This is a genomic window from Haloarcula sp. 1CSR25-25, assembly GCF_032027985.1.
Classification (GTDB): domain Archaea; phylum Halobacteriota; class Halobacteria; order Halobacteriales; family Haloarculaceae; genus Haloarcula.
Window position 1 is genome coordinate 57,672 of the sequence record NZ_JAHYBW010000004.1, and the last position, 57,671, is coordinate 115,342.

General features: G+C 64.5%; 51 protein-coding genes and 1 pseudogene (2 of these 52 cut by a window edge). 30 read left to right on the plus strand and 22 right to left on the minus strand.

What is annotated here, in order from left to right; all coding sequences use genetic code 11:
* A protein-coding gene (locus tag KZ498_RS13125; protein ID WP_312619374.1) for a GAF domain-containing protein crosses the window boundary here: on the minus strand, positions 1-1,144 show its start. Its footprint begins 2,021 nt before the window's first position; the window shows 1,144 of its 3,165 coding nt (coding positions 1-1,144); it begins with the start codon at positions 1,142-1,144; its stop codon lies off the left edge, out of view.
* Between the two features lie 551 nt (positions 1,145-1,695).
* On the opposite strand from KZ498_RS13125, the gene rdfA reads away from it, so the two are divergent.
* From rdfA to KZ498_RS13155, 6 genes are all read left to right on the plus strand, one after another.
* On the plus strand, positions 1,696-2,343 hold the full coding sequence (gene rdfA / locus KZ498_RS13130) for a rod-determining factor RdfA (RefSeq protein WP_312619375.1): 648 nt from the start codon (positions 1,696-1,698) through the stop codon (positions 2,341-2,343).
* Positions 2,340-4,130 (plus strand): archaea-specific SMC-related protein, encoded by a 1,791-nt coding sequence (locus KZ498_RS13135; RefSeq protein WP_312619376.1) that lies wholly within the window; start codon positions 2,340-2,342, stop codon positions 4,128-4,130. The genes rdfA and KZ498_RS13135 overlap by 4 nt, the downstream gene beginning before the upstream one ends.
* A gap of 157 nt (positions 4,131-4,287) precedes the next feature.
* Positions 4,288-5,112: a hypothetical protein gene (locus KZ498_RS13140; RefSeq protein ID WP_312619378.1), complete on the plus strand. Its 825-nt coding sequence runs from the start codon at positions 4,288-4,290 to the stop codon at positions 5,110-5,112.
* Between the two features lie 373 nt (positions 5,113-5,485).
* Positions 5,486-6,334 (plus strand): NAD(+) synthase, encoded by an 849-nt coding sequence (gene nadE, locus KZ498_RS13145; RefSeq protein ID WP_312619380.1) that lies wholly within the window; start codon positions 5,486-5,488, stop codon positions 6,332-6,334.
* Between the two features lie 66 nt (positions 6,335-6,400).
* Positions 6,401-6,598, plus strand: coding sequence for a 30S ribosomal protein S17 (locus KZ498_RS13150; protein ID WP_312619381.1), 198 nt, complete (start codon positions 6,401-6,403; stop codon positions 6,596-6,598).
* 119 nt (positions 6,599-6,717) lie between these two features.
* On the plus strand, positions 6,718-8,052 hold the full coding sequence (locus KZ498_RS13155) for a 5'-deoxyadenosine deaminase (protein ID WP_312619382.1): 1,335 nt from the start codon (positions 6,718-6,720) through the stop codon (positions 8,050-8,052).
* An 18-nt stretch (positions 8,053-8,070) separates the two neighbouring features.
* Here the strand turns inward: KZ498_RS13155 and KZ498_RS13160 are convergent, their stop codons facing one another.
* Genes KZ498_RS13160 through yqeC form a run of 3 tightly spaced genes read right to left on the minus strand, consistent with a single transcriptional unit; the run spans position 8,071 to position 9,917 of the window.
* On the minus strand, positions 8,071-8,442 hold the full coding sequence (locus KZ498_RS13160) for a Rid family hydrolase (RefSeq protein ID WP_312619383.1): 372 nt from the start codon (positions 8,440-8,442) through the stop codon (positions 8,071-8,073).
* A 31-nt stretch (positions 8,443-8,473) separates the two neighbouring features.
* Positions 8,474-9,091, minus strand: a complete 618-nt coding sequence (locus KZ498_RS13165; protein WP_312619384.1) for a nucleotidyltransferase family protein — start codon at positions 9,089-9,091, stop codon at positions 8,474-8,476.
* 46 nt (positions 9,092-9,137) lie between these two features.
* Positions 9,138-9,917: a selenium cofactor biosynthesis protein YqeC gene (yqeC, locus tag KZ498_RS13170; protein ID WP_312619385.1), complete on the minus strand. Its 780-nt coding sequence runs from the start codon at positions 9,915-9,917 to the stop codon at positions 9,138-9,140.
* Between the two features lie 93 nt (positions 9,918-10,010).
* On the opposite strand from yqeC, the gene KZ498_RS13175 reads away from it, so the two are divergent.
* Both KZ498_RS13175 and selD read left to right on the plus strand, forming a co-directional pair.
* Positions 10,011-10,259: a sulfurtransferase TusA family protein gene (locus tag KZ498_RS13175; protein ID WP_312619387.1), complete on the plus strand. Its 249-nt coding sequence runs from the start codon at positions 10,011-10,013 to the stop codon at positions 10,257-10,259.
* Between the two features lie 2 nt (positions 10,260-10,261).
* A complete protein-coding gene (gene selD / locus KZ498_RS13180; protein ID WP_312619388.1) occupies positions 10,262-11,302 on the plus strand; it encodes a selenide, water dikinase SelD in 1,041 nt (346 codons plus the stop codon).
* 76 nt (positions 11,303-11,378) lie between these two features.
* Here the strand turns inward: selD and yqeB are convergent, their stop codons facing one another.
* The 9 genes from yqeB to KZ498_RS13225 all read right to left on the minus strand — a co-directional run bounded on the left by yqeB (position 11,379) and on the right by KZ498_RS13225 (position 21,638).
* Positions 11,379-12,959, minus strand: a complete 1,581-nt coding sequence (yqeB, locus tag KZ498_RS13185; RefSeq protein ID WP_312619389.1) for a selenium-dependent molybdenum cofactor biosynthesis protein YqeB — start codon at positions 12,957-12,959, stop codon at positions 11,379-11,381.
* The gene (locus KZ498_RS13190; protein WP_312619390.1) at positions 12,956-13,201 is read right to left on the minus strand and encodes a hypothetical protein; all 246 of its coding nucleotides are present in this window, start codon (positions 13,199-13,201) and stop codon (positions 12,956-12,958) included. Before KZ498_RS13190 ends, yqeB begins: the two co-directional genes overlap by 4 nt.
* Before the next feature lie 2 nt (positions 13,202-13,203).
* Positions 13,204-13,557 (minus strand): DsrE family protein, encoded by a 354-nt coding sequence (locus KZ498_RS13195; RefSeq protein ID WP_312619391.1) that lies wholly within the window; start codon positions 13,555-13,557, stop codon positions 13,204-13,206.
* Positions 13,554-13,925: a DsrE family protein gene (locus tag KZ498_RS13200; RefSeq protein WP_312619393.1), complete on the minus strand. Its 372-nt coding sequence runs from the start codon at positions 13,923-13,925 to the stop codon at positions 13,554-13,556. Before KZ498_RS13200 ends, KZ498_RS13195 begins: the two co-directional genes overlap by 4 nt.
* 101 nt (positions 13,926-14,026) lie before the next feature.
* Positions 14,027-16,492, minus strand: a complete 2,466-nt coding sequence (locus tag KZ498_RS13205) for a molybdopterin cofactor-binding domain-containing protein (protein WP_312619394.1) — start codon at positions 16,490-16,492, stop codon at positions 14,027-14,029.
* Complete coding sequence (locus tag KZ498_RS13210) at positions 16,489-17,055, minus strand: 2Fe-2S iron-sulfur cluster-binding protein (protein WP_312619395.1); 567 nt, start codon at positions 17,053-17,055, stop codon at positions 16,489-16,491. Before KZ498_RS13210 ends, KZ498_RS13205 begins: the two co-directional genes overlap by 4 nt.
* A 126-nt stretch (positions 17,056-17,181) precedes the next feature.
* On the minus strand, positions 17,182-19,629 hold the full coding sequence (locus KZ498_RS13215; protein WP_396276126.1) for a xanthine dehydrogenase family protein molybdopterin-binding subunit: 2,448 nt from the start codon (positions 19,627-19,629) through the stop codon (positions 17,182-17,184).
* Positions 19,622-20,200: a 2Fe-2S iron-sulfur cluster-binding protein gene (locus tag KZ498_RS13220; RefSeq protein WP_312619397.1), complete on the minus strand. Its 579-nt coding sequence runs from the start codon at positions 20,198-20,200 to the stop codon at positions 19,622-19,624. Before KZ498_RS13220 ends, KZ498_RS13215 begins: the two co-directional genes overlap by 8 nt.
* Before the next feature lie 205 nt (positions 20,201-20,405).
* Positions 20,406-21,638: a Zn-dependent hydrolase gene (locus tag KZ498_RS13225; RefSeq protein ID WP_312619398.1), complete on the minus strand. Its 1,233-nt coding sequence runs from the start codon at positions 21,636-21,638 to the stop codon at positions 20,406-20,408.
* 149 nt (positions 21,639-21,787) lie between these two features.
* Here KZ498_RS13225 and KZ498_RS13230 point away from each other — a divergent pair, with 149 nt between their 5' ends.
* On the plus strand, positions 21,788-23,503 hold the full coding sequence (locus tag KZ498_RS13230; RefSeq protein ID WP_312619399.1) for a D-aminoacylase: 1,716 nt from the start codon (positions 21,788-21,790) through the stop codon (positions 23,501-23,503).
* A gap of 89 nt (positions 23,504-23,592) precedes the next feature.
* Here the strand turns inward: KZ498_RS13230 and KZ498_RS13235 are convergent, their stop codons facing one another.
* Entirely contained in the window at positions 23,593-24,723 is a 1,131-nt protein-coding gene (locus KZ498_RS13235) for a BMP family ABC transporter substrate-binding protein (RefSeq protein ID WP_312619400.1), read from the minus strand.
* A 194-nt stretch (positions 24,724-24,917) separates the two neighbouring features.
* Positions 24,918-26,063, minus strand: coding sequence for a BMP family ABC transporter substrate-binding protein (locus KZ498_RS13240; protein ID WP_312619401.1), 1,146 nt, complete (start codon positions 26,061-26,063; stop codon positions 24,918-24,920).
* A gap of 298 nt (positions 26,064-26,361) precedes the next feature.
* Here KZ498_RS13240 and KZ498_RS13245 point away from each other — a divergent pair, with 298 nt between their 5' ends.
* From KZ498_RS13245 to KZ498_RS13260, 4 genes are all read left to right on the plus strand, one after another.
* Complete coding sequence (locus KZ498_RS13245; protein WP_312619402.1) at positions 26,362-28,020, plus strand: ABC transporter ATP-binding protein; 1,659 nt, start codon at positions 26,362-26,364, stop codon at positions 28,018-28,020.
* Positions 28,020-29,120 (plus strand): ABC transporter permease, encoded by a 1,101-nt coding sequence (locus tag KZ498_RS13250; protein ID WP_312619403.1) that lies wholly within the window; start codon positions 28,020-28,022, stop codon positions 29,118-29,120. Before KZ498_RS13245 ends, KZ498_RS13250 begins: the two co-directional genes overlap by 1 nt.
* Positions 29,120-30,112, plus strand: a complete 993-nt coding sequence (locus KZ498_RS13255; RefSeq protein ID WP_312619404.1) for an ABC transporter permease — start codon at positions 29,120-29,122, stop codon at positions 30,110-30,112. Before KZ498_RS13250 ends, KZ498_RS13255 begins: the two co-directional genes overlap by 1 nt.
* Before the next feature lie 99 nt (positions 30,113-30,211).
* Positions 30,212-31,246 carry an LLM class flavin-dependent oxidoreductase gene (locus tag KZ498_RS13260; RefSeq protein WP_312619405.1) on the plus strand — a complete coding sequence of 345 codons (1,035 nt, stop codon included), beginning with the start codon at positions 30,212-30,214 and terminating at the stop codon, positions 31,244-31,246.
* An 18-nt stretch (positions 31,247-31,264) separates the two neighbouring features.
* Here the strand turns inward: KZ498_RS13260 and KZ498_RS13265 are convergent, their stop codons facing one another.
* The 3 genes from KZ498_RS13265 to KZ498_RS13275 form a co-directional block, all read right to left on the minus strand.
* The gene (locus KZ498_RS13265) at positions 31,265-32,671 is read right to left on the minus strand and encodes a nucleobase:cation symporter-2 family protein (protein WP_312619406.1); all 1,407 of its coding nucleotides are present in this window, start codon (positions 32,669-32,671) and stop codon (positions 31,265-31,267) included.
* A 232-nt stretch (positions 32,672-32,903) separates the two neighbouring features.
* Positions 32,904-34,163 carry a threonine synthase gene (gene thrC / locus KZ498_RS13270; protein ID WP_312619407.1) on the minus strand — a complete coding sequence of 420 codons (1,260 nt, stop codon included), beginning with the start codon at positions 34,161-34,163 and terminating at the stop codon, positions 32,904-32,906.
* 165 nt (positions 34,164-34,328) lie between these two features.
* Positions 34,329-35,672, minus strand: coding sequence for an amidohydrolase family protein (locus tag KZ498_RS13275; RefSeq protein ID WP_312619408.1), 1,344 nt, complete (start codon positions 35,670-35,672; stop codon positions 34,329-34,331).
* 141 nt (positions 35,673-35,813) lie between these two features.
* Between KZ498_RS13275 and KZ498_RS13280 the strand changes: the two genes are divergently transcribed.
* The 3 genes from KZ498_RS13280 (at position 35,814) to KZ498_RS13290 (ending at position 39,286) form a co-directional block, all read left to right on the plus strand.
* Entirely contained in the window at positions 35,814-37,112 is a 1,299-nt protein-coding gene (locus KZ498_RS13280) for an amidohydrolase family protein (RefSeq protein ID WP_312619409.1), read from the plus strand.
* A 309-nt stretch (positions 37,113-37,421) separates the two neighbouring features.
* Entirely contained in the window at positions 37,422-38,348 is a 927-nt protein-coding gene (locus tag KZ498_RS13285) for a hypothetical protein (protein ID WP_312619410.1), read from the plus strand.
* Between the two features lie 89 nt (positions 38,349-38,437).
* Positions 38,438-39,286, plus strand: coding sequence for a hypothetical protein (locus KZ498_RS13290; protein WP_312619411.1), 849 nt, complete (start codon positions 38,438-38,440; stop codon positions 39,284-39,286).
* 214 nt (positions 39,287-39,500) lie between these two features.
* Here KZ498_RS13290 and KZ498_RS13295 read toward each other — a convergent pair whose 3' ends face one another.
* Entirely contained in the window at positions 39,501-40,271 is a 771-nt protein-coding gene (locus KZ498_RS13295) for a hypothetical protein (protein WP_312619412.1), read from the minus strand.
* Positions 40,272-40,377: 106 nt separating this feature from the next.
* On the opposite strand from KZ498_RS13295, the gene KZ498_RS13300 reads away from it, so the two are divergent.
* On the plus strand, positions 40,378-40,851 hold the full coding sequence (locus KZ498_RS13300) for a hypothetical protein (RefSeq protein WP_312619414.1): 474 nt from the start codon (positions 40,378-40,380) through the stop codon (positions 40,849-40,851).
* A 69-nt stretch (positions 40,852-40,920) separates the two neighbouring features.
* On the opposite strand, the gene KZ498_RS13305 is transcribed toward KZ498_RS13300, so the two are convergent.
* On the minus strand, positions 40,921-42,753 hold the full coding sequence (locus tag KZ498_RS13305; RefSeq protein WP_312619415.1) for a bacteriohemerythrin: 1,833 nt from the start codon (positions 42,751-42,753) through the stop codon (positions 40,921-40,923).
* Between the two features lie 102 nt (positions 42,754-42,855).
* Here KZ498_RS13305 and KZ498_RS13310 point away from each other — a divergent pair, with 102 nt between their 5' ends.
* The 9 genes and pseudogenes from KZ498_RS13310 (at position 42,856) to KZ498_RS13350 (ending at position 51,028) form a co-directional block, all read left to right on the plus strand.
* Positions 42,856-43,290 (plus strand): pyridoxamine 5'-phosphate oxidase family protein, encoded by a 435-nt coding sequence (locus tag KZ498_RS13310; RefSeq protein WP_312619417.1) that lies wholly within the window; start codon positions 42,856-42,858, stop codon positions 43,288-43,290.
* Positions 43,291-43,503: 213 nt separating this feature from the next.
* A complete protein-coding gene (locus KZ498_RS13315) occupies positions 43,504-43,716 on the plus strand; it encodes a DUF4381 family protein (protein WP_312619418.1) in 213 nt (70 codons plus the stop codon).
* 109 nt (positions 43,717-43,825) lie between these two features.
* Positions 43,826-44,443, plus strand: a complete 618-nt coding sequence (locus KZ498_RS13320; protein WP_312619419.1) for a class I SAM-dependent methyltransferase — start codon at positions 43,826-43,828, stop codon at positions 44,441-44,443.
* A 125-nt stretch (positions 44,444-44,568) separates the two neighbouring features.
* Positions 44,569-44,838, plus strand: coding sequence for a hypothetical protein (locus tag KZ498_RS13325; protein WP_312619420.1), 270 nt, complete (start codon positions 44,569-44,571; stop codon positions 44,836-44,838).
* A gap of 277 nt (positions 44,839-45,115) precedes the next feature.
* Positions 45,116-46,105: a DMT family transporter gene (locus KZ498_RS13330; protein WP_312619422.1), complete on the plus strand. Its 990-nt coding sequence runs from the start codon at positions 45,116-45,118 to the stop codon at positions 46,103-46,105.
* 321 nt (positions 46,106-46,426) lie between these two features.
* Positions 46,427-47,602, plus strand: coding sequence for an iron ABC transporter permease (locus KZ498_RS13335; protein ID WP_312619423.1), 1,176 nt, complete (start codon positions 46,427-46,429; stop codon positions 47,600-47,602).
* Complete coding sequence (locus KZ498_RS13340) at positions 47,602-48,534, plus strand: ABC transporter ATP-binding protein (protein WP_312619424.1); 933 nt, start codon at positions 47,602-47,604, stop codon at positions 48,532-48,534. Before KZ498_RS13335 ends, KZ498_RS13340 begins: the two co-directional genes overlap by 1 nt.
* Before the next feature lie 94 nt (positions 48,535-48,628).
* Positions 48,629-49,835 (plus strand): annotated as a pseudogene (locus tag KZ498_RS13345) (ABC transporter substrate-binding protein).
* The gene (locus tag KZ498_RS13350) at positions 49,832-51,028 is read left to right on the plus strand and encodes an ABC transporter substrate-binding protein (protein ID WP_312619425.1); all 1,197 of its coding nucleotides are present in this window, start codon (positions 49,832-49,834) and stop codon (positions 51,026-51,028) included. Before KZ498_RS13345 ends, KZ498_RS13350 begins: the two are co-directional and overlap by 4 nt.
* Positions 51,029-51,498: 470 nt before the next feature.
* On the opposite strand, the gene KZ498_RS13355 is transcribed toward KZ498_RS13350, so the two are convergent.
* Entirely contained in the window at positions 51,499-52,539 is a 1,041-nt protein-coding gene (locus KZ498_RS13355) for a zinc-dependent alcohol dehydrogenase family protein (protein ID WP_312619426.1), read from the minus strand.
* Positions 52,540-52,637: 98 nt separating this feature from the next.
* Between KZ498_RS13355 and KZ498_RS13360 the strand changes: the two genes are divergently transcribed.
* Positions 52,638-53,216: an FAD-dependent oxidoreductase gene (locus KZ498_RS13360; RefSeq protein WP_312619427.1), complete on the plus strand. Its 579-nt coding sequence runs from the start codon at positions 52,638-52,640 to the stop codon at positions 53,214-53,216.
* Between the two features lie 285 nt (positions 53,217-53,501).
* Positions 53,502-53,993, plus strand: coding sequence for a hypothetical protein (locus tag KZ498_RS13365; protein WP_312619428.1), 492 nt, complete (start codon positions 53,502-53,504; stop codon positions 53,991-53,993).
* Between the two features lie 88 nt (positions 53,994-54,081).
* On the opposite strand, the gene KZ498_RS13370 is transcribed toward KZ498_RS13365, so the two are convergent.
* The gene (locus KZ498_RS13370) at positions 54,082-54,822 is read right to left on the minus strand and encodes a ThuA domain-containing protein (RefSeq protein ID WP_396276127.1); all 741 of its coding nucleotides are present in this window, start codon (positions 54,820-54,822) and stop codon (positions 54,082-54,084) included.
* Positions 54,823-55,406: 584 nt separating this feature from the next.
* Between KZ498_RS13370 and KZ498_RS13375 the strand changes: the two genes are divergently transcribed.
* Together KZ498_RS13375 and KZ498_RS13380 are read left to right on the plus strand one after the other, a co-directional pair.
* Positions 55,407-57,185: an L-lactate permease gene (locus KZ498_RS13375; RefSeq protein WP_312619430.1), complete on the plus strand. Its 1,779-nt coding sequence runs from the start codon at positions 55,407-55,409 to the stop codon at positions 57,183-57,185.
* A gap of 27 nt (positions 57,186-57,212) precedes the next feature.
* Positions 57,213-57,671 carry the 5' portion of an FAD-linked oxidase C-terminal domain-containing protein gene (locus KZ498_RS13380; RefSeq protein ID WP_312619431.1) on the plus strand. The gene runs 2,580 nt beyond the window's last position, so the window shows 459 of its 3,039 coding nt (coding positions 1-459); its start codon is at positions 57,213-57,215; its stop codon lies beyond the right edge, outside the window.

Here is a 57,671-nt window from a genome sequence, read left to right on the forward strand (position 1 = left end):
TCTGGAGGACCTCGAAATCGTATTCCACGCCGTTGATATGCGAGAGCGTCGCGTACTCGGTCCCCAGCACGCCCCGTCCGACCTGCATGAGGTCCGCTATCTGTTCTTGTAATGACCCTTCCCGCGTCGTGAACACCTCGGTAATCGTTCGCAGGACCTCTTCCCGTATTTCGAGTTCGGCGCGCGTCGCGGTCGAATGGAGGCCATCGGCGATGATTTCCGCGAGTTCTGTCAGCACAGTCTGCTCAGCTTCATCAAACGCGAAAGGGGTGTCCGCGTATATGGAAATCACACTCTGTACTGATCCCGTGTACTGAATGGGGAGAGCGATCATCGACCGAACCCCGTACTCCGATACGATCTCGTCCCGGGGCTGGTCCGACGATTCGATACGGATGTCGGACGCCACTTGCCGCTCGCCTGTTTCGATTGCACGGCCGAACGGCCCGTCTTCGAACACCGAGCGGCCATGGCGAGAGAGCATTTCCTCGACGAATTCGAGTGCGCCGCCACCGCCTGCTGTTGGAACGATGTCACCCGCCTTGTTTCGTTCCCCGATCCAGGCGAACTGGTAGGCATCCGAACTGGTCAGAATCTCACATACAGCCTCTTTGATTGCTTCGGCCGTTGAGGCACGCAGGACCTGCCGATTGATTTCCCGGAAGAGTGAATTAATCCGGGACAGTCGCGCCGTCTCTCGACGGAACCGGTGTGATTCCACCGCGTTCTCGATTCTGTTTGTGAGCACCGCGTACTGCTCCGGCCCGCCACCCTTGACGAAGTAATCGGTGACGCCGGCCGATACCGCTTCGCTGGCCAGTTTCTCGCTCCCCTGGCCAGTTAAAAGGATGAAGGGGAGGTCGCCGTTGGACTGACGCACCGCTTCAACGAACTCAATCCCGTTAGTCTCTGGCATCTCGTAGTCACTGACGATACAGTCGATAGACTCGGAATCGAAGTAACTGAGCGCATCCTCGACGCTTGCGGCTTCTATGACCTCGATACGGTCGTTCTCGTGTTCCAGCAGCTCAGCCGTCGTTCGCCGGAACTCTCCGTAGTCATCGACTAACAGTACCCTAATCTTCGAGGCGACCGTTTCACTCCCCGTCGGTGCCGGTCCAATCTCACCGGCCAACTTCCGCATACTGGGCTACTTACGCGACAGGCCGTATAAACGTTTGACTTGATTGCGACGCTGTCGCGGCTCTATGCACGTTAGTAGTAACAGTATACTGGGTGCTAAGTGGCTTTTATCCTTGACCCGTACCCCAGAGGACATCTCTGCACTTTTGCTAAGATTATAAATCTGTGAAACTAGTATAATATTGAAATACTAATTAGAAAATATACAACTTATTATTATATATACCTACATTTTATTACATATATTATTGTGGAAAGAGAACAGTATATTTACACTTCCTAAGACGGTGATATTCGGTCTTCTGATGTTTTCTTTCTCCTTATTACGATGGTATAATAAATCAAAAAGAGTAGCAGAATATAACTACGGTAGTTTAAATCACTTGCACATGGCAGGTGTGGTTGTTCGGAAACTGGGCTTTTTATTTCAGCCTGTCTGTCTTGGTGAACACACACTGAGGATGTGTCTCTCCACCTGATTCGGAGCATACGTAGACTGAAACCGTACTGTCTGTGAAAAACTATTACTGAGCAGGTCAAAATACCCGGATAATGGCTGCTGACTCCGGTTGTAAAGTAGACGCGGTTATCGATACGTACGGGTTAGCGTCGGCGGACCCGGTCTACGACTCCCTCGATGAGGGCCTGCTGGCACGCTGGACCGGCGCGGACGACCGAACTGAAATGGGGTATCGGTCATTGACGGCGTGGTTCAATAAACGGCTCCTCAAACAGGTTTACACCGAACACGGTCGCGAATCCCTTGACACCCGCATAGACAGTGACTACGAGACGTTGCGGGGCGACGAAGCCCTCCCTCGGAACGAACTCCTCGAGCGGTTGCAAGCTACGGGTGTTCCCGGCGAGGCGCTCTACGATGACATGGTGTCGTGGGGAACGATGCGGACCCACCTCAACGACTGTTTGGACGGTCGAAAAGAGCCCCAGGAGGCGACGACTAACTGGGAGCGCGAGAGCGTCGAAACGGCCAAAGCCGTCGCCGAACGGAAGGCCGAAACGGCGCTGTCTTCGCTCGCGAAGAAAGGCGATATCGACGGCGGTGACGCCGCAGAGATAGATGCCCAGATACAACTCGGATGTCCTGACTGCCCGACCCGTGTTCCGTTCGATGTCGCACTCGAACGTGGGTACGTCTGCAAGCAACACCGGAGCCCGAATCTGTCAGCACGTGATTCATGACCTGGACCATCGAAATCGAACGAATCGCTGGTATCTTAGATGGATCGGCGACGGTAGCGCCGGGACTGAACGTCGTCCGTGGCTCGAACTGGCAGGGGAAATCGAGCTTCATCGAATCGATCAAAACGGCGCTTGGCGTCTCCACCGAACTGACTGAAGGGGCCGAGAGCGGTGCGGTCCACCTCGAAACGCCGACTGGTGTCTACGACGTGACGCTCACCCGCGAGAACGGCACCGTGACTCGACACGGACAGCCGTATCTCACCGACGAGTACGACGCTATCCGCGCTGAGCTGTTCGCGTGCTTGGACGAACGTAATGCGATCCGTCGCGCCGTTCGGGCAGGGGAGAACCTCGAAGACGTGCTGTTGCGTCCGCTCGACTTCCAGAACATCGATGCACAGGTCGAGTCGTTACAGCGGGAGCGCGAACAGCTCGAAACCCAACTCGCGCAGGCGCGCGAGGCGAAAAAGCGGCTTCCGAGCGTTCAGGAGAAGGTGACGCGCCTGGAAAACGAAATCGAGGAGCTACAGGCCAAACGCGAGACGATCGACACTGCGGACGGAAGCGACGGGAATTCGGAGTCTGCTCGCGATCAACTCAGCCAGGCCCGGACCGAACAGAACCAGGTCAGAAACCGCATCGAACGACTCGAACAGAGTATCGAGCGGACCGAACAGCGCCTCTCGGAACGGCGGGATGCTCTCGACGACCTCGAAGTCCCGGCGTACGATGATATCGAGGACGAACTCGCGGCGGCGCGGGAGCGCCTCTCGCAAGTAGAGCGAGACGGCGAGGTGCTCCAGTCCGTCTACTCGGCAACCGAGATGGTCCTCAGCGAGAACCGGTTAGACCTGCTTACTGACGTGGAGCGCAACCTCGACGGCGATACCGTCGCCTGCTGGACGTGTGGGAGTGAGACGTCACGAGCGGACTTGGCCGACCAACTGGATGCGATCGGGAGCGAACTCACGGCGATGCGCGCACAGAAAGAGACCTATCGGGACACCGTCGAGGAACTGGAAACACAGCGCGAGGAAGTCAGCCAGGCTCGCCAGCGTAAAGCAGACTTGGAGGAGGAAATCGCTGACCTAGAGGCGACACTGGCCGATCGGAAACAGAGCCTCGAAGCGGCCAGAGACAGACTCGAACAGGCTCAGGCAGACGCCGAACGACTCTCCGACCGTGTGGATGAGACGGTTGCGGAGCTTTCCGATGTGGAAAGCGAGATCAAGTACCGCGAGGCGGAACTCGAAGACACCGCCGACGAACTGTCCCAACTCGAAACGAGAGCGGCCCGCGTCGACGCGCTCGAACCCGAACTCGAAGCCGTGCGTGAGGACCTCGCGGAGCTTCGAACCCGGAAAGACCGGATCAAGCGCGAAGCGCGGGACGCGTTCGATACGGCGATGCGGGACATCCTCTCCCGGTTCGGGACGGGATTCGAAACGGCTCGACTCACTGCGGACTTCGACGTCGTGGTCGCCCGCGACGGTCAGGAAGCGAGTCTGGACGCCCTCAGCGAGGGCGAGCTCGAACTCATCGGCTTCGTGGCAGCGCTGGCCGGCCGCGAGTCGTTCGACGTCGGCGACGCTGTGCCACTCCTGCTTGTCGACGGCCTGGGGGGCCTCGACGACGACAATCTCCACACCCTTATCGAGTATCTACAGCAGGGCACCGAGTACCTGGTGTTTACTGCGTACCCTGAATACACAGCCTTTGACGGACGCGAGATCGACCCGACCCAGTGGACCGTCGCCAACGAGAAACAGGCCTCGGCTGACTGACGCTCTGTCCGAATCCGGGTAGTCTTACCGACCATGACCTCCCGGCCCGGTTCCGCGCTCCTCCTCCTCATTAGCATGACCTATGTGATAGGCGTATTTTCACTTTTAGGAGATTTATACACAAATACTATTAGCATTTATCTCAATTCCAAGTCAGATGGCGAATATACGGGTCAAAGAATGGACGAAAACGGAATTAGAAAAGATACGGAACGCGGAGTCACATTCCTCGTACGATTCGGTCGTTAAATCACTGCTGAAAGACCGCAAACTCGCGAAGTACGCCGACGACACCCCCGAGAGTGCGACAGGCGACCCCGTCGAGTCAAAGGACTCGGGCGGGGAGAGGGCCTTCGACGACCTGACTGTTCTGGCGGACCTGACCGACGGTCACGACGACGTGTTGTTCCTGTGGTGTCCGAACTGTGGGAACGAACTCGTCCATCTCACGGCTGAGCGGCCGCTTGGTCTCTCCGTGTTTGAAATGGAGTGCCAGCGCTGTCTCACCCATCTCGACCGCCACGCCATCGTCGCTATCGAACTGCGGTATCCGATCGAACAGAAGATGATCGAGGGGCAACTCCAGGCGGAGCTCAAATCGTGCGTCATAGACTACTGGGACCGGACGCTGGAGGCGGCCGCCAACGCCGCTCTCGAAACAGAGACCCCTGTCGACCGTCTCGTCTGGCAGTTCGACCAGTACCACAAGCAGTTCACCTGGGACTGGCCGACAGGTGTCCCGAGTGTCAGTTTCGTCCCCGGGGTCACCTATCGCGACACCGTCACTGATGAGCGACTCGAAGCTGTCGAACCTGTCACCGAGAACCGGAACGCGATGGACGCCTACGCAGTCAGACGCTGCACTGATGACGGCGATGTCGTCTCGGACCGGCTAGAAAGCAGCACGATTGTCGACCGAATCGCCAACCGGGAACTGGTCGTCACCGAGCAGTCCGTAGAAACGACCAGACCGGCCACGTAACGTATCCCGATGCCATCCGGTGTGGCCACTCGCCGATGAGAGCAGTGTGTCTTTCAGAACACCGCCTTTCGCGCGTTCTCGCCCCTCTCAGCATCCCACCTTCTCGGCCAGGATTTGATGAATACGTAATATCAGAGTCGATGCATATCATCTAATAACCATCTGCTCTAATTTGTGAGAGTATTAGTAGAAAAGCTGATAAAAATTTAGACGGTTCTATATCGTGTTTAAGGTGTATCGAGGATACCAAAGACACCCAAGACCTTTGTCGACAACAGTTATAGGACGCCAGCGGCCTATCTTGCACCATGATTGGGCTGGTTCAATGTACGCGCTTCGATAGTCGCATCTCGGCTAGGATGGAGGAGAGCCTGTGAGTGATACGACGCACCCTCACACGCTCACACTCCCGCGTGAGGAGCACGGATTGGCCACGTCGAAGGCGGCGACCAGACGGATACAGGGAGTCCTCCCGGCGTTCGTGGAGGACCAGGTCGCCGAAGCAGCGGCGGACGGGGTGGTCGTTCCCCTCGACGGCAGTATCGAGTCGACGGTGGCGGCGGCGCTAGTCGCCGACGGAGTCGGGCCAGACTGCGTGACCGGACTGGTGATGCCGGTACAGCTAAGCGACGAGGGGCCTGCCCGGACTGCCGAAACCGTCGCGTCGCTGCTTGACATCGACTGCCACCGGCTCCACCTGCAGCCGGTGCTGACGGCGTTCCAGCGGGTCGTCGGCGAGACCGGTGAGCCCACCGACGACCTCGTGGCGATGCGAAACGCCGGCGAACGCTTCCGGATGGCGTGTAAGTACTACGTGGCAAACACCAGAAACGAACTGGTCGTGGGAACCGTCCCGCGGACAGACCGACTCCTGGGCGCCGTTGCGAAGTACGGCGAGAACGGCGCCGACCTGTCGCTGTTCGGTGATCTCTACAGAACTGAGATCGAGGCCCTGGCCGATGCGCTCGCCGTTCCCTCGGGGCTCCTCGAGCACCCCACTCATCCCGTGGCACACACTGGTGCAGCTGACGCGGCGGAACTGGGTATCGACCAGCGGGCGCTCGACAGCATCCTCCATTTCGCGGTCGACAGAGACTGGTCCGCGCCGGAGGTGGCCGACAGAGTCGGCGTCGACGAATCTGTGGTCGAGCGAGCGATTCGGTGGTGTGCCAGGACCCGCCACAAGCGACACACGCCACCGAAACCGTCGATGGACAACTGAGCCACAGTCGGCGGTCGATTCTGTGGGCAAAGCAGTTAACAGCCCTTCTCCGTGAGTCTCACATCCATGGAGGCCGACCCCCAGGAGATAATCGACACCGGCGACAGGCTGCTGTCGGAGTATCCCGAGTTGTTCACTGACCAGTACGAGACGAACACTCGCCTCGTTCAGCGACTCGCCGGCGTGGACTCGTTTCGCATCCGAACTCGGCTCACCGGATACATCACGCGGAAGAAACGGACACGGGACCGCTCGCAAAGATGACGCCACCCCGAAGCACACGCCCAACAGGGAGTGCCACACGTTTGTGGCCGGAGGTCACGCTCTCTGTGGTCGTCTTCCTATGTAGACCTTCTTTATGCTGAGACCGTTTTGCAGGACGTATGTTACTCACTGGGACTGTCGTTGCGGACTCTGAGACCGTCCTGCAGGACGGGGCGGTCGTCGTCTCCGGCGACCGGATCGCGGCTGTGGGTTCCCGCGGGGACCTCGAAGCGGAATACGCCGACCACGAGCACCAGTCCTACGACGTGTTGTTGCCGGGACTCGTGGGCGGCCACATCCACTCGGTGCAGAGTCTCGGCCGCGGTATCGCCGACGACACGGACCTGCTCGACTGGCTGTTCGACTACATCCTGCCGATGGAAGCCTCTCTGACCGCCGACGAGATGGAAGTCGCGGCGAAACTGGGCTATCTGGAGATGGTCGAAAGCGGGACCACGACCTGTATCGATCACCTCTCGGTCGCCCACGCGGACCGCGCCTTCGAGGCGGCGGGCGAGGTCGGCATCCGCGGCGTGCTCGGCAAGGTGCTGATGGACCAGCGCTCGCCGGACGGCCTCCTAGAGGACACGGAGGCCGCACTGGCGGAATCCGAGCGACTCATCCGGGAGTACCACGGTGCCTACAACGACCGGATCCGGTACGCCGTCACCCCTCGCTTTGCCGTCTCCTGTAGTGAAGCCTGTCTCCGCGGGGCGCGCGAGCTCGCGGACGAATACGACGGCGTCCGCATCCACACCCACGCCAGTGAGAATCGAAGCGAGATCGAGACGGTCAAAGAGGACACCGGGATGCGCAACATCCACTGGCTGGACGAGGTGGGTCTCACCGGCGAGGACGTAGTGCTGGCCCACTGCGTCTGGACGGACGAGAGCGAACGGGAAGTCCTCGCCGAGACGGGGACCCACGTCACTCACTGCCCGTCATCGAACATGAAACTCGCCAGCGGTATCGCGCCGGTCTGGGACTACCGCGACCGGGGTATCAACGTGGCAATCGGGAACGACGGACCGCCCTGTAACAACACGCTCGACGCGTTCACCGAGATGCGTCAGGCGAGCCTCCTCCAGAAGGTCGACCAGCTAGACCCGACGGTGACGCCGGCGGCCGAGATTTTCGAGATGGCGACGCGAAACGGCGCGAAGGCCGCCGGCTTCGACGAACTTGGCGCGATTCGTGAGGGCTGGCGCGCTGACATCGTCGGCCTCGATACGGACCTCACGCGGGCGACGCCGCTGCACGACGTGCTCTCCCATCTCGTGTTTGCGGCCCACGGCGACGACGTTCGCTTCACGATGGTCGACGGGAACGTGCTGATGGAACGCGGCGAGGTAACCAGTATCGACGCCGAAGCCGTCCGTGCAGAGGCCTCGACGATTGGGCTTGAAATGGACCTCGAAGACGAACGCGAGTCCGCACAGGAGCAGAAACCCTGAGTGTCCTCCGACGGCCGCTCACTCGGTCGTCGCGATGGCTTCGATTTCGACGCCCACGCCCTTCGACAGATTTGTGACCTCGACAGCACTGCGGGCCGGGGACTCCTCGTCGAAGAAGCCGGCGTACGTGTGGCTCATCGCCTCGGAGTCCTCGATGTCGTCGGGAGAGACGGTCATTTTCACGACGTCGCGAAGCTCCAGGCCTTCCGACGCCGGCACCGCTTGGCCGTTCGGCAGCGCCCGGTCTGCCTGTGTGGCGATTGGCTCGTCGTCCAGCGGGCCTCTGTCGGGTGTCCTCGGAATCTGACCCGCGGTGAACACGAGCGAGCCGTCCGTCGCTGCCTGACTGTACGCGACGACCGCATCGGCCGTCCTGATAGCCCGTTCCAACGCCCGGGCATTCCACTATCACCCCCTTGAATCACTGGCCGTCACGCCGGCCAGCGAACTCGACGAGGTCTGCGTCGGTATCGATGTCCCAGTGGATTCCGGGGTCGTCGACATCGACGAACGCTGTCCGCTCGCTGGTCTCGATGATGTCTCGACCCCCGCGGTCGCCGGATACCGAGGCGAGTGCCCCGAAGTGACAGCCGTCGAACAGCACGGGGTTACCCCGCGTGCCATCGTGTTCGGGGACGACGATTGTCGCAGTTCCTGAACGGTACGCTTCGACGAGCCCCTCGATAGTTCCGGCCCGTACGAACGGCATATCACCCAGCAGGAACAGGGCGGCGTCCCAGCCGGCTTCCCGTGCGTAGTCGACGCCGTGCCGGACCGACGTGCTCTGGCCCCTTGCGTACTCGCCGTTGTGCCGAAGCGATAGGGACAGCCCCTCCAGCGCCGCCGCGACAGCCGCGTTTTCGTATCCCAGGACGGCGACGACGTCCGACACCGACGACTCGCAGGCAGTCTCGGCGACGTGCCGGACGACTGCCGTGCCGTCGACGGTCGCCAGCAGTTTGTTGCCCGACTCGTACCGCGAGCCCCGTCCAGCGGCGAGGACGACCCCGCCGACCGTCGCTCGGTCTCGACTGCTCATTGATGCCCTCCTCCAGCGACGATGCTGGATCTCCCCTCGAAGTCCGTCACCGCTGTCCCTCCCGCGTGGCCGTCGCGGAGACGACTTCACAGACATCCGACCGGAACGACGTGAGGACGCCCCGAGAACACCGTTCAGTCCGGGAAAGCGCGCGGGCGAGCACGTCTCTGGCGATACGCCGCCGTGTCCCGGTGTCGGCTTTGTTGACAAGCGGTATCACAGACGCCTCGCTTGGGGCGTTCCGGAGGCCGCCCTCGGGATGCGTGAGTACTGTCCCGACAGCCGCTGGCGTAATCGTATCGCCGACTTCGAGACCGGTGACGTCCGCCACCCGTTCCGGTCTGTGGGCCACATCGGTCGTCAGTGGGGCACCGACGGCAGCGACCGAGGCGACTGGCACGACGTGGGTCGCCGTGTCCGGGACGACTGGCTCCCTCTCACCCGGGGCTTTGAACTCCCGCTTGCGTGCGCCGTCGGCCTTGACGAGCAGCCAGTCGAACAGCCCGGCGTCGAACATCCGCTCCACCACGCTCGCCTCGAAACCGCGGACCTTTCGGTCGACTCGCGCCGGGTCGGCTACGCTCTCCCGAGCGACGGCAACCGGCGGTTCGTGTGCTTCGAGGTCGGCGCGCCACCGGTCCGGGCCGGTGAGCGCAAGCGGCAGGTCAGGTGGCGGCGGCATCGCCGTCGTTGTCGTGTAGCCCACGTCGTACCCTTCCCCTGTCCCCTCGACTGTCAGCCGCCCCATCGCGGTTTTCTTCCCACCGGCACCGACGAAGGCGACGGCGGCGCTGGAACCCAGGCCCAGCGCATCAGCCATGTGCATACGGTCGCTGCGCGGGACAGACAAAAATAGCTTGCCGGGGCAAGGGGTGTGGCGCCGATAGCGTTTTTGTGGCCCGACGACACAGAATGCGGTATGGCTCGCGTAGACGTCCGCGGTGAAATCTGTCCCCGGCCGGCGCTCATCGTCCGCCAGGCGCTCTCGGACCTCGACCCCGGCGACACGCTCCTCGTCCGTGGCGACTACCCACCGGCCGAGGAGAACCTCCGCCGGATGTGTACGACCCACGGGATCGACGTGACGACTGCGGAGAGCGCCGGGGAGACCGACGAGTTCGAACTCGAACTCCGGGTGACCGAGATGGCGTCGCTATCGGAGGCCTGAGCGTGGACCGCGACGCGGCGACCGACACCGACGAGGAGAGGGCTCGCCTGACGGAGTTCACCGAACTCCACGGGTGTTCCTGCAAGGTCGGGCAAAGCGACCTGGATTCGCTGCTCTCCGATGCCGGCCTCACCGGTGACAGCGACGCGCTGCTTTTCGGTATCGGCGAGGACGCCGCCGGGCGCCGACTCACCGATGATCTCGCGCTGGTTTCGACGGTGGATTTCTTCACCCCTATCGTGGACGACCCGTACGACTTCGGCCGTATCGCGGCCTGCAACGCCGCAAGCGATGCCTTCGCCACGGGTGCTGTCGAGAACCTCGACTGCCTGGTCGTCCTCGGGCTCCCGAGAGAACTGACCGACAGCGCGGCGCCGATACTCGGAGGCATGGCCGACGCGCTGGACGCGATGGACGGCGTCATCGCCGGCGGCCACACCATCATGAGTCCCTGGCCCTTCGCCGGCGGCGCCATCTCGGCGACGGCACATCCGGACGCCCTGCTCACCTCGCAGGGAGCGAGCCCCGGCGACTGTCTCTACCTGACCAAACCGCTCGGGACACAGCCGGCTATGGGGGCGACCCGCGTAACCGACGAGGAGTTCGTCGAGACTGTCACCGACGCCGCCGACCGCCCGCTCGACCGGATTGCCTCGGAGGCCGTCGCGTGGATGACGACCCCGAACCGCGACGCGGCACTCGCATGCCGGGAATACGCGACCGCTGGGACCGACATCACTGGCTTCGGCCTCGCCGGCCAGAGCCGCGTCGTGGCCGACCGGTCGAACGTCGGTATCGAGCTGACGCATCTCCCGGTCATCGCCGGGACGCCCGCTCTATCGTCGCTTTTCGGCTATGGTCTGACCACCGGCGAGAGCGCCGAGACCAGCGGCGGACTGTTCGTCGCAGTCCCGCCGGAGGCGACCGCCGACCTCGAAGCCGCGTTCGACGACGCCGACGTGTTCTACCGCGGTGTGGGGCGCGTCACGGCCGGACGCGGCGTCACGCTCGACGACCCGACGGTCGAGCCGATCAGCCGCTGAGGGTTCGTAGGACCTCTCTACTGCGGTTCAGGACGCTTCTAACTATACTACTTGAATCCAGTATTCGAGCAATCCGTTACCCGAGTCGGAGCGCCGCTTCCAGCACGCCACCGCCGAGGCAAAGCGCCTTATCCGAAATTTTCGTCGGGTCGACGGACTCGCCTCGGGGGTCCACGTCGCCGAGTTTGGCGCCCTCCTCGACGCTGAGGCCGCCGTGGACAAGGCCGCGGACGAGACCGTCTATCTCGGTTTCGACCGGCCGGTCGTCCACGGTGCCGACCACCTCGCCGGCTGTGACACTGTCGCCGATGGCGACCGCCGGGGCCCAGTCACCGTCGGCCGGGGCACGGAGCACTCGTTCGCGGGTGTAGCCCCGCCGCTCCCCGGGCTCGCCGTCGTACTCGCTCGCCGTCCCCTCGTAGAACACGCGGCCGAGTTCGTGCCCGCGGTCCGTCTCGACGACCGCGTCCACGTCCTCCCCGGCCTCGAAACCGGGTCCCATCCCGACAACTACGTCGGCGTCACCCCTCCGTGTGCCGGTGTCGACCTTCCCTTTCGCCATGATTGCATCGACCAGAACCGCGGCGTCGAGCTCGTCGGCGACGGTCGCCTCGGGGTCAACGAGCACCGGGACGATACCGTCGGCGAGCAGCCCGAGCGCATCGTCGATATCCGCTGCCGCCCGGCCGGTGACGCCCTCGACCGAAACCTCTTCCTCGTACAGGGCCGCGCCGAAAGCGACCGCCCGCCGGACGACCGTCGGTCGTTCGACTTCGGTGACGATGACCGGGAAACCGGCCTGCCGGAGCCGGTAGACCACGCCGCTCCCGAGGTCGCCGCCGCCGCGGACGACGACGAGCTCGTCGAGGTCCAGGCGCGTGGCCCGCTCGCCGGTCGCGTCGTGGCGGTCCATGGTGACCTCGGCGAGCACAGAGAGCGCGACGGCGGCCGGCCCGCTCCCGCCGAGGTCGAGCCCCACCGGCGTCCGGACCCGCCCGAGGTCTCGGCGGGCGTACCCCGACTCGGCGAGCGAATCCAGGACGTGCTGGGCCTTGGTCTCGCTGGCGACGAGGCCGACGTACCCTGCCCCGCCGTCCAGCGCCGCGGCGACGGCGTCCTGGTCGAACGTTCCGCTCCGCGTCGCCACCGCCACCGCCGTCTCGCGCCCCATCGGCAGGTCGCCGAGCGCGTCGCCGTAGTCGCCGTGAACCACCTCGGTGTCCTCGGGGAACTGCGCCGGGTCGGCGTAGGCCTCTCGGTCGTCGACCACGGTGACGGCGTAGCCCAGTCGCTCCGCCAGGGGAGCCAGCTCGACGCTGATGTGGCCCCCGCCGGCGATGTAGAGCCGGGCCTGGCCGCGGACGCGGTCGATGAACACGTCCATCTCGCCGCCACAGACCATGCCCGTGTTACCGCCGGGTTCGAGTTCGTAGGTCCTGACGCCGGGCTCGTCGGCCCCGGAAAGCACAGAGCGGGCGTCCTGGACAGCGAGGTGTTCGACGGTGCCGCCGCCGATGGTCCCGTACTCCTCGTCGGCGGTGACGACCATCTTGTCCCCCACGTCCCGCGGTGCGCTACCGTCCTTCCGGACGATGGTCAGCAGCGTTGCCGGCTCTCCCCGCGCGGCCAGTTCGTCGAGCCGTTCGAACAGGCTCATACGAAGGTCTTGACCTCCTGTTCGACGAGGGCTTCGACCACGTCGTCGTACGATACCCGGTCGATGTCTGGCGGTAGGGAGACGCCGCGCACGTCCACGTCTCTCGCGACCGCCGAGACGGGCGCGTCGACGTCCGGCGAGAGGTAGACGCCGTCCTGAATCAGGACGATACGCGCCTCGGGGTCCCCGGCGGCGGTTCGCAGTCCGATTTCGGCCATCGGTTTGTCGATGAGATACAGCATTGTCAGAAGTCCAGTGTCCGGTCGGCGTCGCGGATGCTGGCGGTGACGCGGTCGCCCGACCAGACTGCCACGTCGTCGGCGATTTCGCCCTCGCCGACGCCGCGCTCGGCCATCGCCACGCGGTCCGCGACCATCTGTCCGCCCTGTTCCGCCAGGTCGGCAACGTGCCCTGTCATGTTGAGCGCGTCGCGGTCGACAGCTGTTCGAGCGCCGTACACGCCATCCCCCGTGAACAGCACGGTCACGTCGTGCCTGTCGAAGCCGGCCGCCACCCCGCGGGCGGCGCGCAGCCCCTCCGGGGCGTGGACTCGGCCGTACGGGGCGCGGGTGAGCATCACGACGACGTCCCGCCTCATAGCGAAACCACCCGGTCGGCCTCGCCGATGATGTCCGCGAGGTCCGGGAGCAGCCCGACTTCGACGCCCTCCGGGTAGTCGGCAGGTGCGTCGATTCCCCGGGCGTCGACACAGAGCCCACAGCAGATGACCTCCGCCCCGTCCGCGATGAGTTCCTGGAACTTCTCGGTCGGCATCTCGTCGTACAGCCCGCTGTCCGAACAGCCGGGCAGCGTCTGGTCCGCGACGGGGACGAGCGCGCCGTCGAGGTAGTGGAAGTAGCTCACCGCGTGGCCCTGGTCCAGCGCCGCACGCCCCAGCTCGTAGGCGGTGCGCCACCGCTCGCTGTCGAAGGGGCCGCCTGTCAGCAGAAACCCGATGTACGCCATACTGTCGGGATTTCGGTGAATCGTTCTTAATGGTTTGCCCGACACACGACAAGGTGCGCCGCGTGTGGCGCTTTTCGGCAGAAAACCGACCGCGCGACAACTCAGTCCCCGCCATCAGACTGCGCCTCGAGTGCCGCCTTCAGGTCGTCCGCGGTGAACGGCAACGCGGTCAGCCGGATACCGACGGCGTCGCGGATGGCGTTCGAGAGCGCCGGCGGCACGCCGTTGGTCGGGAGCTCTGCGATGGACTTCGCGCCGAACGGACCCGTGGGTTCGTGGGTCTCGACCAGGATGGTCTCCATCTCGGGGTGGTCCGTCGTCCGTGGCATCCCGTACTGGCGAAAGCCCAGCACTTCCGGGTTCCCCTCGTCGTCGAAGGTCAGGCCGCCGCTGGTGGCGTATTCGAGGCTCATGTGCTCGCCGCCCTCGATCTGTCCTTCGACCAGCGCGGGGTTGATGGCGACGCCGCAGTCGGCCGCGAACACCAGCTTGTTGAGTTCGTACTCGCCGGTCTCCGTATCGACGGTCACGTCGACGAACTGCGCGCCATAGGGCGGCGGGCTCTCGTCGGTCGAGTGGTTCCCGTCCCCGAGGATGTGTTCGCGCTCGTCCTCGCCGTAGGTCGCCTCGTAGCCGATCTCTTCTAGCGACACGCGGTTCCCCGTCCGCTCGCTGTACACGCCGCCGTCGCCGGTGTCGAGCAGTTCGGGCGGCTCGTCGAGCAGTTTCGACCCCCACTCCAGGAGCCGCTCTTTGGCGTCCTCGGCGGCGTTCTTGACCGCGCGGCCGCTGATATAGGTCGTCGAGGAGGCGTACGCGCCGTAGTCAAACGGCGTCAGGTCCGTGTCGGCGGCGATGACGACGACATCCTCGGGGGGACAGCCGAGCACCTCGGCGGCTATCTGGGAGAACATCGTGTCCGCGCCCGTGCCGGTGTCGACGCCGCCGACCTGCAGGTGGAAGCTCCCGTCCTCGTTCATCTTCACCTGCGCCGCGCCGAGTTCCTTGCCCGCGACGCCGCTGCCCTGCGCGATCAGCGCCATGCCGACGCCGCGGTGCAGGTGCTCCTCGTCCGGTTGCTCTAAGTCGTCGTAGCCGACTGCCGCTTTCCCGCGGTCGACGCACTCACGGATGCCACACGAGCGGATTTCCCGGGTGAATCGGTCGCCGTCTTTCAGGATGGCGACACTGCGGTCGGTGTCGCCCTCTCGGACCGCGTTCTGGAGGCGGAACTCGATGGGGTCGAGGTCGAGACCGCGGGCCACCTCGTCCATGTGGGACTCGACGGCGAAGTGGCCCTGCGGCGCGCCGTAGCCCCGCATCGCCGCGCCCATCGGGAGGTTCGTGTGGACCACGTCCCCCGAAAAGCGGACGTTCGGGACTCGGGGGTAGATGGGGAGGGGCTTCGTCCCGACGTTGTTCGCGACGGTCATGCCGTGGGTGCCGTAGGCCCCGGAGTTCGACAGCGTGTAGAGGTCCATCGCCTCGATATCGCCCTCGTCCGTCACTGCGGTCCGCATCCGCATCCGCATCGGGTGCCGAAAGCGCAGGGCGGTGAACTCCTCCCGGCGGCTCATCTCCAGTTTGACCGGCCGGCCGGCCGCGAGGTGGAGCGCGAACGCGATGGGTTCTATCGCCATCTCCTGTTTCGAGCCAAAGCCCGCACCGATACGCGGTTTCCGCACCCGCACGTCACGGATGGGCACGTCGAACAGGTGTGCTATCTGGCGGCGGGTGTGAAAGGGCACCTGCGTCGCCGTGATGAACACGTGGCGGTCGTCCTCGTCCGTATAGGCGATGGTTGTGTGGGGCTCTGGAACGCAGTGGGACTGATACGGCGTCTCCCACTCAGTCTCGGCCACGTGAGCGTCGTCCCTGTCCGCCGCCGCCTCGAAGGCCGCGTCCACGTCACCGAGTTCCCCCTCGAAGTGGGATTCGAGATTCCTCGTGTAGTCCGCACCGGACTGCTTGTTCTCCACGTCGTCGGGTTCAAACAGCTGTGGCGCGTCCTCGTCGAAGGCTTCCTCGGGGTCGAACACACCGTCCAGTTCCCGGTACTCGACGTCGACTGTTCGTGCGGCGCGGTCGGCCGTCTCCGGGTCGTCGGCCGCCACGGCCGCGACCGGGTCACCGACGAAGCGGACGTGCTCGCGCAGGACCGTCAGGTCCCACGGGCTGGGCTCCGGGTAGGACTGGCCCGAACTGGAGTACAGTTCGTCCGGGACGACGTCGTCGAACGGCGTGATGACGGCGTGGACTCCATCCATTGCCTCGGCGGCGCTCGTGTCGACCGATTCGACGTAGCCGTGGGCGATGTCGCTGCGAACCACCTTCCCGTGGACGAGGTCCGGAAACCGGTCGCGGTAATCGGCCGTGTAGCGGGCTTCGCCAGTGACGATCTTCCGGGCGTCGTCCTTCTCTTCGTCGGTCGTGATGGCGTCGCGCTCGGCCGGCGCCTTGCGGTCCGGTTCTCCCGCAGCGCCCGCCACCGTGCCGGTGGCTTCCTCTTCCGCCCGTGCCCCGTCGGGCTCGTCGTCGAGGTCCGATGCGCCCTCCGGGTCGCTCATGGCTCGTCCCCCGAGCAGTCACACCCGCCGGGCGGACAGCCCGAGTCGAGCGTGCCGCCGGCCCCGTCGTCGGGCGGCCCGCCGTCTGTTGCCACCGCGTGCTCCCCGTCCATCCGCTCGGCGGCCTCGAGCACCGCTTCGACAATCTTCTTGTAGCCGGTACACCGACAGAGGTTGTCCGACAGCGCCTCACGGACCTCCTGTTCGGTCGGGTCCGGGTTCGCCTCCAGCAGCGCCGTCGAGCGCATTATCATCCCCGGGATGCAGAAGCCACACTGCAGCGCGGTGTTGTCGACGAAGGCCTGCTGGACCGGGTGCAGGTCGTCCTGCTCGCCCAGGCCCTCGATTGTCTCGACAGACGTCCCCTCGGCTTTCGTCACCGGTTCGACACAGGATTTCACCGGCTCCCCGTCTACGTGAACCGTGCAGAACCCGCAGGCTCCGGTGTCACACCCCCGTTTCGCCCCGGTGTACCCGTTCCGCCGAAGGACGTCGAGAAGCGAGTCGGCCTTCGATGCTTCGACCGACCGTTCCACACCGTTTATTTCCAGTTGTAGTTCCATGTGACTCACTCAACTCGCTGGCTATGTCAGCAACGTGATGAGCAGAACGGTAAATAGCTATCGCGGATTTGCGATATGGCACGCGGACACACCGGTACTGTAGCGGTATACGGGTACCAATCCGGGCTAGCCCTCGCGCTCGTCCAGTTTCGCCCGTATCTTCTCGGCGGTTATCGGCATCTCCCGGACGCGGACCCCGACGGCGTCCCGGACGGCGTTTGACAGCGCCGGCGGGACCGTGTTGGTCGGGACTTCGGCGACCGACTTCGCGCCGAAGGGGCCGGTCGGCTCGTGGGTCTCGACCAGAATCGACTCGATGGGCGGCGTCTCGGTCGCCGACGGCAGTCCGTACTCGTCGAAGTCAGCCACCTCCGCCCGTCCCTCGTCGTCGAGCGTGATACCGTCGCTGACGGCCAGCTCGTAGCTCATGTGGTTGGCCCCCTCGATCTGACCCTCGGCCATGCCGGGGTTGATGGCGACGCCGCAGTCGACAGCGACGACCAGTCTGTGCACCTCGAACTCGCCGGTGGTCTCGTCGACGGTCACGTCTGCGAACTGGGCGGCGAAGGGCGGCGGGCTCTCCTCGGTGCAGTGGGTCCCCTTCCCCAGAATGTGTTCTCGCTCCTCGTCGCCGTAGGCGGCCTCGTAGCCGATGGCTTCGAGCGTGACCGAATCGCCGCTGGTCTCGCTGTACACCGTTCCGTCGCCGGTCTCCAGGTCCGCGACCGGCTCGTCGAGCAGTTTCGCGCCCCACTCCAGAATCCGTCCTTTCGCGTCCTCTGCGGCCTTCTTTACGGCCATGCCGCTGATGTACGTCGTCGAGGAGGCGTACGCGCCGTAGTCGAAGGGGGTCACGTCGGTGTCCGAGGATTTGACGAGTATGTCGGCCTCATCACACCCCAGCACTTCGGCGGCGATCTGGAGGAACGCCGTGTCAGCGCCCGTCCCGATGTCGACGCCGCCGACCTGCAGGTGGAAGCTCCCGTCCTCGTTCATCATTATCTGGGCGGCCCCGAGTTCGTCGCCGGCGACGCCGGTCCCCTGCGCGGACAGTGCCATCCCGATACCGCGGTGCAGGTGGTCTTCCTCCGGCTGGTCGAAGTCGTCGTAGCCGATTGCCTCCTTTCCGCGCTCGATGCACTCTTCGAGGCCACACGACCGGATACGGCGGTTCGCCCCCTCGCCGCCCATCATCCCCGCGATCTCGTCTAAGTCGCCGACCTCCATGTGGTGTCGCCGCCGGAACTCGATGGGGTCGAGATCGAGGTCGCGGGCCACCTCGTCGAGATGGCCTTCCAGCGCGAGCGTCCCCTGTGGCGCCCCGTAGCCCCGCATCGCGCCGGTCTGGGGCGTGTTCGTGTGGACGATATCGGCTTCGAAGCGGGCGTTCGGAACCTTCGAGTACAGCGGCATCGGCTTGCTCCCGACGTTGCCGGCGACGGTCATGCCGTGGCTGCCGTACGCGCCGGTGTTCGAAAGCGCGTAGATGTCGATAGCCTCGATGTCGCCGTCATCGGTCACGGCCGTCTTCGCCCGGACTTTCATCGGATGGCGCGAGCGCATCGCGTAGAACTCCTCTTCGCGGCTGGCTTCGTAGAGCACCGGGCGGCCGATAGCCAGCGACAGCGCGAGCGGAATCGGCTCGACGACCATCGCCTGCTTGCCGCCGAAGCCGCCGCCGACCCGCGGCTTCTTGACGCGGATGTCACGGATGGGAATGTCGAACAGGTGTGCGAGCTGTCTGCGGGTGTGGTTGGGCACCTGCGTGCTGGTGATGAGGACGTGGCGGTCGTCCTCGTCCGTGTACGCCAGGGAGGTGTGCTTCTCGACGTTCGCGTGGGACTGGCGGATGGTCTCCCACTCGGTCTCGTGGACGTGGGTGTCGCCGTCGAGCGCCGCGTCGACGTCGCCGAGTTCGCCCCCGATGTGGGCCATCCGGTTGCGGTCGTAGTCGTGGCCGACGATCTCGTTTTCGACCTCGTCGTCCTCGAACAGTTGCGGCGCGTCCTCGTCGAAGGCGTCCTCGGGGTCGGTGACGTACTCGTCCTCCTCGTAGGACACCTCGATAGCCTCGACGGCGGCCGTCGCGGTCGCCCGGTCCTCGGCTGCCACAGCGGCGACCGGGTCGCCGATGTACCTGACGTGCTCGTTCAGCACGTGCATGTCCCACGGGCTCGGTTCGGGATATGACTGGCCGGCGCTCGTGTATTTCGCGTCCGGGACCGCGTCGGAGTCCGGCGTGAGGACGGCCTCGACGCCGTCCATCGCCTCGGCTGCACTCGCGTCGATACCGGTCACGCGGCCGTGTGGAATCTCGCTCCGGACGACCGCTGCGTACGCCAGGTCCGGATATCGCTCCTCGTAGTCGGCGGTGTACTTCGCCTGTCCGGTGACGAGCTTTCGGTCGTCGTACTTCTCGGTCCGATGGGAGACGCTGTCGCGCTCGCCGGGGGCCTTGTCGTTGTTTTCCGGTTCGTCCCATTCCAGCGGGTGCTCCTCGTATCCCTCGTCCTCGACGGGCTCTGACCGCGACGCCGTGCCCCCGTCGGCCGTTGCTCTCTCGTCGTTATCCATCACAGCCACCCCCACAGCAGTCGGTCGAGTCGGCTCCGCGGGGTGACAGACTGGTCGGCTGGCCGCCGTCCGCGGCCATCGACTGCTCCCCCTGCATCCGGCCCGCCGCGTCTAGAACGGCTTCGACCGGCTTCTGATAGCCGGTGCAGCGACAGACGTTGTCCGAAAGCGCCTCCCTGACCTCCCGCTCTGTCGGGTCGGGGTTCGAATCCAGCAGCGCCACCGCCTGGATCACCATTCCCGGGGTACAGAACCCACACTGGACGGCGAAGTTGTCGACGAAGGCCTGCTGGACCGGGTGCAGGTCGTCCTGTGTTCCCAGCGTTGCGACGGTCTGTATCTCACTCCCGTCGGCGTCTGCCGCGGCCATCCCGCAGGCCATGCGGACCTCGCCGTCGAGGAACACCTTCGACGCACCGCAGGTCCCGCCGTCACAGCCACACTTCACGCCGATGTAGCCGTGCTGTCTCAGTACCGTCGCCAGGTCGTCCGCCGGCCCGGCTTCCACTGTTGTCCGCTCGCCGTTGATCGTGAGTTCGATGTCCACAGAGGTCCCTCCAGTGTTCGGCATGCGCTACGTACACACGCCTGTTAGTGAAACTGTGGAACAGCGTCCCATATATGTATGGTTCACAGGTATCTGACGACGGTGTTGCCGGACAGGCCCCCGACATGCCACCGCGGAGCTACAGACGACCGTCACTGGGACAGCTGCCACACTCGCTGTGTGGCGTGTGCCACATCTGTGGCAACACCATCTCTGACAGCGTACCTGCTCACTCGGCGGCCTTCGCCTGCACCGCGTTCAGCAGTACCTCGGTCCCGGTGACGATGTCGTCCCACTCGGTGAACTCGCTCTCGCGGTGGCTGATCCCGTCGACGCTCGGGACGAATATCATGCTCGTCGGGGTTATCTTGTTGAGGTAATTCGCGTCGTGGCCCGCGCCGCTGACCAGCCGCGTGTACTCACAGCCGACCGTCTCGGCGGCCTCGACGACCGTGTCGATACAGCCCTGGTCGAACGGGTCCGCGTCGACCCGCATGATCTCCTCGATGTCGTACTCTACCCCCTCTCGTTGGGCCGCGTGGGCGATCTCCTGTCTGACCCGTTCGAGGGCCGCGTCGACGACGGCGTCGTCGTACGAGCGGAAATCGAGCGTGAACTCCACGCGTTCTGGGATGACGTTGATGGCGTTTGGCCACACGTCGACGCTTCCGACCGTGCCGACGAGGTCTGTCCCTTCAGTCGCCGTGATTCGCCGGACCGCACGGGTCACGTCCGCCGTCGCGACGAACGCGTCGTGGCGCATGTCCATCGGCGTCGGTCCGGCGTGGTTGGCCTGGCCTTCGAAGGTGACGTTCAGCCAGGAGAAGCCGAACACGCCTTCGACGGCGGCCACGGGGATGTCCTGCTGTTCAAGAAAGGGCCCCTGTTCGACGTGCATCTCGAAGTAGCAGTGGATGTCGTCCGCTTCACAGGGGGTCTCGCCCTTGTAGCCGATGCGTTCGAGTTCGTCGCCGAACCGCTTGCCCTCCTTGTCCTCGCGCTCGTAGGCGTACTTGAGGTCGAAGATGTCACAGTAGACGCCGCTACCGAGCATGTCCGGCTGGAAGCGCACGCCCTCCTCGTTGCTCCAGGCGACGACCTCCAGCGGGCGCTCGGTCCTCACGCCGGCGTCGTTGAACGCCTCGACGACCTCCAGTCCGCCGAGGACGCCGACGACGCCGTCGTACCGTCCGCCGTTGTACTGGCTGTCGATATGTGACCCGAAGAGTACCGGCGCGGCGTCGCCGTCAGCCCCGTCGCGCCGCCCGAAGATGTTGCCCATCGTGTCGATACGGACGTCCAGCCCGGCCTCGCGGAACCACTCGACGAGCGTGTCGCGGGCCGCCTTGTTCTCGTCGGAGAGGCTCGGCCTGTCAACGCCGCCCGCGTCTGTCGCGCCGATTTCGCTGAACGTGTCGAAGCGCCGTCTGAACCGCTCGCTGTCGAGACTGACGGATGGCATTGGATAGCTGTTCCGGGGCGCCGTCTTGAAGATTGTGTCAGGGCGGCGTCACACAGGCCGACAGACACGCTGTGGCACGCACCCGGCCGCTGTCACACACGGTTGAGACCACCGAAAGAGCCAAACGACCGTTCCCCGAGTGAGCAGACATGACCGAGCCGAGCGCCGCGTCTCTCGCGTTCCGAGACGCGCGGGTGCTGGACGGGAGCGGTCGCCCGCCATTCACCGCGAGCGTTCGTGTCGCCGACGGTCGTATCGACGCCATCAGCGACGGCCCTCTCGACGCCGACCGCGTCGTCGACCTCGACGGGTCGTATCTCGCGCCCGGGTTCATCGACATGCACGCGCACTCGGAGCTCAGACTGTTCGAGCATCCCGGGGCCGAGGAGAAACTCACACAGGGCATCACCACGGAGGTCCTCGGACAGGACGGGGTCAGCGTCGCGCCGGTGCCGCCGACCCTCACGGACGAGTGGCAAGAACGGGTCAAGTCCCTCGATGGCACACTCGGCGACACGTGGCCCTGGCACGCCGTCGACGGCTATCTCACGGCGCTTGAATCCGTCGGCCCGGCCGTCAACTGCGCGTACTACGCCCCACACGGCAACATCAGATCGATGCTGGCCGGGTTCGAGGACCGCCCGCTCAGTCGCGAACACGTCGTCTCTGCCGGGCCAGTCACAGACCGACGGCTGGACCGGCCCACGTCCGTCCGTGACACGGCGCCCGGTGAACTGGACGCGATTCGACTGGAGCTGGAAGTAGCACTCGAAGAGGGCGCGTTCGGCATGTCCAAGGGGATGATATACCCGCCGAGCTCGTACGCCCGCGACGACGAACTGGTGGCGCTGGCGGACACGCTCGCCAAGCGTGACTCGTTTATGATCTCTCACGTCTGGAACGAGACGGACCGGGTGGTCGAATCCATCGACCGGTATCTCGACATCTGTCGGCGCGGCGGCTGTCACGCCCACGTCTCGCACCTCAAGGTCGGCGGCCAGCAGAACTGGGGGGATTCAGAGGCGGTGCTCGAACTGTTCGACGACGCCGTCGACCGGGGCCAGCGTGTCACCTTCGACCAGTACCCCTACACGGCCGGGTCGACGATGCTGACCGCGCTGTTGCCGCCCTGGGCACGCCAGGGCGAGTCGGCGGACATTCTCGACCGGCTTCGCTCTGGAGATGTCCGAGCGCGGATCGCCGACGATATCTCCCGACCGGGCGACTGGGAGAACCTCGCCTACGCCGCCGGCACGTGGGACAACATCCTCATCACGCGGACCGGAAGCGGTCGCCGCCAGGGCGACACCATCGAGGACATCGCCGACGCGATGGGTCGCGGCCCGGTCGACGCGATGTGTGAGCTGCTCGTCGCGGAGGACCTCGACGTGACGATGGCCGACTTCGTGATGGCCGAAGACGATATCGAGCGGTTCCTCGCCGACGACCGCGGAACCTTCTGTACGGACGGCATCTTCGGCGGGAAACCCCACCCGCGGGCCATCGGGGCGTTCGGTCGCATCCTCGAACGGTACGTCCGGGAGCGCGAGACCCTCTCGCCGGAACTGATGGCGTACAAGGCCGCGGGCAACCCGGCCGACATTCTCGGCCTCAGGGACCGCGGCCACGTCAGGGAGGGGTACGTGGCGGACCTCGTGGCCTTCGACCTCGACTCTGTGTCGGCCAACGCGACCTACGAGGACCCGTTCCAGTCCACCGAGGGGATGGAGTACGTCCTCGTCGGCGGCGACATCGCTGTCAGGGACGGCGAGCCGACCGGCGCTCGGAACGGCGCGGTGCTTCGCTCCTACGAGGAGTGGGGCGGTGCGACCCGTCCCGACCTCGACCGCGCTGCTGACGACTAGCGGCTGGCCGGCCCGCTCTGACCGGCCCGACCGCCGGTTACTGGTGTGGCGACGTATAGGCGAAAACCGAACGTCGGAACCGAGGCGCCCTACTCCGGCACTTCGGCGTCGACGGCGTCGACGAAGCTGTTCATCTCCTGGAAGAGGAACTCGTCGCTCTCGCCCTCGAACGGCGAGCCCGCCCAGACGTCGAGTTCGCCGCTGACAATCTTCTCTTCGGTCTCGGCGACGGTGTCTTTGACTTCCTGTGGGACCTCCGGCCCCCACTCGTCGAGTGCCGGGAGGTTCGTCTCCATGCCGCCCCAGAAGGCGTCGGATTCCCAGGTCCCGTCCCGGACTGCGGAGACGGTCGGGCCGTAGACCTCTTCCCAGTTCCACACCGGGGAGACGAGGTAGTTGTCGCCGCCGAACTCGCCCATCGGCGCGTTGTAGCCGGAGGCCCACACGTCCGCCTCGTTTGCGGCCCTGACCGGAGCCGGGGAGTCCTGCTCCTGTGAGATGACGTCACAGCCCTCGTCGATGAGGGAGTTGGCCGCCTGCCGGGACGTCTGCGGGTCGAACCACGCGTTGACCCACCGTATCTTGAACGTCGCGTCCGGGTTCACAGACCGCGCGCCCAGCGCCATCGCGTTGATAGAGCGGATGACCTCGGGGATCGGGAACGCGGCGACGTAGCCGATGGTGTCGTTCTCGGTCACCATCCCGGTCGCCTGGCCGGCGAGGTACCGGGGCTGGTAGATCCGGCCCATGTACCGGCCCATGTTCTCCCGGGTGCGGTAGCCGGTCGCGTGCTCGAAGTACGTGTCGGGGTACTGCTCCGCGACGGTGTACATCGGGTCCTGATAGCCGAACGTCGTCCCGAAGACGATGTCGGCGTCGCCCTGTGCGTACTGCTCGAAGACCCGCTCGGAGTCTTCGGGGGCCACGGCCTCCGTGTACTCGGTCTCCAGCCAGTCGTACTTCTCGTCGACCGTCTTGCGGCCCTGGTCGTGGGCCCAGGACCAGCCGAGGTCCCCCACTTCCGAGATGTACACCCAGGCGGCAGTGACCGAGTCCGTCCCGCTACCGCTGGTCGCGGTGCCGTCAGTCGTGTCGGTGTCGCCGCTCTCGCCGCTGCTCCCGCCGTCGCCGCCACTACAGCCGGCTAACGCGGTCACCCCTGACGCACCGAGGGCACCCAGCAGCGTCCGTCGCGATATCGCTCTGTCTGTGTCCACCATTGCTGAACTGGGTAGGTGTAGCGGAAACAACTACTTAAGCCGTATCATTTCTGACCTTGCAGCGAACAAATATATCCCGTCAAAATTGGTTATATATCTGTTTTACCGCTCGAAATATCCACGAACGCCTTCATTCTAAGAAGAAAGAAAAACAATCCGGATGCGACTACTGGCGCCAGGTACCGTCGACGGGGTCAGCTCGGGACCTCACCCTCGACGGCGTCGACGTAGCTGCCCATCTCCTGGAAGAGGAACTCGTCGCTCTCCCCTTCGAACGCCGAGCCCGCCCAGACGTCCAGCTCCCCGTCAAGTATCGCCGACCGCGACTCCGAGACGGTGTCTTTCGCCTCCTGTGGCACTTCGGGCCCCCAGTCGTCCAGACTACAGATGCCGGATTCGAGCCCCTCCCAGTACGCGTCAGACTCCCAGGTGCCGTCCCTGACAGACTCGATCGTCGGGCCGTAGAACTCCTCCCAGTGCCATATCGGTGACGTGAGGTAGTTCTCGCCGGCGATGTCGCCCATCGGCGCGTCGTAGCCAGTCGCCCACACACCTGCGTCCGCCGCCGCACGGAGCGCGGCGGGCGAGTCCTGGTGCTGGGCCATCACGTCGACGTTCTCATCGAGCAGGGCGTTCGCCGCTTCGCCCTCGGTCGGCGGGTCGAACCAGGAGTTCGTCCATCTGACCTTCAGCGTCGCGCTGTCGTTTACAGACGCGGCCCCGAGCGCGTAGGCGTTGATGCCACGGATGACCTCCGGAATCGGGAACGCCGCCACGTATCCCAGCGTATCCGTCTCGGTGACGATGCCGGCGGCCTGGCCGGCGAGGTAGCGAGCCTGGTAGATACGGCCCATGTACCGGCCCATGTTTTCCATCGTCAGGTAGCCGGTGTTGTGTTCGAAGTACTTCTCGGGGTACTGTTCCGCCACGGCCGCCATCGGGTCCTGGTACTCGAACGTACAGCCGAAGATGATGTCCGCCTCACCCTGTGCGTACTGTTCGAACACCCGCTCGGAATCGCCCGGGGCAACCGACTCCGTGTACTCTGTCTCCAGCCAGTCGTACTGGTCGTCGACCGTCTGCCGTCCCTGGTCGTGCGCCCAGGACCACCCGAGGTCGCCGACCTCGGAGATGTACACCCAGGCGGCGGTGACCGAGTCCATCTCGGACCCGCCGTCACCGCCGGTCGCAGTGCCGTCAGTGGCCTCGCCGTCGGCGGTGTCGGTCCCGCCCCCGCCGCCGCTTTCACCACCGCTACAACCGGCCACTCCGGCGATTCCCGCTGCCCCGAGCGCTGTCAGTAACTCCCGTCTCGATCTGGCGTGATTCTTGTCAACCATTAACTAACCGGGTAGCCCTTGCGGAAACATTCACTTAAATCGTTCCGTTCACGCAGCTTTCTCTACACAAGTTTCCAAATTTATGCCACAAAGATAGTACCGTCGCGCCCTATCTGGTGACTACCTGAAACATATGTTCACACTATTGTGGGTCGCGACAGACGGAGCGACGGTCCGTAACACATGACAACTGACATTTGGCAAATGTCCGGTATCTCCCCCTCTGGACGGCGAATATAACTGCCTTTGGAAACAATTATGCCACTACATTGTTGATACCCGCTCAAGACCAGACAGCATGTCCGAACACACCACGCTCAGGATGGAGGGGATACTGAAGGAGTTCCCCGGGGTCGTCGCCAACGACCACGTGGACCTCTCCGTCGAGCGCGGGGAAATACACGGCCTCCTTGGCGAAAACGGGGCGGGAAAAAGTACGCTGATGAAGGTTCTGTACGGGCTCTACTCACAGGACGCCGGCGACATCTATCTCGACGGCGAGCGACTCGACCTGGGGTCGCCACAGGACGCCATCGACGCCGGCATCGGGATGGTCCACCAGCATTTCATGCTGATACCACGTCTCACTGTCGCCGAGAACGTCGTGCTCGGCGAGCGTGAACCGGCCACGGCGTTCCGCACCGATGCCGAGGACAGTTGGCTCCCGGCGGCGGTCCGGAACAGCAGCCTCGTCCAGTCGCTCGCCGGACAGTTCTCGCTGGGACTGGACGTCCCGGAACAGCGGATTCAGGACCTGGCTGACCAGTACGGGTTCGATATCGACGTGAGCGCGAAGATCTGGGAGCTCGACGTGGGACAGCAACAGCGCGTCGAGATACTCAAAGCGCTGTACCGGGACGTCGACCTCCTGATTCTCGACGAACCGACGGCCGTCCTCACGCCGACCGAGGCCGAGCGGCTCTTCGACTCGCTCGAACGGCTGACCGACGAGGGACTGTCGATAATCTTCATCACCCACAAGCTCACCGAGGTCGACGCCATCGTCGACCGGGTGACGGTCCTCCGGGAGGGACAGAACGTCGGTACCGCCGAGGTGTCGTCAGTCTCTCGGGCGGACCTCGCGGAGATGATGGTCGGCCGCGAAGTGCTGTTCGAGATAGAGCGGGAAGCGGTCGACCTCGGCGAACCAGTCTTGCGCGCACGCGGCGTCAAGACTGATGACAACCGGGGCATCGAAGCGCTCTCCGGTGTCGACCTTACGGTTCGACAGGGCGAAATCGTCGGTATCGCGGGCGTGAGCGGCAACGGCCAGAAGGAACTCGCAGAGGTCATGGCCGGCATCCGGGACGTGACGGCCGGCGAGCTTACGGTCAACGGCGACGACATCACGGGTGCTAAACCGAAGACGTTCGTCGAGAGCGGCGTCTCGTTCGTCCCCGAGGACCGGCTCCGATACGGCTGTGCCGAGGACCTCTCGGTGATGCACAACGCCACGATGAAAGACTTCAGGGACGGTCGGTTCGGCGACCGCCCGTTTCTGGACTACGGTGCGCTCCGTGACTACGCTGAGACGCTGGTCGAGGAGTTCGACGTCCGCGGCGTCAGCGACGTGACCGAGACCGAGGCCGGCGACCTCTCCGGGGGGAACCTCCAGAAGCTCATCCTGGCCAGGGAGATCTACCGCGACCCGGACCTGCTCATCGCGAACCAGCCGACCCGTGGCGTCGACGTCGGCGCAATCGAGTTCATCAGGGAGACACTGCTCGAACAGCGCAAGGCGGGCACCGGGATTCTCCTGCTCTCGGAGGACTTAGACGAGATCTTCGATCTGAGCGACAGACTGCTCGTCGTCTACGAGGGCGAGTTCGTCTACGAAACGACGCCGGCCGAAGCCGACCGGGAACGGGTCGGCCTGGAGATGACCGGCGGCGGCGACGAGGGCGGCGAGACGGTCGCGTCGCCGCCCCAGTCCGGGGTCACCCAGGGGGAAAGCTGATGAACGTAGCGGTAAACGTCGACGCGCGAGAGGACATTCCCGTCTGGCTGGCCTACGGGACGCCCGTGTTCACGGTTCTGGCCGCGCTGGCGGTGAGCGCCATCGCGCTGGTCGTCCTCGACGTGAACCCCGTCGCGGCGTACACGACGATGTTCCTCGACACGCTCGTCACCGAGTTCGGCCTCACCGAGACGCTGACGAAGGCGGTGCCGCTGATTCTCACGGGCCTTGCGGTGTACCTCCCGCTGAAAGCGGGGCTTTTCAACATCGGTGCCGAGGGGCAACTCGTCGCCGGAGCGCTCGCGGGGACCTGGATCGGTCTCAACGTCTCGCTCCCGGGGCTCGCACTGGTCCCGTTGATGTTCGTCGCCGCGGCCGTCGCCGGCGGTATCTGGGCGGGCATCCCGGCCTACATGCGCGCGAAGTGGGACGTCAACGAGATCATCACCTCGCTGCTGCTGACGTTCGTCGCGCTCGAAATCCAGAGCTACCTGCTCCGGGGCCCGATGCAGGGCGGCACCGGGAACTTCCCGCAGTCGGAGCGGTTCTCCGAGGCCGCGACGATTCCGGAACTGGTCAGTGGGATCCACGCCGGCCTGCTCGTCGCCGTCGCGATGGTCGCAGTGACCTACGTCCTGATGACGAGAACGCGGCTCGGGTTCGAGATCACCTTCGTCGGCTCGAACCACGAGGCCGCACAGCAGGCGGGCATGAGCAAGTTCTACGTGTATCTCCTGGTGTTCGTCGTCGGGGGCGCGTTCGCCGCCATGGGCGGCATCAGCGAGATCGCCGGCGCACAGGGGCGGTACCGCGCCGGGTTCGAACCCGGATACGGCTTTACGGCCATCCCGATCGCGCTGCTCGGTCGCAACAGCGCCATCAAGGTGATGCTCGCGGGGCTGTTCTTCGCCGTGCTGTTCGTCGGCGGGTCGAGCATGGAGGTGGCCTTCGGCGTGCCCGCGGCGCTGGTCGAGATCATCCAGGCGCTGGTCATTCTCTTTCTCATCACCGCGGAGTTCTTCAAGAGCTACCGCGTCGGTATCGACATCGAGCGCGGGCCGACCGAGACCCCGGCCCGGCCACAGCGGGGTGACGACTGATGGTGAGCTTCATCGCCGGCCTGCTCGATGCGACCGTCCAGGCGGCGACGGTGCTCCTGCTGGCCGGGATGGGTGAACTCATCAGCGAGCGGGCGGGCGTCCTCAACCTCGGCGTCGAGGGGATGATGCTCGTCGGCGCCCTCGGCGGGTTCATCACCACCGTCCTCACGGGGAGTCACTGGCTCGGCTTCGGCGTCGGCATCCTCCTCGGGATGGTGCTGGCGCTGGTCCACGCGTTCCTCTGTATCACGCTGAAGTCGAACCAGGTCATCAGCGGCGTCATGCTGACGCTTCTGGGGACCGGCATCACGACGTTTTTCGGCTCCGGGTGGGTCGAGGAATCCATCGAGGGCTTCCCGCAGATGACGCTCCCGCTCGTCGGGCAGTACCTCGTCGGTATCCCGGTCATCGGCGAGGCCTTCTTCCGGAGCACGGCGACGGACTACCTCGCGCTCGGTCTGCTGGTCGTCGTCTGGTACTTCCTGCACCATTCGAACCTCGGACTGGAGATGATCGCCGTCGGCGAGGACCCCGAGATGGCGGACACGATGGGCGTGTCCGTGTTCCGGCTGCGGTACCTCGCGGTGCTCATCGGCGGCGGGTTCGCCGGCGCGGCCGGGGCACACCTCTCGCTGGCCTTCTCACAGCTCTGGGTGCCCGGCATGACCGCGGGCCGGGGCTGGATCGCCGTCGCGCTGGTCATCTTCGCGCAGTGGCGGCCCCGCCGGATGCTGGTCGGGGCGTACCTGTTCGGCCTGCTCGACGCGCTCCAGATCCGCTCGCAGTCCATCTCGCTGACGCTGGGGCCCGACGCGCCGCTCGCCAGCGTTGTGAACCCCGTTGTCGAGTTCCTCATGACGCCACAGATTATGGGGACCTACCCGTATCTGGCGACGATCATCGTGCTGGCTTACGCCGTTATCCGGACCAAGAGCGACCAGCTCGCGGTCCCCTCGGCGCTGTTGCAGTCCTACAGTCGCGAGACGGACTGACGGGCACTCGGGCGCGTTCCGAAACCAACGGCCACACCTCCCACAGACCGTGTGTGTGGCAAATCTATTTATCTGTATTCGCTGAATCCCGCATGTCTCATGAGCGCCAATCAGGTCTTCGAGAGAGGCGACCGTGTCGGTATCTACTTGCAGGACAAACACTCGCTGGCAGAGAACGTGGAACTCGTGCAGTACGCGGAGGAGCAGGGTATCGACGAGGTCTGGCAGGCCGAATCGCGGCTCGCGCGCGACGCCGTCTCCCCACTTGGCGCGTACGCCGCTGTCACCGACGACATCAAACTCGGGACCGGCGTCATCAACAACTGGACGCGCAACGCGGCCCTTATCGCCCAGACGATGAGCACTCTGGAGGAACTCGCCGGCCCGGACCGCATCATGTGCGGCATCGGGGCCTGGTGGGACCCGCTGGCCGAGAAGGTCGGCATCGACCGCAGCGGCGCACTGCGGGCGATGCGCGAGTGCGTGGAGGTGACACAGGACCTGCTGGACATGGAGAACGTCACCTACGACGGGGAGTTCGTCCAGATGCGTGACGTGGAACTGGACGTGGTCCACGGCGACGACGGGCCCCGAACCGTCCCGGTGTACGTCGGCGGGACCGGGTTCAAGATGCTGGAACTCACCGGCCACTTCGCCGACGGCGCGCTGTTGAACTACCTCGTCAGCCCCGAGTACAACGAGAAGGCCCTCGACGCACTGGAGACCGGGGCGGAACGCGGCGGCCGCACGCTCGAAGACATCGACCGTCCCCAGCTCGTCGTCTGCTCGATGGACCACGACGAGGAGAAAGCTCTGGACAACGCCCGCGAACTTATCACGCAGTACCTCGGGCAACAGCCTCATATCATGAAAGCCAGCGGCGTCAGCCAGGACCTCATCGACGAGGTGGGCGAGACCATCGGCGGGTGGCCGGCCGACAAGGACGACATCAAAGAGGGGATGCACCTCATCCCGGACGACGTGGTCCACAAACTCACCGCCAGCGGGACGCCCGAACAGTGCCGAGAGAAGGTCCGTGAGTACGCCGACACGGGCTGTCAGTGTCCGATTCTCTACCCGCTGGGCGACGACCGGCGGCTGATGATAGACGAGTTCGCCGACGGCTACCTGTAGCCTGTTCTGGACCGACCCTCAGTCGTCGTCGACCGGCGGCGCGCCAGAGCCCGCCTCAGCTAGGTCGGGTTCCAGTCCAGCGGTGTACTCCGTCGGCCCCGTCCCGACGCTCCCGCCGGGGAACACGACGTTGAGGACGAGAGCGGCCATCCCTCCGGTGACGAGTGCGGACCCGAACAGCGTCTGTACCTCCGAGGGGAAGTTCTGGAGGATTTCGGGCCGGAACGCGACGCCGAGGCCGAGCGCCATCGACATCGCGAGGATGGTCGAGTTGCGGTGGTCCAGTTCGACGTTCTGCGTGATGAGCCGCGCTCCGGAGGAGAATATCATCGCAAAGAGGATGAGCGCGCCCCCGCCGAGCACGGCGTCGGGCATCGCCGAGACGACCGCGCCGACCTTCGGGACGAACCCGAGCGCGAGCAAAACGGCGCCCCCGATGCCGGCTACGTACCGACTGGCGACGCCGGTGAAGTTCACCAGGCCGACGTTCTGCGAGAACGACGTGTTCGGGAGCGCGTTGAACACCGCGCCGAAGACGCTCATCACGCCGTCGGCGACGAGGCCGCCGCGGATTTCCTCGCGGGTGGCGTCCCGTCCGGTCGCGGACACCGTCCCCGAGATGTCCCCGATGGTCTCCATGCCGGTGATGATATAGAGGAAGGCCACGGTGACGACGGCGCTCGGCTCGAATGCGAGGCCGTACTTGAGCGGGACCGGGACCGTCACCCACCCGGCAGCGGCGACGGCCGAGAGGTCGACCACGCCCAGCGCGAGCGCGACGAAGTAGCCGACGACGATTCCCACGAACACGCTGATAACGCGGAGAAAGCCCTCGAAAAACTGGTTCAGCCCGACGGTGACGACCAGAACGAGCCCCGCCAGTCCGAGGTTGACGAAGGAGCCGTACCCCTCCGCCGACGGGCCGGCCGATGCCCCTGCGGCGTAGTTCATCCCCGTTGGGATGAGCGTCAAACCGATGAGCATCACGACGATGCCGGTGACCAGCGGCGGGAAGTACTGCCGGAACCGGTCGAAGGAAACGCCCATGACGACCTCGACCGGCGCGGCAAGGAGTGACGCCCCGAAGACGGCGGCGATTCCGAACTGGTTGCCGATGCCGATGAGCGGGCCGAGAAACGCGAAACTGGTCCCCATGACCACCGGGAGCCGCGCGCCGACAGGCCCGACCGGGTACGCCTGGACGATGGTCGCGACGCCGGCCACGATGAGTGCCATCTGGACGAGAAACGTCGTCTCGCCAGTGACAGAGCCGACGGCCCCCGCGAGGATGAGCGGGGGCGCGACGTTCCCCAGGAACATCGCGAGGACGTGCTGGATGCCGAGCGGAATCGCCTCTCCCAACGGCGGCTTGTCTTCGATATCGTACAGGACGACTGACTGCCCCTTCGCCTTCGAATCGCTCATGAAACGCCATCCAACCGCCTGTCTTTTCAATTCAACTACCAAAATCCTAATACCAATATATGTGTTTAATTTTGTCGACGGGACACAGCCAAATGTCCCACTATATTCTGGGTCAGCGCCCAATCGATTCGTACTCGTCTCGAACGGTGGGGCTCACAGGCCGACACTGTTTGAAAGCTGTTCGGAAAACGGGTAGCGGGCCGGCCCGCATCAGGTCAGTCGTCCGGTGGCGTCAGTCGTCGGCCGCGGCTTCTTCGGCCGTGCCGTACAGGCGCTCGACCTCCGTGATTTCGGGGTCGATCCGGTCGACCCCGCCGGTCGCCTTCTCGGCGCTTTTCGTGTCTTTCAGGCCGAAACCCGTCGAGACGACGACGACAGTTTCGTCCTGTTCGATGATACCGCGGTCGAGCGCGGTCCGGACGCCGGCGATGGGGGCCGCGCCCGCCGGTTCCGAGTAGATGCCCTCGGTGCTGCCCAGCAGCGTCTCGGCGTCCAGAATCTCGTCGTCGGAGACCAGCACGCTCGTTCCGCCACTCTGTCCCAGTGCACGGCAGGCCTTGATGGTGTTTCGCGGCCGGCCGACCGCGATGGAGTCGGCCAGCGTCTCGGCGATGTCGTCGATGTCGTCGTGGTCGTGGAAGGCGTCGTGGATGGCCGACGCCCCCTCTGCCTGGACGCCGAGCATCTTCGGGTGGTCATCGACGTATCCGAGGTCGTAGAACTCCTTGAACCCCTTCCAGGCCCCGGCTATCGTACAGCCGTCGCCCATCGAGAACACGACCCAGTCCGGAACGTGTCCCCGGGCGACCGACTGGTCGGCGAGTTCGTGGCCGACGGTCCGTTTGCCCTCGACCTGGAACGGGTTGATGGCCGCGTTCCGGTTGTACCAGCCGTACTTCTCGGTCACTTCGACGCTGAGGTCGTATGCTTCGTCGTAGCTGCCGTTGACGGCGAGGACGTCCGCGCCGTAGACAAGCGGCTGTGCGAGCTTGCCCGTGGGGGCGTCCCCGGGGACGAAGATGCGACAGTCCATCCCCCCGCGTGCGGCATACCCCGACAGCGACGCGGCGGCGTTGCCCGTCGAGGCGCAGGTGATGATGTCGCGGCCGGCGTGTCTGGCCTTCGTGACGGCGATAGCGCTGGCGCGGTCCTTGAAGCAGCCCGTTGGGTTCCGCCCGTCGTCTTTGACCAGCGTCTCGACGCCCAGCGCGTCGCTCAGATTCGGCGCGTCGAAGAGGTCCGTCCCGCCCTCGTTTAGCGTCACGACGTCGGCGTCCGCTGAAACCGGCAGGAACGCCTCGTACTTCCACTGACTGGCTATCGGCCCGCCCAGGTCGCCGTCGAACGCGTCGTCGATGGCGTCGTAATCGTATGTCACTTCGAGGATTCCCTTCACGCCCTCGTGTTCGGGACAGGTGTAGATGACCTGGTTCGGGTCGTACTCTGCCCCACAGAGTGTACACTCGAGGGTCCTGACCTGCGTCATGCCCATACTACCACCTGAGCACAAGTAGATATAAAACCGTACCGTGAGTTCGGTCCGATTGTGACGAGAACCGCCTCTGTCGTGGCCGCCAAACGCCACACACGGGCGCCACACCCCACACATCTATTTGCGGGACCGCTCTCAAATTAGCAGCGGGCACCGCCGCACCTGCTACAGCGGCCGGTTCAAGAACTGCCCGCGACCGGCCGTTGACCGGACTGCGTGGTCTTCCGCGACGACCGCACCGCCGGCGATGACCGTGTCCACGCGCGCGCTCCAGCGCCGCCCCTCGTACGGCGTCCAGCCACCGACGAACGTGTGGTCCTCGGCGGTCACCTCGTACTCCTCGGCTCGCACGAGCATCAGGTCCGCGTCCGTTCCGACCCGCAGCGACCCCTTCTGCGGGTAGATGCCGGCGTTCCGGGCCGGGGCCGCACACGCGAGTTCGCGGAGGCGCGGCCACGAAATCCGTCCCTCGTGGACGCCCTCGCTGACGAGGAACTCGACCATCGTCTCGACCCCCGGGAGGCCGGCGTAGGGCTCCCAGATATCTTCCCAGCCGGCCGCTCGTGTCTCGCGGTAAGTCGGAAAGTGGTCCGTGCCGACGAGGTCGATCGTCCCGTCCCGGACTGCGTCCCAGAGCCGCTCTCGCTCGGCGTCGGATTTCAAGCTGGGATTGACCTTGAGGAACGGTCCCTTTTCGGCAACGTCATCCTTCGAGAAGGCCAGATACTGCGGACAGGTTTCGAGCGTGACCGGGACGTTCGCCCGCGATTTGAAGCGGTCGGCCTCGCGTGCACCGCTCCCACTCGAGATGTGGACGACGTGCAGCGGGCAGTCGGCGTACTCCGCGAAGTAGCCCGCCCGGGAAATCGCGTCCAGTTCGGCTTCGAGCGGCCGTGAGTCCATGTACACGTCGGGCTCGTCGCCGTCGATAGTCGACCGCGCGTCGTCGAGCAGCCCCTGTGTCTCGCAGTGAACGCGAACTGTGCCCCCGGCATCGCCGACGCGACGCATGAGGCCAGCGATGGCTTCGTCACTCGCCAGGTACGGGTCGGCGGTGAACGTCTTGAAATCCGCCGTTCCGGCGCTCATGATGCCGGTCACGTCGATGTCGGGCTCCTGAACGTTCCCCGCAACGAGGCCGAAATCGACGTGTGCGAGGTCCGCACACGTCTCTGCTTTCCTCCGCACTGCCGCTGGTGTCGTGACGGGGGTCTGAGTCGGTAACTCGATGACCGTCGTCACGCCGCCGGCGACCGCGCTCGCGGTCTGGGTCGCGAAGTCGATCCCGTCCGGAAACAGCTCGTCGTCGTGCATGTGGGTGTGTACGTCGATAGCGCCCGGGAGCGCGACCATCCCGTCTGCGTCGATGACGGTATCCGGGTCACTGGGAGCGGATACCGACGGCGCCGGACCGGCGGCGTCTATCCTTCCGTCAGTGATTACAATCTCGCCGTCCGTGACGCCGCGAGCCGTCACCACCCGTGCGTCTCTGATGTGAATTTCTGTCATGCCTGTAGGGCCCGGGCGAGAGACGAAAACAGTTGGTGTGTGAGACGCCACATCCGGCGCACACGCCAGTTGTGAAATGGTGGCTGCTAAGGCCGCTCTGGGGCGGATAGCTTTTAGTCGGCTGCCGGTATCCCCCAACCTGTGATACTGAACGCAGGGACGCTCGTCACGATGGACGATGACCGTACGGTCCGGTCGGAGGCACACGTCGTCGTCGAGGAGGGTGAAATCGTCGCTATCGACGACGGCTACGCATCGGGCGCTGACGTGATCGATGCCACTGACGAGGTCGTCATCCCGGGACTGGTGAATTGCCACACTCACATGTACGCCCTCCCGATTCGCGGTGCGCCACTCGCTGCCTCACCCGAGAGCTTCTATGAAGCACTCGTCAACATCTGGTGGAACGTCGACGAAGCGTTCACCGAGCGCGACGCTCGCCTGTCCGCACTGGGGTCCTGTGCCGAGATGCTTCAGAGCGGCGTCACCACGTTCTGTGACAACTACTCCGGGCCGAACACGCTGCCGGGCGGTCTCGATGCCGTCGCCGAAGGCGTCGCACAGACGCCGATTCGCGGGATGATTACCTTCGAAACGACAGCCCGGAACTCCGAAGCCCAGGCCAGAGACGGCATCGCGGAGAATCAGCGGTTCATCGACGAAACAGAAGACCGGTACGACACCGTGTCGGGCCACTACTGCCTCCACACGCTGTTTACAAACACCGAAGATATCGTCGAGGAGTGTGTCGACCGTGCTGTCGACGACGGTCGACCGATACAGATACACCTCGAAGAGGGACTGGTCGACGTTCACGAATCCATCGCCGACTACGGCAAACGACCGGTGCCAGCGCTCGAAGACATGGGCTTTTTCGACGCCGAGGTAATCGCGGCCCACTGCGTTCATTCGACGGAGTCCGAAATCGAAACCCTCGCGGAAAACGACGTCCGAGTGGCTCACAACCCCTACTCCAACATCAACAACGCCGTCGGTATCGCCGACGTCGAAACCATGCAGGCCAACGAGATGACGATCGGACTCGGAGACGACGGGTGGGACCCTGACATGTTCGAGACCATGCGCTCGGCCGTCGGCATTCACAAACTGAAACAACACAATCCGAGCGGATTCGACATGGCAACTGCCCTCGAGTGGGCGACGATCGGCAGCGCAGCGGTGCTGGGGATGGACGACGCTGTCGGCAGTATCGAGGTCGGCAAACAGGGTGATTTCGTCACGCTGGATCTGGGTCCGAACCCGGTGCTGACAGGGAGCGCCCCGTATTACGTCGTCAGCGCTGCGAGCCGCGCGGACGTGACCCGGACGATTGTCAGCGGTGAGGCCGTCTACGACCGCCAGTCCGGCGTCACCGGAGTCGAGGATGCGGACATGGCCGCCGTCGGCGACGCGAGCGCCGAACTCTGGGAGCGGCTGTAGGCAGCACCGGACGGGTGTGTTCTCACTCCGCTGGCAGTGGCGAGGACAGTCAAAAAGTATACACCCTTAGTGTGTAAATCACTTCTCACCGTTGAGCTGTGAGAGCTCGTGTCTATGCGTGTCTCGAATAACCCTCTAAGGGTGTAAATTAATGGTCAATATTCCTATTTTACCGTCAGTGTGCACATTCTGTATACACAGTATTTCCACCGTTGGGGGGTTGAGCGAACGAATCCGTCGTCACTGTGTAGTGTCGCAAATATTTCCTGTTCCAGTATGTAATAGTGCCACTGTGTGTGTGAGTGACATATGGTAGTTAGTGACGCCTTTGAGACGTTCACGCAGGTGCTCGAATGCGTGGAATCGTCCGATACCGAGGTCAAAACGGTCTCCATTCGGGGTCAGACGACTGCGGACAACGACGAAATCAGTGCCGACCTGACGCTTGCGACGCCTGTCTTCGGTGGGGTATCGCTACACGATGACGTATCCGTCGACGCCGATGAGTTCGATCTGACCGACAAACGGATCGAGCTCGACGTGACGGTTACCGTGCCGGTCGGGACTGACATCCCGGTTCCGTCGGAAGACCAGGAGGACGCGTCCGACGAACTGGTCCAGACCCTCTCGGAGTCGGATTCCGTGCCGGCGTACAAGGACCCAGAGGCACTCCGGGCGGCCTACGACGCGTGCGATACGTTCCCGGAAATGACCGAGGCGCTCGACGCCGACGTGACCTCCGAAACCGTCCGCCGGTATATGGTCGAGTACGACATCCACGACCCGACCGACACGACGCCACAGGCAGGCGGACTCACCCTCTCGGACGTGCAGGCGGATTCCGAGGCCGACACCGACGCGACGCCCCCGGCTGAACCGGACCCTTCTGACGACCGGGCGGGCGACGACGGGCAGCCCGAAGAGCCGGACGGATTGGGAGCCAGATCAGTCGCTGAACTGCTCGCTGAGGCGGACTCCCAGGACAGCGACGACAACCTGGTCGCGGACGGACTCGGTATCTCCCAGGACCTGACTGTCGCTGAACTCGCACGGACAGTTACCCAGTCCACCTCTCTGCACGAGGCGACTCAGCGTCTCGGACTGAGCCAGACCCACGCCCGGCGACTGCTGTCGGAGCTGGACCTCCTCGACCTCGTCACCCATCGGCTGGCCGCCAACCAGATACGCGTCTCGAACGACGAGATCAAGCGCCGTATCTCAGCCGCCAGCCATTGACTCCCCACGCGAGGTGCGCTGCGGGCAGAGAGGCGAATATTCATGAAACAAGGAAAACATTTTTGTCGCCTGGTTTGTAGGTGTGACAAATGGCAACGATTCGCGTGCGAGATTGGACGAAAGAACAGATAGAGGAGATACGTGACGCGGAGTCTCACTCCTCGCATGACTCCGTCATCAAGTCGCTGCTCAAAGACCGAAAGCTGGCGAAATACGCGGACGACGCCGCCGAGACCGTTCCGGCGTCGACAACCGAATCCCAGACGAACGGTCCGGACACGCCGTTCGATGACCTGACCGTTCTCGGCGAACTGTCCGGTGCTGACAACGGAGTGCTGTTTCTCTGGTGTCCCAGCTGCGGGAACGAACTGGCGCATCTGACCGCCGATAACCCACTCGGTCTGTCCGTGTTCGAGATCGAGTGCCAGCGCTGTCTCACCCATCTCGACCGACACGCGATCGTTGCCATCGAAATCGGCTACCCGATAGAGCAGAAACTGGTCGATGACTGTCTCCAGGACGACCTCAAGGACTGTGTCGTCGACTACTGGGACCGGACACTCGACTCGGCCGCTGTGGGGGCACTGGCGGACGATCTCGATCCGGAGTACCTCGCCTGGCAGTTCGACCAGTACCTGCGGGAGTTCTCGTGGGCGTGGCCCGCGGACGTACCCGTCGTCGGTTTCGCGAGCGGGGAAACCTACCGCAACACCGCCACCGACGAGTACCTCGAAGTCATCGAACCAGTCTCGGAGAACCGAAACGCGATGGATTCGTTCAAGATACGGCGGTACGCAACCGAACCAGCTACTGGCGACGGTGAGACCGAGATTCTCGACAGCACAACCGTCGTCGACCACATCGTCAACCGGCGACTGCTGCTCGACTCGCGCACTGACTCGACCTCTGTATCCGAGTCGACCGAACCGACGACGTGACTGACACAGCAGGGCCGCACAGATGTCTATCTTTGTCCTTTCCCGAGAATCTCGCCCGGAGCAGATGCGCATTCGCCAAGATAGAACCACCTGGCACCATATCTAGATAGAAACATTCACAGAAAATTTGAATAGACGATTTTTGATGTATATCTCCGGAATACACTCTCAAAAACTCGAGAAACCACCCAAATATGCAGACAGATGGTGTGTATCAGTTCGTCTCTGCCGTAGGACGGGAACACCGAAGGCACAGCACACTCTCTGCGACCCAGTTCACGTCTGTCGAATCACAGTGCGGGCAGCGGTGGTGGTCGGTGTCGTACTCCGTCGTCCCGCGGGGGGCAGCGAGGAACGCGTCGCCGACCGCTTGCCGAACGAGGCCGGGGAACCGCTGGCGTTTGACGACGGCCCGCTGTGCGAGGAACCTGCCGGGGTCGTCGGGGTCCGTCCCGTGGAGGTCCTCCCAGGGGATGGCGATTTCGCCGTCGGCGGGGCCACGGGCGACCTGCTGGAGGAGCGTCGCAGCGGCCTCGAAAAGCGGCGTCGTCCCCCACACCTGCGGGTCCTCGACAGCACTGCCAGCGGCTTCGTAGGCCGCCTCTGCCTCCCGGTAGGCCGCCGCGGCGCCGTCGAGTCCTGCGACGGTCCGGAAATCCGCGACGAACTCCTCGAGACAGGCGTGCTGGACCGGGTGGTCGAGCCCGTTGGTCAGATCCTTGGCCACGGCGACGCCCTCCACGCCGCGGCGGGTGGCCCGCGTATCCTCGCCGGCGACGCGGTAACAGACCGCACTCGTCGCCAGGTACTGGAGCCCGTCGCCGACCCAGCCCTTCTCGTCGGCGTCGAAGGGGTCGATACCCTCCCGCGGGTCCGAAAGAACACGCCATCCCGCTCGCGTGTACTCGTCGCCAGCGCGCCGGTAATCGCGGTCGGCGATAGCGGCGACCCCTGCGGCCCTGTGTCCCGCGTCCTGTGTGCGCATGTACTGCTTACGGGGTACGGCAACACGTGCTTTCACACCCAACAAATCGGTATGGCCGTCGGCCTGAATCGTCAGACGGAAGACAGCCCCGTCCTGCCAGTGACACATGGAGTCGGTACCTCTCGTCACGACGCTTACCGTGTCTCTCCGGTTTGTTATCGGCGTGGCCGCCGGTGTCGTCGCGACGGTTGCGATGGACCTTGTGATGGCCAGGCTTCCAGAAGGCGAAACAGCGCCGTTCGTCGCCGCCGGTGTGTTGACTGATAGCGCTCCCCAACACGCACCGGGTCGGCTGGCGAACGTGGTCCATTACATCGCTGGGTGGCTGACTGGCCCGCTGTTCGTCTGGCTGCTTCTCACCAGTGAGGGGCTCGTGGGCGGGCAGTCGATACTCGCGACAGTGCTCGCTGCTGTTGTCCTGTACACGCTGATGGTCGGCTTCTTCGTCTTCGTGGTTCTTCCGCGGTCCCGCCTGGCGTCGGTCCGGATGGCGGACATCCGACGTGACTGGGCGATATCGGCGGCTGCGTATCTACTCGTTCTCGTCCCGCTTGTCGCACTTGGGTCTCGGCTCGTCTGACCCGGTTCGACCTATGGGGCCGTTCTGGTGGCTGAAACGCGGGGCTCGTGCCCGCTCGCCCGGCAGCCCTCACTCGCCGAGAGAAAGTTTGTCGTCCGCCCTCACTTCGGCTGTTTTGCCGGTGTGGTACCAGTCGTCCCGGAGCGTCTGTGCGCCCGTCCGGTCGTCTAGGAACCCGCCCAGGACAGTCGGGCCGCGGACCAGTAGTTCCCTGTTTGCAGCCACAGCGAGTTCGACGCCCACCATCGGGTCGCCGATACTCCCCTCGGCGTAGGAATCCGCCGGGTTCAGTGCGCCGACGCCAGTTGTCCCGACTGACCCGAACAGTTCGCACACTGGGACGCCTAACCCCCTGAAGAAGTACAGCAGATGGTCGTCTAGCTGGCCCGTCCCACAGAGGGCGTAGGTGAGGTTGGATAACCCCGCTTCTCGCCGGAGCGGCCTGTACACGAGCCGCTCGGCGGCTCTGTATTTCAGCGGCGTTCCGTGCCCCTCGACGATACCCTGCCCGTAGGACGCAACTCGACCGCCGACCTTCCGTTTCATCCAGCCCATGTCGCCGAGACGGTCCTGTATCCTCCCGTAGAGCTGCTGGTACATCTTCGGAACGCCGACGAGCACGTCGGGCTCGACGGTCGCGAGCTGGTCGACAAACGCCTCGGCTCCGAGGTAGGCGACGGCGCTCCCGGTCGCCCAGAGATAGTACGTCGAGACGCGCTGATAGATGTGTGCCAGCGGGAGCGAACACGTCCCGGTCGCCCCGGGCCCGGCGGGAAGCTCCTCGCGGAGACTCTCTGCCGCCGCCAGGAGGTTCCGGTGTGTCAGCGCACAGCCGGCCTGCTCTGTGGGGGCGGCCACGTCGAACGCGACCGTCGCAACCTCGTCGCCGTCCGTCTGGAGGCCGGGTAACACCCTTGCCTCATCGGTCGGTAGCGCCTCGAAGTCGAGCACCGTATCGACGGCCATTTCGAGGCCCCCAGCCACCTCGCCTTCTGCCATGAGGCCGGTCGCGCCGGTCCGTTCGATAACCTCGGCGGCCCGGTCGTCGCTGGCAGACGGATAGAGCGCAACCGGCACGAGCCCGGCGAAGTGACAGGCCAGGTCGAGCACGGACCACTCGTACTGGGACTGTGCTCTGATGGCCAGTCGGTCCCCGGGTCGCAGTTCCGTCGAGAGGAGACCGCCCGCGACTGCCTTCGCCCGCTCGGCCATCTCCTCGAAACTGCGCTCGACGAACTCGCCGTCATCCCGAACCAGTGCCGCGGTCCGGTCCCCGTGTTCTGCAACGATATCGTCGAACCAGGCCGCTACTGACCCCTCTGGGACCGGAAGCGAGCCCCCGTCGTAGACCTCGCTGTCGAGGCGCACGCCGGCGTCTTCGCTCTGGCGGTCTACTGGAACGGGGTCGTCCGACGCCGTCCGGTCCTGATAGAGCTGCCCTGGCTCGTACTCGTAGTCGTCGCTGACTTCCGTCTGGAAGTAGTCAGCGTAGTTCTGGTCCTCGTCGCCGGCGGCGATGTGCGCGTCGAGCCAGTCGCGGGCGACTGTCAGGACCTCCATCGTGACGTACTCCCCGTTCTCGTGTTTCTCGCGGAGCTCCCGCACTTTCGTGGCGAACGCCTCGTGCATCTCACGGTGGTTGTAGAAACAGTCGCTGCAGTCCATGGCGTACCCACAGTTCTGCATGAACTCCTCTTCGTCACCGAAGTGATACTCCGTGTAGCGTTCGAGCTCCCGGAGAATGTCACCGACCTCCTCCTCGGAATGGCCCTCGTTCATCGCCGTGTGGAGGTCGTTCAGAAGCCCGAACAGACGCTTGTGTTGCTCATCGAACCGTTCGATGTTGGTGCTGTACCGTTCCTCGTCCCACTCGGCGAACTCCCCCGTCGAGTCCGTGCCCATACCCTATCTGTCCACCCGTATTTGAAAAGCGACTCTGACGTTCCCATCGAGTGAAAACGCGGTCCGCCTCACAAGTGCGTCCCGGTAATCACTGCATTCGGGATGCGAGAATTAAGTGACACGACGGTCGTCGAGGTCCTTACCGAGAACGGAATCGGCGTTCTGGCACTGTCCAGTCCGACGGGGGCGACCCCGTATCCGATCCCGGTCGCGTTCGGGTACGACCCGGCGACCGACAGCCTGGCGGTTCACCTCTCAGAGAGTGAGGATAGCCAGAAACACCGGTGTCTGACGGCGGACGCCAACGTCGCGTTCACCGTGTACGAGGAGACCGAACCCGAGACTGTATGGCGAAGCGTCGTGGTTACTGGTGAGCTGGTCGAGACGACATACGGTGCGGTAGAGCCGGCCCTTGCCTCTCTGACCAGCAACACGCAGTTCGCTCCCAACCCGGTCAGCTGGGACGATACGTCGACGACGACACCCTACGAGCTTCGAATCGACGACTGGAGCGGACGGGAGTTCCGTGTCGGGTGACCGGCATGGAGAGTCACGACCGAACACCGCTCGCGCCCCTGACCGCAGTAGCCGCTGTCGCTTGGCGGTCGCACGTTTTCACTCTCTGAGAACCAGCGAACGTGATTATACCCCGAGACCCGTACTCACAACCGAGAGGTGTCCAAGATGCTACCGCCGACAACTGCGCTACTCCAGCACGGACCGATGGGACCCCACGGAGGGACAATGGGCATGGGCACGGCCCCGGGTGGCTGGTGGCTTCTCCTCGCAGCAGTCATCGCCGCTGCCGTGGCGATAGGGGTCCTGTGGTACCTGCGGCGACAGCGCAAAGCGACCGCCGAGCCCGATTCGGTGGAGGCGCTCAAACAGCAGTACGCGACGGGCGAAATCGACGAGACGGAGCTGGAAACGCGGGCCGAGCGACTGCTCCGACACGAGTCGTAAGGCTACTCCTGCCTGGGACTTCTGCCGACCGCCGACGTCGCGACTGCTCCTATCCCCCGCTCGACACGCACTTCGTGGTACATTTATTCCGCAACGCTGTACCCAGCGTATGGACCCGGATGACGTTCGAGACGACTGGGCCTCCCGCTCCGGGAAGTTCTCGCCGGCGTACTACGCCGAACTCGGGCCGAACGAGGTGAGCGAGACGCTGGTCAACGTACTCGACCACTACGTCCGCGACGACGCCCGAATCCTCGAACTCGGGTGTGGCTCGGGCCGCCATCTGGCACATCTACAGGACAACGGATACGGGAACCTCACTGGTATCGACATCAACGACGAGTCCTTCGACGTGATGGCCGAGCACTACCCCCGGCTCGCGGAGTCGGGGACGTTCCGCACCGGCGCGCTGGAGGACATCGTGACCGAGTTCGAGGACGACGCGTTCGATGTCGTCTACTCGGTCGAGACGCTCCAGCATATTCACCCGGACGACGCGTGGGTGTTCGAGGAGGTCGCCCGCATCGCCGGCGACTTACTGGTGGTTGCGGAAAACGAGGGGAATAGCCCCGAGCGCGGCCGAGCGAACGCCGAGGTGAGCTACGTCGACGACGACTTCCCGCTGTATCACCGCAACTGGAAGCAGGTGTTCTCAGAACTCGGGTTCGCACAGCTCATCCGCGAACCCACGTCGCGGGACACCATTCGCGTGTTCCGTGCGCCGTAGCCCTCACCGGGATTCGTCCGTGGCAGTCGCCTCGGTCATCCGATAGCTGTCAGTCGATACACTCACGTTCGATAACTGGGCAGCAACTATTTGTGTTACGGTACCATGGGTCAAGTTGGATCGACATGCAACTGTGCCAAAACTGTCAGGCGGCTATCGACGAGTACATCTTGGACAAACAACTCGAACCCCTGCGAGACCTCACAGTCGACGATTTCAACCTCTGTGCCGACTGCGTGACAGTCGTCTCGGATGCCTGTGAGGAGTGTGACGGCGCGGTGTACGTGCCACGGTCGGAAACTGCTGTCCCTGACTGCTGTCCGGCGTGCCGGTCCGAGTACATCGACGAGACCGGGACCGACCCGGGCTGGCATTTCGACACGATATCGACCTGAGCCGAGTTATCGACTGGGGTGTGCCGACGTAGCATCCCCACATCTGTCGTTTTCGACAGCGGACTGAGAGAGCGTTCGCCGGTCGAATACGAACTTCGTACTGAGTACGCCAGCAAAACGACACGTCTCGGCACAAGTGGCTTCGATAGCACTGCGGACACACACTGTTTGCCCCGATTGCTGAACGGGGGATGTGGCGATAGAGGTCGTGTGTGTGCGTCACAGTGGCGATAGAAGCTTCATACTCCTCCAGCACATATGGTTGTTCTCTACTGGAATGACACGCTCGACACGACATATCGGCTTGCTGTTTACTGCGCTCGCACTCATCTGGGGCCTCTCCTTTGTGGCTATCAAGACTGGTCTCGAAAGCGTTCCGCCGGTGCTGCTGGCAGCAGTCCGACACGATATCGCTGCAGTCGTCCTGCTTGGCTATGCCCTCTGGAAGGGCCGGGCACTGCGCCCACAGACCCGTGACGACTGGTCACTGATTCTCATCGGCGGCACAGTCCTCATCGGCGCACACTTCGCGCTGCTGTTTCTCGGACAGCAGTACGTCCCGAGTTCCTTCGGCGCAATCCTGCTCAGTCTCACGCCGGTGATGACGCCGGCGTTCGCATCGACGCTGCTGCCGAGCTACAGGGCTCGACCCCACGAGATTATCGGCACCGTCTGTGGGTTCATCGGTGTGGTTATCATCGCAAACCCCACACCGGGAGCGGCCGGCGGCCGACTGCTCGGCGTCGCCCTGCTCATCAGTTCGGCTGTGGCCTTCGCCGTCGGTGCGGTCCTGACCGAACGCTACACCAGTTCGCTCTCGCTCGTGAGCATCCAGACCTGGATGACGCTGCTCGGTGCGGGCATCCTGCACGCCGTCAGCGCGGGGTTGCCGTCGGAGCGACTCGGGGCCGTCTCGGTCGGCCTCGAACAGGTCGCGGCCGTCGCGTATCTCGGCATCGTCGCCAGCGCGATCGGCTTTCTCCTCTACTTCCGCCTGGTCAGCACGGTCGGGGCCGCCGAAACCAGTCTGGTATCCTACGTGGTCCCGGCAGTGACGGCCGTCAGCGGCTGGCTCCTGCTCGGTGAGACGCTGGGCCCAGTGACTGTGACCGGCTTCGCCGTCATCGTGGTCGGCTTCGCGTGGGTGAAAGCCGACGTGCTCCGGTCGCTACGGCGCCGGCACACGGGGTCTCCCTCCTACCGGACCTGCGGGCCACAGGACGACTGCGTCGTTGTCAGCGGTAACAGGTACTGGACCCGCGAGTGAAATACCGGCGGCACCACTGCCGTCTGGCTGTCGCATCTGTCTCCTGTCAGGACGGTGGCCAGTGTCACGGTCTCCGCAGGGCCCGGGCCCCTGGTAGGGTTTGATTTCGGCTAGCCTAACTTTCGAAAACGCTTTACCCATTTAGGCTGGCCTAAACAGTATGCTGGGAGAAATCCGGAACGGACACGCCGGTTGTCAAGGTCGCCGACACCGCACGGAGCGTTTGTGAACATGGCAACAGTGGCGACCCGGACGGGGACGATGTCCGACCACGATACTATACTCGTCTCGTGCAGTCCGGCGGGAGGTGCGTGAGAAGCGATGGCCAGCAGGTCAACGGGAGCGACCGGCGCGTGGTCCCGAGTCCGGGCCTGGCTCGGGACCATCGACGCATCGCTGCTCGGGCTCTGTCTCGCGAGCATCGGCGTCGTCGTCGCGGGCGGGCTCGTGCAAGTGAGCTTCGGAGCCTACTCGATGACTATCGTCGAGGCGTGGCGGGCCGTGTTCGACCCGCAGATACTGTTCGATTTCCGGGTCTGGCAGGTGTTGTTGCTCGGCGGGCAGGTGAACGCCGACGTGCTGGGGAACCCACTTGCCTGGGACTCGCTCGTCGTCGATGCGACGCTTCCGGAGATGAACAAAGGGAGTCTCATCGTCTGGACCATCCGACTGCCGCGCGTCCTCGTCGGCGTGCTCGTCGGTATGAACCTCGCAGTGTCAGGTGCGATTTTCCAGGCGGTCACCCGGAACGAGCTCGCCAGCCCGTTCATCCTCGGCGTCTCCTCTGGAGCGGGACTGACGATTCTGCTCACGCTGGTGGTGTTCTCGGGGCTATCGACGCTCCTGCCACTGATTGCCGCTGCCGGCGGCGCAGTGGCGTTTCTCGTCGTCTACGCCATCGCCTGGAAGAACGGCACGTCGCCGGTCCGGCTGGTGTTGGCCGGCGTCATCGTCAGCACCGTCTTCGGCTCCCTCCAGACGGCGATGTTCTTCTTCGCGGAGGACATCGGCATCGTCCAGTCCGCGATCGCCTGGACGACCGGGTCGCTGACCGGGGCCGACTGGGAACAGGTACGGATGGCGCTCCCCTGGACAGTCGTGGCCATGGCGCTGTCGCTTTTCAGTTCGCGGCAGCTGAACGTCCTCCTGCTCGGTGAAAACACCGCCAGGTCGCTCGGGATGTCCGTCGAGAAGGTCCGATTCGCGCTGTCCGGTGTGGCTGTGCTCGCTGCGTCTGCGAGCATCGCCGTGGCCGGGATCGTCGGTTTCGTCGGCCTCATCGTCCCCCATATGGTCCGCAACATCGTCGGGAGCGACTACCGGAAGCTCGTCGTCGGCTGTGTCTTCGCCGGGCCGGCGCTGATGGTCGGGGCGGACGTCGGCGCGCGCCTGGCGCTGAATCCGACGCAGGTTCCGGTCGGTATCGTCACCGGACTGGTCGGCGGGCCGTACTTCCTCTATCTGATGCGGAAACAGCAACAGATGGGTGAGATATGATGTCACAGAACCACGCAAACACGAACGGAACAGGCGCCGAAGATGACGCCGTCACGGATTCGTCGACGAACCGCTCCGAAGCCTCGCTGACCGGCGAGGGGCTGGTCCTGACGTACCCGTCCAGCGACGGCCCGGTAATCGACGGCGAGTCGATTACGGCCGAACCGGGCGCCGTGACCGCCCTCGTCGGCCCGAACGGCTCGGGCAAGAGCACGCTGCTGAAAGGCCTCGCGAACCAGCTCACCCCGGACGCGGGGTCCGTGCTGCTCGACGGCCAGGACATCCAGACGCTCGGGACCAAAGCGATCGCCCGGAAGCTCGGCTTGCTCTCTCAGGAGAGCACCTCGCCAAACAGCATCACCGTCGAGGACCTGGTGTACCACGGGCGTTACCCGCACCGCGGGTTCTTCGAGAGCGTCACCGAGGACGACGAGGCGGCCGTCGACCGGGCCATCGACCTGACCGGCTGTGGCCACCTCCGTGACCGCGAGATCGGCAGTCTCAGCGGCGGCCAGAAGCAACTGGCCTGGATAGCGATGGTCCTCGCACAGGACACCGACGTACTCCTGCTCGACGAGCCGACGACGTTTCTCGACCTCCACCACCAACTGGAGGTGATGGAGATAATCGAGACGCTCCGGGACGAGAGCGATATCACAATCGTCGTCGTCCTCCACGACATCGAGCAGGCGGCCCGCCTCGCCGACCGGATGGTCGCGCTCAAGGACGGCGAGATACAGGCCCGAGGAGAACCCGATGACGTGGTGACGGAGCAACTCCTCGCGGAGGTCTTCGAAATCGAGGCCGAGGTTTCGGTCACGTCCCGCGGGCCACGAATCGACCCTATCCGCGCCCGTCACGACGGGGACGAACGTGGGAGCGACGGCGACGGCGACGAAGCGGAGCGTGCCGGGGAAGTCGTCGCCGAGTAGGCGCTGACCGGGGCCTCTTTTTCTGACGCTGGACTCAGCGTGGCGTGGGTCGCCGAACCAGAACATTGATATGATTTTTAGGCTAGCCTAAAATATGGCAGACGACACCGACGCCGAGACGCCGACGCGGAGAGAGTACGTGAAATACGGCGGGACAGTTCTCAGCGCCGGGTTACTCGCCGGCTGTGCCGGCGACACGGAAGGGAGCGGAGCTACGCCGACGGCGACGGGGACGGAGACGGAGACGGAGTCGGCCGACGGGTCCTACTCCGTGTCCATGTCGCCGATGGGCGAGGTGACGTTCGATTCGCCGCCGGAGACCGTCTTCACCCGGCTCACCCACCACGCCGACATGGCGTTCGCGCTGGGACGGGGGGACACCGTCACGGCGATGCACGCCCCGGACTACTACGACGGCCTGTGGAACCAGTTCGTCGAACGGCTGCCGGGCGTGACGCTTGACTGGACCGGGTTGTACTCCTCCTGGGAGCCGAGCAAAGAGAAACTGTACGAACTGGACAGCGACGTCCACCTGGCGGACCCGGCCTGGATAGCCAAACAGGACAGCTGGGACCCAGGCGGACTTCGAGGAGATAGCGACCAACGTCTCGCCGTGGTTCGGCAACTCGCTGAGCGACCGCCACGCCGAGCCCGCGTCGGGCTGGGAGGGCTACGAGTACTACACTCTCTGGGAGCAGTTCGGACTCGTCGCCGAGGCGTTCCAGGAGCAGGCCCGCTACGAGGCACTCGCGGCCGTCCACGACGAGATGCGCGCGACCATCGACGCGAAGCTCCCGCCCGAGTCCGACCGCCCATCGGCGGTGATGCTCGCCGCGGCCGACATCGAGGAGATGTACGCCTACACGCTCGACAACCCCGGCTTCCTGACCGCACACACCCGTCCGTTCGGCGCCCGGGACGCCTTCGGGGGCGCGGTCGAGACCAACTCCGTGGTCGACTTCGAGACGCTGCTGGAGGCGGACCCGGACGTGATACTCCACCTCGGCGGGTTCGAGCCGAACACGAGCCTCCCGGAGCGGCGCGAGGCGTTCAACTCCGACCCGGTCGCCGCCGAGATAACGGCCGTCCAGAACGACCGCATCTACCCGCAGGGGGCGAGATACCAGGGGCCGATACTGCATCTCTTCCAACTCGAGATGACCGCAAAGCAGCTGTACCCGGAGCAGTTCGGCGAGTGGCCGACCTACACGTCGGGCCCCTATCCCGAGATTCCCGCCGAGGAACAGTTGTTCGACCGCCAGCGGGTCGCGGACATCATCAACGGGGAGTTCGAGGCATGAGCGACGACGCGACACCGGACGCACGGACGCGCAGGGCCTATCTGAAACACGGCGGCGCGGTCATCGGCGGCGGACTGCTCGCCGGCTGTACCGGCGACGCCGAGTCACAGTCGACGCCGGCCTCGACGGCCACCGACGCGGCGACGCCGACCGCCTCGGACCGGTACACGGTCTCGATGGAACCGATGGGTGACGTGACGTTCGAGTCGGTGCCCGAGCGGTGGATGGCCTACTTCAGCACCTACGGCGACATGGCGATCGCGCTGGGGCAACTCGACGGCCTGGCGGGGCTGATATTCACAGAGAACTGGCCGATGGCCTTTTTCGACGCCATCCCGGACCTGGAGGTCTCCTTCGACGACGTCCCGCAACTGATGGGCGAGGGCGGCATCGACAGGGAAGCCTTATACGAGATGGACTGTGACCTGCACCTGTTCGACTCGAACTTCGTCCAGGTGCTCGACGACACCTGGATCGACGAGGACTTCGCCGAGATTACCGACAACGTCGGCCCGATACTCGGGAACAGCATCCGGCGTCGGACCGGCGACTGGCACGGCTACCGGTACTACTCGCTGTACGAGGCCTTCGAACTGGTCGCAGACGCGTTCCAGGAGCGCGAGCGGTACGCGGCGGTCGCCGACCTGCACGACTCGCTGCGCGCTACCATCGACGCGGGGCTCCCGCCGGAAGACGAGCGGCCGACGGTCGGCCTCCTCTCGGTCAACTCCGACTTCGAGGGCGGGGCCTTCTACGCCTACCCTGTCCACGACGGGAACGGGCACAAGCAGTACCGCGACCTGGGGATGCGCGGCGCGTTCGACGACGCCATCGACGGGAGCTACGCCAAGTGGGACTACGAGCAACTCCTCGACGTCGACCCCGACGTTCTGGTGTTCCAGTACGGTTTCTCGCACGTCTCGACCGCCGAGTTCGAGGACCGGATGACGGCGATGCGCGCGGACCCAATCGGCCAGCAGCTCTCGGCGGTCGAAAACGACCGGCTCTACCGCGGTGGGACTTCCTATCAGGGGCCGATAATCAACCTCTTCCAGACGGAGATCGCCGCCAAGCAGTTCTACCCGGAGGCCTTCGGCGAGTGGCGCGGCCTCGGTTCGGTCCCGACTGGGAAACAGCTGTTCGACCGACAGCGCCTGGCGGACGTCATCACTGGGGCGTTCGACCCCGCGTAGCTCTAGCGGAGGCCACAACCGTCGCCCTCCGACCGCTCGTCACCGACACCGCGAACGCCGATACTGGCTCCCGGTCGCCCTACGCGGACCCGAACAGAAGTTCGGATGTAAAGCATACTGCTCGAATATCTGGACGATTATCTTACTAACTCGACTAGAGCTAGCAGTATATGTGGAATATAAGGACGTACTGTGTTGTTTGTCCAGAAAAGTTTTATAGTGTCGTGCCATTCGTTCTCACATGTTAGTACACGAAGGAAACACGCACTCGCATACCACCGGTTCCGACCGCTACTGCCGCAACTGCAACGATGTCGCGCTCGCCTACGACCCGACCGCCGAACGGCCCCGGTGTCGTTCCTGCGGTAAGCTAGGATAACGCGGGTCGAATCGGTGGCCCTCCAGGTAAGGGCCCCATTAATCGGTCCAACCCTCCGCCCGTGGGCACTGATTCGGTACTCAGAGACCGACTACAGTCTGACGAGAACTTTGATAGCCTCACGCTCGTCCATCGCTCGATATCCCTCCGGAACGCCGTCGAGGTCGACGGTCTTCGTGAATATCGGCGACGGGTCGAGCGTGCCCTGTAACACGTCCGCCAGCAGTTCGTCGGCGTAGGCCCGAACCGGGGCGACGCCGCCGTTGAGCGCGATGTTGTCGCCGAACAGCGAGAACACGCTCAATCCGTCGTCGTCGACACCGTGTGGGACGCCGACGTACCCGACGGTCCCGCCCGGCCGACAGACGTCGATGGCGGTCTCCATCGCCGAGGCCGCACCGACACACTCCATGACGTGGTTCGCACCCCCGTCGGTCAGGTCCTGTGCCGCGTCGACGGCGTCCTGCCCGCGGGCCGCGATGGTTTCGGTCGCTCCGAACGAGTCCGCCAGTTCGAGACGGTCCTCGTGATGGCCCATGGCGATGATGCGCTCCGCGCCGAGGCGGCGCGCCGCGAGCACGCCACACAGTCCGACGGCCCCGTCGCCGACGACGATGCAGGTGTCGCCCTCGTCGACGCCGGCGCTCACCGCCGCGTGGTGGCCGGTTCCCATGACGTCGGTCAGCGGCAGAATCGCTTCCAGCGTGTCCTCGTCGTCGGCGTGGCGGTCGGGGACTCGCACGAGAGTCCCGTCGGCTTCCGTCGCTCGGACGTACTCGCCCTGGCAGCCACCGTTGTCCCCGCCCCAGGAGTCGCCGTTGACACAGGAGGTGTGCAGCCCCTTCCGGCAGAACTCACACCGGCCACAGCTGATGAGAAACGGGGCGAACACGCGGTCGCCGGGGTCGACAGAGCGCACGTCTTCGCCGACTTCCTCGACGATACCCATCGGCTCGTGCCCGACGCGGGAGCCCTCTTCCCGGTCGCTCTGGCCGCGATAGAACCACAGGTCGGAGCCACAGACGGCGGTGTGGGTCACGCGCACGATTGCGTCGGTTGGCGATTCGATCGTCGGCCGCGGCACCTCGTCGACGGTTATCTCACCGGGGCCGCGGTAGATGGCTGCGCGCATATGTCTGCCTTGGGACGACTGTGGAAAACCGTTCTCATGGACTCTCTCATACTGTCGGATGAAAACAATTACCAGTGGTGGGACAGAATTGCGGAGACATGACGGACGTTCTCGTCGTCGGCGGCGGCCCCGCCGGCCTGAGTGCCGCACTGTTCGCACAGAAGAACGGTCTGGAAACGACGGTCTTCGACACTGACGGGACCTGGATGCACAAAGCACACCTGTTCAACTACCTCGGGGTGGGCTCGCAGGACGGGTCCGCGTTCCTAGAAACGGCCCGGGCACAGGTCGACAGCTTCGGCGTCGAGCGAAAACAGGGAACGGAAGTGACTGACGCCACAGAAACTGAGTCGGGTTTCGAGGTGGCGACTGCGGAGGAGACATACGACGGGGACTACCTCGTCCTCGCGACGGGAGCCAACCGTGATCTGGCGGCGTCCCTGGGCTGTGAAATGACCGACGAGGACGTCGTCGACGTGGACGTGACGATGGAGACGAGCGTCGACGACGCGTACGCGACGGGCGGCATGGTCAGGGCCGAGGAGTGGCAGGCCGTCATCTCCGCCGGCGACGGCGCGGCGGCGGCCCTGAACATCCTCACGAAGGAGAAAGGGGAACACTTCCACGACTTCGACACGCCCGCAGATGCGAGTTCGGTGTTTGGCCCCGAGGAGTAGGCCTCGCTGGGGCCTATCCTGTAGTTAACCCCGGAACACCGTCCTGACGGCCGCTGACTGGTGAGTACAGTCGGTGGTCGACGCCGGCCGACTCAGAGTGACCGCTGGTAAGCACGTCCGTAATTCGTGGCGTCAGCACTCTTCTCGACTCGCTGTAGCCGTTTCGGGTTCCTGAAGCCGACTGACCGTCTTATCGACTGATTCACTATGGTGTCACAGGGTGACCTGATATCTGTGAAGGAGTTCGAATTCAGCATCAGGTTCACTCCGGGAGCCGACCCGCTGATGGATCTGTTCCAGGAGTATCCCACGCTACGACTCCGGAACGCGACGTGTACCGTCACTGGAAACTCCATGTGGCGAATCGATCACGTCGACGGCCCCGCTGACGCCATCTCGGCGTTCGACGACGTGTTTCTCGACGAGGACCGCTGTAACGAGTGTCTCGACGACCGCTGCTGTTCCGGGCGGCGGGAGTACCAGGTTCTCGACCGGCGACCAACAGCGAGAACTGTGTACACGTACCATGACCGGACGGACCGCTGCTGTGTCGCGCCCGCTATGGTCACAGACTACATCGGCGACGGTGTGGTCTTCGAATCGGAGCGCACCGACGGCACGTACCGGTGGCATGTGCTGTCGCCGATTGAGACGTCGCTGGACCCGCTGTTCGACCGGTTCGAATCGACGCTTCGGACCGGACTGCAACTCGATATCGACCATCTGGGAGACGCCGAACTATGGCGGAACAAAACGCAACCGGCGTTCCCGCAATAACCGCTCGCGGTCTACTACCGGCGTTTACAATGTATTAAGAGGTAGTACAGTGGCGTTGAAAGCTTCCGTTCCGACGCGGGCTCCGAAATCAGTGGACCGACCGGTCGTCGCTCTCGTCGATGGCCTCGATCGGGTCGGCGTTGCCAAACGAGGGTTCGGGACCGTCACCGGCCGCGGCCCATTCGCAGGCGTTAGCGAGGACCTGCTGGATGTCCTCGTCGTGGTACACCGGATAGGTCTCGTGACCCGGCCGGAAATAGAAGATTCGGCCCGCCCCGCGGCGGTAGCAACACCCCGACCGGAACACTTCTCCGCCCTCGAACCAGGAGTTGAACACGAGCGTGTCCGGCGCGGGAATGTCGAAGCGCTCCCCGTACATCTCGGTCTCCGGAAGCTCGATGTACTCGTCGACCCCGTCGGCGATGGGGTGGCCGGGCTCGACGACCCACAACCGCTCGGTTTCGGCGGCCTCGCGCCATTTCAGGCTGCAGGTCGTCCCCATCAGTTCGCGGAAGATCTTCGAGTAGTGCCCCGAGTGGAGAACGATGAGCCCCATACCCTCGAGGACCCGCTCTTTCACTCGGGCGACCACCTCGTCCTCGACCTGGTCGTGGGCGGCGTGGCCCCACCAGGTCAGCACGTCCGTCTCTGCCAGTACCGCCTCGGTGAGCCCGTGGTCTGGCTCCTGAAGCGTCGCGGTTTCCGTGTCGAACCCGCGGTCCTCGAGTGTCGAGGCGATAGCGCCGTGAATCCCGTCGGGATAGAGGTCCGCGACCGCTTCGTGCTCCTGCTCGTGGACGTACTCGTTCCAGACTGTGACGCGTGTCATACTCGTGGTTTCCCCCTCCGCCGTAACGACGTTCGCCAAGCGGCAATCCGTACGACCGGATGCGAGATGCCGGTTCGCTTCCACCGCGCGCCAGCGCCGTCCGAGCGGCGCTCCGAGCCCCCCGTTCTGAACGGCGAAACGACCTTCTCTCCACCCGTGTCCTCAGGACGGTAAGTCCCGCCCTGAAACCGCCAAATACAGACGACTGTACCGGGCTCCCGTGAGGGTCCACTCGACTGAAATCGGGGCGTAAACCGCCGTTATCCCGGTTACACACGACTGTACCCATTTCGCCCGTTCGTACAGAAGAGGTCTACGATATTCCCGCTATCAGACTCTCACGCGCCTGTTCCCCAGATAATCTGGGTAGACTATTATGTAAACAGTAGATAGGTATAAATACTCCCTGCTAGACGAGGTGATTGATGCACTTTACCAGAAACCGACGTATCGGATGGTTTCGAGCGATAGAGCCGCGTACCGAGGTGGTCTCGAGATGAGACTGCGAACGTTCTCCCTGACGAGCCCGACCGGTGACAGCGATGGCACGTCTCCGGACGGACAGGTCTCGGGGGTGAGAACCCATGTCTGAACACACGCTGGTCCTTCTGGCACTGCTGCCGCTGGCGACGATTGCGGTGCTGATGGTCGGACTGTACCAGCCCGCGACACGGACGATGCCCATCGCGTGGGCAGTGGCGGCTGTCGCCGCCTTCGTCGGCTGGCAGATGTCACCCCGGCTGATCGCCGCCGCGTCGATACGCGGGGCGCTGACAGCGACCAGAATTCTGGTCATCGTCTTCGGGGCGATACTCCTGCTGTACACGCTCAAACAGTCCGGCGCGTTCGAGGTCATCAACGCGGGGTTCTCCTCGATAAGCGACGACCGGCGCGTGCAGGTCATCCTGCTCGTCTTCCTCATGGGGTCGTTCATCGAGGGCGCGGCCGGCTTCGGGACGCCCGCGGCCATCGTCGGCCCGCTGCTGGTCGGCCTGGGCTTCCCGCCGCTTGCCGCGGTGGTCGTTGCGCTGACGGGGAACATCCTCGCGATCACCTTCGGTGCGGTCGGAACGCCGCTGATTATCGGACTGCGTGACGTGGTGTTCGCCGAGGGGACGGGCGCCTCACAGCAGGTCCTCCAGCAGGGTGGCTTCGCGAGCGTCGGTGCGTACGTGGCCCAGATTGGCGTGTGGGCGGCGCTCATCCACGCCATCGTCGGTATCGCCATCCCGTTCATCGGCGTGGCGATGATGACCCGCTTCTTCGGCGAAGAGCGGTCTATCAAGCCGGCGCTCGAAGTTCTGCCGCTGACCCTGTTCGCGTGGGCCTCCTTCGCAGTCCCGTACGTCGCGACCGCGTACTTCCTCGGTCCGACGTTCCCGGCACTGCTGGGTGCGATGGTCGGACTGCTCGTGGTCACGACCACGCTCCGGGCCGGCTACTTCCTCCCCGACGACGAATGGGACTTCGGCCCACAGGACCAGTGGCCGGACCACTGGATCGGCAGCATCGAGCCGGGCGAGGGCGTCGGCACCGCGACGGGTGACAGCCGAGAGGGAACTGTTGCGGCCGACGGCGGCACCGCATCGTTCGCGGAGTCTCACTCGCAGGATATGTCGCTGGGTATGGCCTGGCTGCCGTACCTCCTCGTCGCCGCACTGCTCGTCGTGACCCGCGTGGTCAGTCCGGTTCAGGAGTTCCTGGCGACCAACGGCGTTCTCCTGTGGAGTAACATCCTCGGCACGCCGTTCTCTGAGGGCGTCGAGATGCTGTACCTCCCCGGGAGCCTCTTCGTGCTGGTCGCCGTGATCACGTACGCGCTTCACGGGATGGACGCCGACGGAATCAAGGCCTCCTGGAGCGAGGCGCTTCGGAACATCGCGCCGGCCGTCGTCGCGCTGTGGTTCGCTGTCGCGACTGTCATGATAATGCAGCGGACCGGCAGTGCCGTCGTGCTGGAGACCGCGCCGATCAACTCCGGAATGCTCGGCCTGCTGTCGGAGATTACCGCGGGCGCGACCGGACAGATGTTCCCGTTCTTCTCGGGGTTCATCGGTGCGTTCGGCGCGTTCATCGCCGGTTCGAACACGGTCAGCGACATCCTGTTCGGGCTGTTCCAGTTCCAGGCCGCCCAGCAGATCGGTGCGCCGACCCAGATTGTCGTCGCCGCACAGGCGGTCGGCGGTGCAATCGGCAACCTCATCGCGATTCACAACGTGGTCGCCGCCCTCACGGTGGTCGGCCTCATCGGCGAGGAGGGGCGCGTCATCCGACTCGAACTGATTCCGGTGCTGTACTACGGCGTGTTCACGGGCATCCTGACCCTCATTCTGGCGTACGTCGTGGCACCGGCAGCGTTCTGACACGGCTCACCCTCCCACTTCCCACCCATGGCATACGACTCCCGACCCCCCGACCGGCATGACCCGGCGACAGACCCGAGTGCGAACTACGATTACCAGGGTGACACGGTAAACCGGCCGGACCTCGTTGCGGCCCTGGAGCGCCGCGTGGACGGCGACGTGCGCTTCGACACGTACACCCGTGAGCTGTTCGCGACCGACGCGAGCGCGTACGAACAGCTTCCAATCGGCGTCGTCTCCCCGGTATCGACCGACGACGTGGTCGCAGTGATGGAGTACTGCGACGAGGAGGGCATTCCGGTGCTTCCACGGGGTGGCGGGACCAGTCTCGCCGGACAGGCCGTCAACGAGGCGGTCGTCCTCGATTTCAAGCGGCACATGGACGAGACGGTGTCGGTCGACCCCGAGGCCCGGCGGGCCCGCGCCCAGGCCGGCATCACCATCGCCCGGCTCAACGACCGGCTCGAACCCCACGGGCTGAAGTTC

Excerpts from the sequence above, each read along its gene's own strand:
- KZ498_RS13305 (WP_312619415.1), bottom strand. The coding sequence starts at position 42,753 with ATGGGCACGGACTCGACGGGGGAGTTCGCCGAGTGGGACGAGGAACGG.
- KZ498_RS13195 (WP_312619391.1), bottom strand. The coding sequence starts at position 13,557 with ATGAGGCGGGACGTCGTCGTGATGCTCACCCGCGCCCCGTACGGCCGA.
- KZ498_RS13320 (WP_312619419.1), top strand. The coding sequence starts at position 43,826 with ATGGACCCGGATGACGTTCGAGACGACTGGGCCTCCCGCTCCGGGAAG.
- KZ498_RS13245 (WP_312619402.1), top strand. The coding sequence starts at position 26,362 with ATGTCCGAACACACCACGCTCAGGATGGAGGGGATACTGAAGGAGTTC.
- KZ498_RS13325 (WP_312619420.1), top strand. The coding sequence starts at position 44,569 with ATGCAACTGTGCCAAAACTGTCAGGCGGCTATCGACGAGTACATCTTG.
- KZ498_RS13220 (WP_312619397.1), bottom strand. The coding sequence starts at position 20,200 with ATGCCGAACACTGGAGGGACCTCTGTGGACATCGAACTCACGATCAAC.
- KZ498_RS13155 (WP_312619382.1), top strand. The coding sequence starts at position 6,718 with ATGTTACTCACTGGGACTGTCGTTGCGGACTCTGAGACCGTCCTGCAG.
- KZ498_RS13210 (WP_312619395.1), bottom strand. The coding sequence starts at position 17,055 with ATGGAACTACAACTGGAAATAAACGGTGTGGAACGGTCGGTCGAAGCA.
- KZ498_RS13260 (WP_312619405.1), top strand. The coding sequence starts at position 30,212 with ATGAGCGCCAATCAGGTCTTCGAGAGAGGCGACCGTGTCGGTATCTAC.
- KZ498_RS13370 (WP_396276127.1), bottom strand. The coding sequence starts at position 54,822 with ATGACACGCGTCACAGTCTGGAACGAGTACGTCCACGAGCAGGAGCAC.
- KZ498_RS13255 (WP_312619404.1), top strand. The coding sequence starts at position 29,120 with ATGGTGAGCTTCATCGCCGGCCTGCTCGATGCGACCGTCCAGGCGGCG.
- yqeB (WP_312619389.1), bottom strand. The coding sequence starts at position 12,959 with ATGAGCCTGTTCGAACGGCTCGACGAACTGGCCGCGCGGGGAGAGCCG.
- KZ498_RS13300 (WP_312619414.1), top strand. The coding sequence starts at position 40,378 with ATGGAGTCGGTACCTCTCGTCACGACGCTTACCGTGTCTCTCCGGTTT.
- yqeC (WP_312619385.1), bottom strand. The coding sequence starts at position 9,917 with ATGCACATGGCTGATGCGCTGGGCCTGGGTTCCAGCGCCGCCGTCGCC.
- KZ498_RS13175 (WP_312619387.1), top strand. The coding sequence starts at position 10,011 with ATGGCTCGCGTAGACGTCCGCGGTGAAATCTGTCCCCGGCCGGCGCTC.
- KZ498_RS13165 (WP_312619384.1), bottom strand. The coding sequence starts at position 9,091 with ATGAGCAGTCGAGACCGAGCGACGGTCGGCGGGGTCGTCCTCGCCGCT.
- KZ498_RS13265 (WP_312619406.1), bottom strand. The coding sequence starts at position 32,671 with ATGAGCGATTCGAAGGCGAAGGGGCAGTCAGTCGTCCTGTACGATATC.
- KZ498_RS13375 (WP_312619430.1), top strand. The coding sequence starts at position 55,407 with ATGTCTGAACACACGCTGGTCCTTCTGGCACTGCTGCCGCTGGCGACG.
- KZ498_RS13205 (WP_312619394.1), bottom strand. The coding sequence starts at position 16,492 with ATGAGCGACCCGGAGGGCGCATCGGACCTCGACGACGAGCCCGACGGG.
- KZ498_RS13230 (WP_312619399.1), top strand. The coding sequence starts at position 21,788 with ATGACCGAGCCGAGCGCCGCGTCTCTCGCGTTCCGAGACGCGCGGGTG.
- KZ498_RS13240 (WP_312619401.1), bottom strand. The coding sequence starts at position 26,063 with ATGGTTGACAAGAATCACGCCAGATCGAGACGGGAGTTACTGACAGCG.
- KZ498_RS13350 (WP_312619425.1), top strand. The coding sequence starts at position 49,832 with ATGAGCGACGACGCGACACCGGACGCACGGACGCGCAGGGCCTATCTG.
- KZ498_RS13200 (WP_312619393.1), bottom strand. The coding sequence starts at position 13,925 with ATGGCGTACATCGGGTTTCTGCTGACAGGCGGCCCCTTCGACAGCGAG.
- KZ498_RS13225 (WP_312619398.1), bottom strand. The coding sequence starts at position 21,638 with ATGCCATCCGTCAGTCTCGACAGCGAGCGGTTCAGACGGCGCTTCGAC.
- KZ498_RS13275 (WP_312619408.1), bottom strand. The coding sequence starts at position 35,672 with ATGACAGAAATTCACATCAGAGACGCACGGGTGGTGACGGCTCGCGGC.
- KZ498_RS13290 (WP_312619411.1), top strand. The coding sequence starts at position 38,438 with ATGGCAACGATTCGCGTGCGAGATTGGACGAAAGAACAGATAGAGGAG.
- rdfA (WP_312619375.1), top strand. The coding sequence starts at position 1,696 with ATGGCTGCTGACTCCGGTTGTAAAGTAGACGCGGTTATCGATACGTAC.
- KZ498_RS13150 (WP_312619381.1), top strand. The coding sequence starts at position 6,401 with ATGGAGGCCGACCCCCAGGAGATAATCGACACCGGCGACAGGCTGCTG.
- KZ498_RS13360 (WP_312619427.1), top strand. The coding sequence starts at position 52,638 with ATGACGGACGTTCTCGTCGTCGGCGGCGGCCCCGCCGGCCTGAGTGCC.
- KZ498_RS13330 (WP_312619422.1), top strand. The coding sequence starts at position 45,116 with ATGACACGCTCGACACGACATATCGGCTTGCTGTTTACTGCGCTCGCA.
- KZ498_RS13140 (WP_312619378.1), top strand. The coding sequence starts at position 4,288 with ATGGCGAATATACGGGTCAAAGAATGGACGAAAACGGAATTAGAAAAG.
- KZ498_RS13295 (WP_312619412.1), bottom strand. The coding sequence starts at position 40,271 with ATGCGCACACAGGACGCGGGACACAGGGCCGCAGGGGTCGCCGCTATC.
- KZ498_RS13355 (WP_312619426.1), bottom strand. The coding sequence starts at position 52,539 with ATGCGCGCAGCCATCTACCGCGGCCCCGGTGAGATAACCGTCGACGAG.
- KZ498_RS13190 (WP_312619390.1), bottom strand. The coding sequence starts at position 13,201 with ATGCTGTATCTCATCGACAAACCGATGGCCGAAATCGGACTGCGAACC.
- KZ498_RS13310 (WP_312619417.1), top strand. The coding sequence starts at position 42,856 with ATGCGAGAATTAAGTGACACGACGGTCGTCGAGGTCCTTACCGAGAAC.
- KZ498_RS13335 (WP_312619423.1), top strand. The coding sequence starts at position 46,427 with ATGGCCAGCAGGTCAACGGGAGCGACCGGCGCGTGGTCCCGAGTCCGG.
- KZ498_RS13285 (WP_312619410.1), top strand. The coding sequence starts at position 37,422 with ATGGTAGTTAGTGACGCCTTTGAGACGTTCACGCAGGTGCTCGAATGC.
- KZ498_RS13135 (WP_312619376.1), top strand. The coding sequence starts at position 2,340 with ATGACCTGGACCATCGAAATCGAACGAATCGCTGGTATCTTAGATGGA.
- KZ498_RS13315 (WP_312619418.1), top strand. The coding sequence starts at position 43,504 with ATGGGCACGGCCCCGGGTGGCTGGTGGCTTCTCCTCGCAGCAGTCATC.
- KZ498_RS13365 (WP_312619428.1), top strand. The coding sequence starts at position 53,502 with ATGGATCTGTTCCAGGAGTATCCCACGCTACGACTCCGGAACGCGACG.
- KZ498_RS13340 (WP_312619424.1), top strand. The coding sequence starts at position 47,602 with ATGTCACAGAACCACGCAAACACGAACGGAACAGGCGCCGAAGATGAC.
- KZ498_RS13235 (WP_312619400.1), bottom strand. The coding sequence starts at position 24,723 with ATGGTGGACACAGACAGAGCGATATCGCGACGGACGCTGCTGGGTGCC.
- thrC (WP_312619407.1), bottom strand. The coding sequence starts at position 34,163 with ATGGGCATGACGCAGGTCAGGACCCTCGAGTGTACACTCTGTGGGGCA.
- KZ498_RS13250 (WP_312619403.1), top strand. The coding sequence starts at position 28,020 with ATGAACGTAGCGGTAAACGTCGACGCGCGAGAGGACATTCCCGTCTGG.
- KZ498_RS13215 (WP_396276126.1), bottom strand. The coding sequence starts at position 19,629 with ATGGATAACGACGAGAGAGCAACGGCCGACGGGGGCACGGCGTCGCGG.